Origin of the sequence: Paenibacillus sp. NPDC093718 (genome assembly GCF_050279985.1) — a bacterium.
Lineage (GTDB): Bacteria > Bacillota > Bacilli > Paenibacillales > Paenibacillaceae > Paenibacillus_AQ.
Genome location: NZ_JBNNUS010000007.1, coordinates 173,015 through 230,685, shown reverse-complemented (window position 1 = coordinate 230,685; position 57,671 = coordinate 173,015). Strand labels below are relative to the sequence as shown.

General features: G+C 47.8%; 46 protein-coding genes and 4 pseudogenes (2 of these 50 running past the window's edge). 44 read left to right on the top strand and 6 right to left on the bottom strand.

Features of this window, described 5'->3' with window-relative positions; translation table 11 throughout:
- The 4 genes from ACQKPA_RS21715 to ACQKPA_RS21700 form a co-directional block, all read left to right on the top strand.
- Positions 1-451, top strand: the 3' end of a protein-coding gene (locus ACQKPA_RS21715; RefSeq protein WP_427494587.1) for a phosphotransferase enzyme family protein. 623 nt of this gene lie to the left of the window's left edge; 451 of the gene's 1,074 nt are visible here — the last part of the coding sequence; its start codon lies off the left edge, out of view; the stop codon is at positions 449-451.
- Positions 452-613: 162 nt separating this feature from the next.
- Positions 614-1,168 (top strand): PadR family transcriptional regulator, encoded by a 555-nt coding sequence (locus ACQKPA_RS21710; RefSeq protein ID WP_427494793.1) that lies wholly within the window; start codon positions 614-616, stop codon positions 1,166-1,168.
- A gap of 1 nt (position 1,169) precedes the next feature.
- Positions 1,170-2,150 (top strand): BtrH N-terminal domain-containing protein, encoded by a 981-nt coding sequence (locus ACQKPA_RS21705; protein WP_427494586.1) that lies wholly within the window; start codon positions 1,170-1,172, stop codon positions 2,148-2,150.
- A 271-nt stretch (positions 2,151-2,421) separates the two neighbouring features.
- On the top strand, positions 2,422-3,813 hold the full coding sequence (locus tag ACQKPA_RS21700; protein WP_427494585.1) for an amino acid permease: 1,392 nt from the start codon (positions 2,422-2,424) through the stop codon (positions 3,811-3,813).
- 204 nt (positions 3,814-4,017) lie between these two features.
- Here ACQKPA_RS21700 and ACQKPA_RS21695 read toward each other — a convergent pair whose 3' ends face one another.
- A complete protein-coding gene (locus tag ACQKPA_RS21695) occupies positions 4,018-4,959 on the bottom strand; it encodes a helix-turn-helix transcriptional regulator (protein ID WP_427494584.1) in 942 nt (313 codons plus the stop codon).
- 112 nt (positions 4,960-5,071) lie between these two features.
- On the opposite strand from ACQKPA_RS21695, the gene ACQKPA_RS21690 reads away from it, so the two are divergent.
- The 10 genes from ACQKPA_RS21690 to ACQKPA_RS21645 all read left to right on the top strand — a co-directional run bounded on the left by ACQKPA_RS21690 (position 5,072) and on the right by ACQKPA_RS21645 (position 16,162).
- Entirely contained in the window at positions 5,072-5,554 is a 483-nt protein-coding gene (locus ACQKPA_RS21690; RefSeq protein ID WP_427494792.1) for a GyrI-like domain-containing protein, read from the top strand.
- Between the two features lie 76 nt (positions 5,555-5,630).
- Positions 5,631-6,095: a phage tail protein gene (locus tag ACQKPA_RS21685; RefSeq protein ID WP_427494583.1), complete on the top strand. Its 465-nt coding sequence runs from the start codon at positions 5,631-5,633 to the stop codon at positions 6,093-6,095.
- A gap of 41 nt (positions 6,096-6,136) precedes the next feature.
- Positions 6,137-6,223 (top strand): sortase B protein-sorting domain-containing protein, encoded by an 87-nt coding sequence (locus ACQKPA_RS21680; RefSeq protein ID WP_427494791.1) that lies wholly within the window; start codon positions 6,137-6,139, stop codon positions 6,221-6,223.
- Between the two features lie 292 nt (positions 6,224-6,515).
- The gene (ppsA, locus tag ACQKPA_RS21675) at positions 6,516-9,170 is read left to right on the top strand and encodes a phosphoenolpyruvate synthase (protein ID WP_427494582.1); all 2,655 of its coding nucleotides are present in this window, start codon (positions 6,516-6,518) and stop codon (positions 9,168-9,170) included.
- A 335-nt stretch (positions 9,171-9,505) separates the two neighbouring features.
- Positions 9,506-9,928, top strand: coding sequence for a VOC family protein (locus tag ACQKPA_RS21670; RefSeq protein WP_427494581.1), 423 nt, complete (start codon positions 9,506-9,508; stop codon positions 9,926-9,928).
- 273 nt (positions 9,929-10,201) lie between these two features.
- Positions 10,202-11,545 carry an FAD-binding oxidoreductase gene (locus tag ACQKPA_RS21665; protein WP_427494580.1) on the top strand — a complete coding sequence of 448 codons (1,344 nt, stop codon included), beginning with the start codon at positions 10,202-10,204 and terminating at the stop codon, positions 11,543-11,545.
- Between the two features lie 186 nt (positions 11,546-11,731).
- On the top strand, positions 11,732-12,508 hold the full coding sequence (locus tag ACQKPA_RS21660; RefSeq protein ID WP_427494579.1) for an NAD-dependent epimerase/dehydratase family protein: 777 nt from the start codon (positions 11,732-11,734) through the stop codon (positions 12,506-12,508).
- A gap of 122 nt (positions 12,509-12,630) precedes the next feature.
- Positions 12,631-13,434 (top strand): undecaprenyl-diphosphate phosphatase, encoded by an 804-nt coding sequence (locus ACQKPA_RS21655; RefSeq protein ID WP_427494578.1) that lies wholly within the window; start codon positions 12,631-12,633, stop codon positions 13,432-13,434.
- Between the two features lie 521 nt (positions 13,435-13,955).
- Positions 13,956-14,567, top strand: coding sequence for a DUF4386 domain-containing protein (locus ACQKPA_RS21650; protein ID WP_427494577.1), 612 nt, complete (start codon positions 13,956-13,958; stop codon positions 14,565-14,567).
- A gap of 176 nt (positions 14,568-14,743) precedes the next feature.
- The gene (locus tag ACQKPA_RS21645) at positions 14,744-16,162 is read left to right on the top strand and encodes an FMN-binding glutamate synthase family protein (RefSeq protein ID WP_427494576.1); all 1,419 of its coding nucleotides are present in this window, start codon (positions 14,744-14,746) and stop codon (positions 16,160-16,162) included.
- A gap of 159 nt (positions 16,163-16,321) precedes the next feature.
- On the opposite strand, the gene ACQKPA_RS21640 is transcribed toward ACQKPA_RS21645, so the two are convergent.
- On the bottom strand, positions 16,322-17,230 hold the full coding sequence (locus ACQKPA_RS21640; protein WP_427494574.1) for an NAD-dependent epimerase/dehydratase family protein: 909 nt from the start codon (positions 17,228-17,230) through the stop codon (positions 16,322-16,324).
- 242 nt (positions 17,231-17,472) lie between these two features.
- Here ACQKPA_RS21640 and ACQKPA_RS21635 point away from each other — a divergent pair, with 242 nt between their 5' ends.
- From ACQKPA_RS21635 to ACQKPA_RS21620, 4 genes are all read left to right on the top strand, one after another.
- Positions 17,473-17,889, top strand: coding sequence for a stalk domain-containing protein (locus ACQKPA_RS21635; RefSeq protein WP_427494790.1), 417 nt, complete (start codon positions 17,473-17,475; stop codon positions 17,887-17,889).
- A 91-nt stretch (positions 17,890-17,980) separates the two neighbouring features.
- The gene (locus ACQKPA_RS21630; RefSeq protein ID WP_427494573.1) at positions 17,981-18,145 is read left to right on the top strand and encodes a hypothetical protein; all 165 of its coding nucleotides are present in this window, start codon (positions 17,981-17,983) and stop codon (positions 18,143-18,145) included.
- Between the two features lie 318 nt (positions 18,146-18,463).
- Positions 18,464-19,096 (top strand): streptogramin A O-acetyltransferase Vat(I), encoded by a 633-nt coding sequence (gene vat(I), locus ACQKPA_RS21625; RefSeq protein WP_427494572.1) that lies wholly within the window; start codon positions 18,464-18,466, stop codon positions 19,094-19,096.
- A gap of 470 nt (positions 19,097-19,566) precedes the next feature.
- Positions 19,567-20,628 carry an alpha/beta fold hydrolase gene (locus tag ACQKPA_RS21620; protein WP_427494571.1) on the top strand — a complete coding sequence of 354 codons (1,062 nt, stop codon included), beginning with the start codon at positions 19,567-19,569 and terminating at the stop codon, positions 20,626-20,628.
- 73 nt (positions 20,629-20,701) lie between these two features.
- Here the strand turns inward: ACQKPA_RS21620 and ACQKPA_RS21615 are convergent, their stop codons facing one another.
- Positions 20,702-22,204: a glycoside hydrolase family 43 protein gene (locus ACQKPA_RS21615; RefSeq protein ID WP_427494570.1), complete on the bottom strand. Its 1,503-nt coding sequence runs from the start codon at positions 22,202-22,204 to the stop codon at positions 20,702-20,704.
- A 170-nt stretch (positions 22,205-22,374) separates the two neighbouring features.
- Between ACQKPA_RS21615 and ACQKPA_RS21610 the strand changes: the two genes are divergently transcribed.
- Together ACQKPA_RS21610 and ACQKPA_RS21605 are read left to right on the top strand one after the other, a co-directional pair.
- Entirely contained in the window at positions 22,375-23,289 is a 915-nt protein-coding gene (locus tag ACQKPA_RS21610) for an ArsR/SmtB family transcription factor (protein WP_427494789.1), read from the top strand.
- Positions 23,290-23,665: 376 nt separating this feature from the next.
- Positions 23,666-24,301: a hypothetical protein gene (locus ACQKPA_RS21605; protein ID WP_427494569.1), complete on the top strand. Its 636-nt coding sequence runs from the start codon at positions 23,666-23,668 to the stop codon at positions 24,299-24,301.
- A gap of 51 nt (positions 24,302-24,352) precedes the next feature.
- Here ACQKPA_RS21605 and ACQKPA_RS21600 read toward each other — a convergent pair.
- A pseudogene (locus tag ACQKPA_RS21600) lies at positions 24,353-24,505 on the bottom strand (MerR family DNA-binding transcriptional regulator); the annotation flags it as partial.
- A 607-nt stretch (positions 24,506-25,112) separates the two neighbouring features.
- Here ACQKPA_RS21600 and ACQKPA_RS21595 point away from each other — a divergent pair.
- From ACQKPA_RS21595 to ACQKPA_RS21580, 4 genes and pseudogenes are all read left to right on the top strand, one after another.
- A complete protein-coding gene (locus ACQKPA_RS21595) occupies positions 25,113-26,009 on the top strand; it encodes an RCC1 domain-containing protein (protein ID WP_427494568.1) in 897 nt (298 codons plus the stop codon).
- A 146-nt stretch (positions 26,010-26,155) separates the two neighbouring features.
- The gene (locus ACQKPA_RS21590; protein ID WP_427494567.1) at positions 26,156-26,665 is read left to right on the top strand and encodes a DinB family protein; all 510 of its coding nucleotides are present in this window, start codon (positions 26,156-26,158) and stop codon (positions 26,663-26,665) included.
- A 23-nt stretch (positions 26,666-26,688) separates the two neighbouring features.
- Positions 26,689-27,086: pseudogene (locus ACQKPA_RS21585) on the top strand (VOC family protein).
- Between the two features lie 418 nt (positions 27,087-27,504).
- Complete coding sequence (locus ACQKPA_RS21580; protein ID WP_427494566.1) at positions 27,505-27,864, top strand: DUF6463 family protein; 360 nt, start codon at positions 27,505-27,507, stop codon at positions 27,862-27,864.
- Positions 27,865-28,116: 252 nt separating this feature from the next.
- Here the strand turns inward: ACQKPA_RS21580 and ACQKPA_RS21575 are convergent, their stop codons facing one another.
- Entirely contained in the window at positions 28,117-29,136 is a 1,020-nt protein-coding gene (locus ACQKPA_RS21575) for an alpha/beta fold hydrolase (RefSeq protein WP_427494565.1), read from the bottom strand.
- Positions 29,137-29,280: 144 nt separating this feature from the next.
- Here ACQKPA_RS21575 and ACQKPA_RS21570 point away from each other — a divergent pair, with 144 nt between their 5' ends.
- The 11 genes from ACQKPA_RS21570 (at position 29,281) to ACQKPA_RS21520 (ending at position 47,418) form a co-directional block, all read left to right on the top strand.
- Entirely contained in the window at positions 29,281-30,195 is a 915-nt protein-coding gene (locus ACQKPA_RS21570; protein ID WP_427494787.1) for a LysR family transcriptional regulator, read from the top strand.
- 329 nt (positions 30,196-30,524) lie between these two features.
- Positions 30,525-33,554: an Ig-like domain-containing protein gene (locus ACQKPA_RS21565; RefSeq protein WP_427494564.1), complete on the top strand. Its 3,030-nt coding sequence runs from the start codon at positions 30,525-30,527 to the stop codon at positions 33,552-33,554.
- A 276-nt stretch (positions 33,555-33,830) separates the two neighbouring features.
- Positions 33,831-36,302 carry a heparinase II/III domain-containing protein gene (locus tag ACQKPA_RS21560; protein WP_427494563.1) on the top strand — a complete coding sequence of 824 codons (2,472 nt, stop codon included), beginning with the start codon at positions 33,831-33,833 and terminating at the stop codon, positions 36,300-36,302.
- 20 nt (positions 36,303-36,322) lie between these two features.
- Positions 36,323-37,285, top strand: a complete 963-nt coding sequence (locus ACQKPA_RS21555) for an ABC transporter permease (RefSeq protein ID WP_427494562.1) — start codon at positions 36,323-36,325, stop codon at positions 37,283-37,285.
- A 33-nt stretch (positions 37,286-37,318) separates the two neighbouring features.
- A complete protein-coding gene (locus tag ACQKPA_RS21550) occupies positions 37,319-38,194 on the top strand; it encodes a carbohydrate ABC transporter permease (RefSeq protein ID WP_427494561.1) in 876 nt (291 codons plus the stop codon).
- Positions 38,195-38,283: 89 nt separating this feature from the next.
- On the top strand, positions 38,284-39,879 hold the full coding sequence (locus tag ACQKPA_RS21545) for an extracellular solute-binding protein (protein ID WP_427494559.1): 1,596 nt from the start codon (positions 38,284-38,286) through the stop codon (positions 39,877-39,879).
- A gap of 126 nt (positions 39,880-40,005) precedes the next feature.
- Positions 40,006-41,709, top strand: coding sequence for a hypothetical protein (locus ACQKPA_RS21540; RefSeq protein WP_427494558.1), 1,704 nt, complete (start codon positions 40,006-40,008; stop codon positions 41,707-41,709).
- Between the two features lie 23 nt (positions 41,710-41,732).
- Positions 41,733-42,971, top strand: coding sequence for a DegT/DnrJ/EryC1/StrS family aminotransferase (locus ACQKPA_RS21535; protein ID WP_427494557.1), 1,239 nt, complete (start codon positions 41,733-41,735; stop codon positions 42,969-42,971).
- Positions 42,952-44,859, top strand: coding sequence for a hypothetical protein (locus ACQKPA_RS21530; protein ID WP_427494556.1), 1,908 nt, complete (start codon positions 42,952-42,954; stop codon positions 44,857-44,859). The genes ACQKPA_RS21535 and ACQKPA_RS21530 overlap by 20 nt, the downstream gene beginning before the upstream one ends.
- Complete coding sequence (locus ACQKPA_RS21525; RefSeq protein WP_427494555.1) at positions 44,846-45,874, top strand: alpha/beta hydrolase family protein; 1,029 nt, start codon at positions 44,846-44,848, stop codon at positions 45,872-45,874. Before ACQKPA_RS21530 ends, ACQKPA_RS21525 begins: the two co-directional genes overlap by 14 nt.
- Positions 45,875-45,966: 92 nt before the next feature.
- Complete coding sequence (locus ACQKPA_RS21520; protein ID WP_427494554.1) at positions 45,967-47,418, top strand: extracellular solute-binding protein; 1,452 nt, start codon at positions 45,967-45,969, stop codon at positions 47,416-47,418.
- 141 nt (positions 47,419-47,559) lie between these two features.
- Here the strand turns inward: ACQKPA_RS21520 and ACQKPA_RS21515 are convergent, their stop codons facing one another.
- Positions 47,560-48,468, bottom strand: coding sequence for a helix-turn-helix transcriptional regulator (locus tag ACQKPA_RS21515; protein WP_427494553.1), 909 nt, complete (start codon positions 48,466-48,468; stop codon positions 47,560-47,562).
- Between the two features lie 100 nt (positions 48,469-48,568).
- Between ACQKPA_RS21515 and ACQKPA_RS21510 the strand changes: the two genes are divergently transcribed.
- The 9 genes and pseudogenes from ACQKPA_RS21510 to ACQKPA_RS21470 form a co-directional block, all read left to right on the top strand.
- A complete protein-coding gene (locus tag ACQKPA_RS21510) occupies positions 48,569-49,033 on the top strand; it encodes a VOC family protein (RefSeq protein WP_427494552.1) in 465 nt (154 codons plus the stop codon).
- A gap of 78 nt (positions 49,034-49,111) precedes the next feature.
- A pseudogene (locus tag ACQKPA_RS21505) lies at positions 49,112-49,678 on the top strand (YdeI/OmpD-associated family protein); the annotation flags it as partial.
- 455 nt (positions 49,679-50,133) lie between these two features.
- Positions 50,134-51,120, top strand: a complete 987-nt coding sequence (locus ACQKPA_RS21500) for a hypothetical protein (RefSeq protein WP_427494550.1) — start codon at positions 50,134-50,136, stop codon at positions 51,118-51,120.
- A gap of 62 nt (positions 51,121-51,182) precedes the next feature.
- A pseudogene (locus ACQKPA_RS21495) lies at positions 51,183-51,331 on the top strand (DoxX family protein); the annotation flags it as partial.
- A 287-nt stretch (positions 51,332-51,618) separates the two neighbouring features.
- Complete coding sequence (locus ACQKPA_RS21490; RefSeq protein ID WP_427494549.1) at positions 51,619-52,302, top strand: response regulator transcription factor; 684 nt, start codon at positions 51,619-51,621, stop codon at positions 52,300-52,302.
- Positions 52,295-53,671, top strand: coding sequence for an ATP-binding protein (locus tag ACQKPA_RS21485; RefSeq protein ID WP_427494548.1), 1,377 nt, complete (start codon positions 52,295-52,297; stop codon positions 53,669-53,671). Before ACQKPA_RS21490 ends, ACQKPA_RS21485 begins: the two co-directional genes overlap by 8 nt.
- A gap of 336 nt (positions 53,672-54,007) precedes the next feature.
- Positions 54,008-55,840: an ABC transporter ATP-binding protein gene (locus tag ACQKPA_RS21480; RefSeq protein ID WP_427494547.1), complete on the top strand. Its 1,833-nt coding sequence runs from the start codon at positions 54,008-54,010 to the stop codon at positions 55,838-55,840.
- On the top strand, positions 55,809-57,545 hold the full coding sequence (locus ACQKPA_RS21475) for an ABC transporter ATP-binding protein (RefSeq protein WP_427494546.1): 1,737 nt from the start codon (positions 55,809-55,811) through the stop codon (positions 57,543-57,545). Before ACQKPA_RS21480 ends, ACQKPA_RS21475 begins: the two co-directional genes overlap by 32 nt.
- A protein-coding gene (locus tag ACQKPA_RS21470; protein ID WP_427494545.1) for a hypothetical protein crosses the window boundary here: on the top strand, positions 57,542-57,671 show its beginning. 155 nt of this gene lie beyond the right edge of the window; 130 of the gene's 285 nt are visible here — the first part of the coding sequence; it begins with the start codon at positions 57,542-57,544; the stop codon falls past the right edge of the window. Before ACQKPA_RS21475 ends, ACQKPA_RS21470 begins: the two co-directional genes overlap by 4 nt.

The window sequence follows — 57,671 nt, the reverse complement described above, 5'->3', positions numbered from 1 at the left end:
TTTTGATTACAATGATGGGAATTATTCAATAGATTTTGATACCGGGCAAATCACCGTATATGATTTCGATAATTCAGGTTTCGGTTGGTATATGTATGACCTGGCCGATCTCTGGACACACGGAGTGGGCTGGATTCAATTCGAACCAGACGCCGATAAACGCAGAAAGTTTATGGATGATTATTTTGAAACCGTCCTCGCGGGATACAGATCCGAGACTGAAATCGATGATTCTATGTTGGATAAACTGCCCTTATTTATCAGTGTAACCCTCATGGAAAATATTGTGGATGCATTCGAGGTGATGCAGAACAACGGTGCGGAGTTGGAGTGTGACGAGGAGCTGTCGTATCTTATAAAATGCATGGAAGACGATATCCCGTATAAAGGATTTTTCCATGATATTTACTCTTGTGAAGAACCCTTTGAGTATGAGGAACGAAAGATTTAGCCTTCTAGGTGTAAAGATTGCATTCCAAAGGCAGTAACCGATCTAAGCTGTACAAACAAGAGAGCGCAAAAGGCTTATGAATGCCATGTGCTCTTTTTATTGATTTTATATTACACTACTGTTATATTATACACGTGGAATATTTATGAAGAGAGGAACTTTCTGGTGAACCTTTCTAATGTAGAATTTATGTTGCTTCAGATCCTTGCTGAATTGGATCAAGCTTCAGGATACGATATCAACAAATTAATCGATCAGCGCGGCTATCGGCAGTGGGCGAATATTGGCACGACTTCGGTGTATACGGGACTTAAAAAATTGAACGGAAAAGGAATGATCATGTCAGAACACTCCGGTGAAAAATCTGGAAAAGGACCGATGCCGACCCGATTTGTTATTACGGAGAGTGGAACGGCTGCGCTGAAGGACGAAGTCTTATCCAGTCTCTCCACGACGCGGGAGCGGGACCAGCGTTTTGATCTTGGACTAGCGGCATTACCATTCATTGAGAAAGACCAAGCTATTGAAGCTTTGCGAAAGAGGGCGGAACTTCTTAGTGAGGCACTAATGAACATTAAACAAACCTACGAATCGCAGGGCGGCGCACAGCTGCCGCTTCACGTGAGATCATTATTTCAACATCCGCTGAATCTCATCGAGAGCGAACGTACATTTGTGATGAGTCTAATCCATGAATTGTCGGAAGAGAGGAATTAATATGTCCCATATCATTCAGGATTTTGTTCCGTATGATGGAACACATTGTGAGACCACGGCAGTTGGCAATTTGCTTCAATATGCAGGCATACGGCTGTCGGAACCGATGTTATTTGGACTGGGGGAAGGTTTGGGTTTTATTTATTGGGATTCGAAAAATATGGACTTTCCTTTTATCGGGGGCAGGGCAAAAACGGATACATTGACAACGCGTATAGCAACCAGACTTAACTTAACCCTCAACGTTCAAGAAACAACTTCGATTGATAAAGCGAGGAAAAACGTACAAAGCTTCATTGAACGAGGAATTCCGGTCGGGCTTAAATTAGACTCCTATTACTTGGATTACTTTACGAGTAAAGTTCACTTTGCAGGCCATTATGCGGTGATCTATGGAATGGATAGCAAATACGCATATATGGCGGACACGCGACAGCAAGGTGGACTTTCGTCGACACGTTTAGATCATCTGGCCATGGCCAGAAACGCCAAAGGTCCCATGAGTTCCAGAAATCGTTCCTTCACGGTCGAATCCATCGGCGATCTTCCGTTGATGGAACCCGCTGTCCGTTCGGCATTGGTCCAAAATGCATATGACTATTTGAATCCGCCCATCCGCAACGCAGGCAATAAAGGTATCATAAAAATGAGCAGCGAAATCTTGAAATGGCCGTCCCGCAGTAATAACTTTCAGCAAGATCTGTGCCTGACTGCGTTATTAATGGAGAAGGGCGGAACCGGGGGCGGGCTTTTTCGAAACCTATATCGGGATTTTTTAAAAGAAAGCGCGGACTTGTTAGGCGATCCCAAAGTAGAGAAAGCTTACTTGCAGTTCGCTCAAATCGCTCCCATGTGGACCGGCGTTTCATCCATGATCGACCATGCCGGGAAGACAAGAAGCATCGAGAGCTTGAAACAAGCCTCAAGCCATTTGCTTGAGATAGCGGATAAAGAACGTAAAGCCATGGAGTTATTGTTGTAACTTGGTTTTCATGGCCCGCCCTGGTTGAAGTGGGGATACCGCTTAAGAGAACATGTACGTTGAACAGGCCGCAATGATGCGGCTTTTTTGTATACACGATGTTTAAGTCTACTAAATGATTTTCAATTCGCTTTACCAAATGAATATAATTGTTTTCATAGGAACAAAATACTACAATTGGCTTAGCGTTAACAAAACAAAATTGGCGATATTGAGATTATGCAACTTGTCCAAATTAACAGCCTAAGAGAGTAGGAGAGGGGGAACTGCAATGAACAACAATGAATTAAAGAGGGGGCTCGAAGCTCGTCATATTCAGATGATTGCTTTGGGCGGCACAATCGGTGTCGGATTATTTATGGGCTCGGCAAGCACAATCAAATGGACAGGACCATCGGTGATGCTTGCGTACGCAATTGTAGGAATATTTATATTTTTCATTATGCGCGCGATGGGGGAAATGCAGTACGTAGAGCCGAGCACGGGGTCGTTTGCGACCTTTGGCCATAAGTACATTCATCCTTTGGCAGGGTATACGACGGCTTGGAGCAACTGGTTCCAATGGGTTATTGTCGGGATGGCAGAGATCATTGCCGTTGGGACATATATGAAGTACTGGTTTCCGGAGTTGCCCGCTTGGATACCAGGAATCGTCGCCATGGCGATTCTCGGTGCAGCAAATCTATTCTCTGTGAAGTCATTTGGTGAGTTTGAGTTTTGGTTTTCGATGATTAAGATTGTAACCATCATATTGATGATTGTTGCAGGGTTGGGGCTGATTTTCTTCGGGATCGGCAACGGCGGCAATGCGATCGGATTATCTAATCTGTGGGAGCATGGGGGCTTTTTTGCCGGCGGATGGTCGGGGTTTTTCTTTGCTCTTTCGCTGGTGATCGGGGCCTATCAAGGTGTCGAACTGATCGGAATAACAGCAGGTGAGGCAAAAAACCCGCAAAAAACGCTAATGAGGGCGACGCAAAGCATCATTTGGCGGATATTAATTTTCTATATTGGCGCTATATTTGTAATTGTAACGGTCTACCCTTGGAATCAATTGCAAGCCATCGGCAGCCCGTTCGTTGCAACATTTGCGAAAATCGGCATTACTGCAGCGGCGGGGCTGATCAACTTTGTTGTCATCACCTCTGCCATGTCAGGTTGTAATAGCGGGATTTATAGCGCAGGACGCATGCTTTATACATTAGGCGTCAATGGACAGGCACCGAAAATATTTACGAAACTGTCCCATAACGGCGTGCCCCTGCTGGGAACGCTTGGCGTACTTGTGGGGCTGGGCATTGGTGTATTTTTAAGCTATATCGCACCGGAAAATCTGTTTGTGCACGTATACAGCGCCAGCGTACTTCCCGGTATGGTACCGTGGTTTGTCATTCTGATCAGTCAAATCAAATTCAGAAAAATCAAGGGTGCTGCATTGGAGCATCATCCGTTCAAAATGCCTTTTGCTCCAGTGACAAACTATGTAACCATCGCCTTTTTGCTTATGGTACTGGTCGGTATGTGGATGAACGATGAGACTCGCGTTTCCCTGATTATCGGCATTGTTTTCTTAGGTATCGTTGTAATTAGTTATTTTGCTTTAGGAGTTGGCAAGGCTGCTCCAATAAATCCTCAAACCACTCAAGAAAATAGCAACAAATAAATTGGTCAACATCCATTGGATGAAACCAATAAACATCCCATTCTCACCAAAAAGAGGAATGGGATGTTTATTTTTAAGGGTCCAATCCGTTTCAGATGAATACGTTTCCTTGTCGCTCGTGCGAAGCAGGGGATAGCCGGCAACTGGCCAGCACAAAAACAATCGGATTTGAATAGCTGCAGCTTACGGACAGTATTGGCTTAATCATTCTTTTAAACCTGAAACGACTTCATCCGGTATTTCCCTGATCTTAATATCTCCACCAAGGAATAGCAGCCAATTGGTCATTTCGGTTAATTCTTCTAAATGAAGAACATCGATAAAAGTCTTTAAAGTGGCGGTGGTTTGGTACGGATTCGTATAAGAAATTGAAACTTTTAAAGGATGGTATTTTTTGAACTGAGCAATCGCCTTGGGGCCAAGATCAAGGACGAGATTGATAATCTCTTCCTGCTTACTTAGTTGCTCTAGAATCTTTTTCTTACTTATTCTTTTTTTCTCAGGGTATGGTTTTACGTCGGTGAGATTGTCGACAGGAATAATCCGCCTCTTCCCCTCCTCTAAGTCAAAACCTTCGATTTGCCATAGGCTTTTTTCACGATAAAGATGCAAGAGATAAATGGGATAAGACTTTAATATCTTCTCTTCCTTGATGGAAACCAATAAATACCTGTCCACCAGAAGGATCTGGATGAGTTTTTCTAACATCGGATGGGGCAGGTCAGACAGATCAAGCAGGTCTGGATTATGAGGGTTGGTCCCTTCAAAAAGCAATATTTGATTTAACAGAACAAGGTCATCTTGCTGGTTTTCCGAGATGAGACCTAGTAATTTTTCTGCTAAAGATTGACGACTCTTCAGATAAGGGAGTTGTTGATTTCTTGTGGCCATAAAGGCTATAAATAGAGCTTTAATTTCATTGTCGGTAAAGCGGACCGTGGGCAGGACAGAGTTGTTCATGACAAAATAACCCCCGTCCCTACCAACTTCAGCGACAAGCGGCATCCCCATAGCTTCGATTTCTCTAATATCTCGAATCGCTGTCGAACGAGATATGTTAAATTCCTGCATGATTTCAGAAATGGTAAAGTGGGCACGATTGTTAATATACCGCATAATGATATTGATCCGTTCAACTTTTTTCATGGAGTCTCCTCTAAACAGTATCATTTTTTGACATGATTTAAGGTTATTATAAACCTATCAAGTGAAAAGACAAATCATTTGATAAAAATAAAAAAAGAGGTAGGGATTGATTATGACAACAAATTATACGCTTGAGGAAAAAGACAGCTTTATCGTTTTGGGAATTGGGACTGAGCTTCAGAGCGATTATACAGACTATGCTGGCATAAACAAGGAGAAGGCAGACTTTTGGGAGGCAGTGAAACAAGATGGAAGCCTTGACACGTTAAAGGCTGTTGCCGCAAATGACTACATTTTTGCCGTGAACGAAGCGGTGAATAACAAGATGATGTATTATGCTGGCGTCATGACAGAGACATCTCTACCCGAAGCAACGAGGGTTATTCAGTTTCCTAAAGGGGAATACCTCGTAGTAAAAGGGGAAGGGAACACGGCAGATGAGTTGAGTAATAAACTTACTGGCATTGCCTTCGGACAAGTATTGCCTGAAGCTCAGAATTTTGCCTATGTCGGCGGACCAAACGCAACGGTAGAGATGGGGCAGCGAGACGGATTGGTATTTGGTGAGTTGTGGATTCCTGTTGTTAGGAAGTAAGTGGATGCTCCCGATGCAAGCTTTGCTCGATCAGGTTCTATGAAGTACGCTCACCAAACTTTTAGGAGGGATGAACATGTCCAATAGCGTTGATTTTAACGATGTGTCTACGGTGGGTTTAGAATCTTCACCCGTAGTAGAAGCGCTTGCTGGTTTACGAGCGAATGAAGCCCGTTACTTTATGAACAAATATAAGCATGAATTTATGGTTGTACCAGCAAGCGAAAGCCAGGAGACCCTTGATTATGTAAACCGAATTCTAAAAGAAGAACGTGATATCGAGTTTGCGGCCAAACCGTTAGAAACGTCGCTTTTTCAGGTGGAAAATATCAAATGGGCTTTCGTATTTTATGAGGATGGTCTTGCGGTTAATGTCATGTATACGATTGATGACCCGAAGAAGCGTGCCGTTGGTTTTAAGCTTTCTGAGGGGATGGAGGTTCCGCAGGAGTTAGAAGGAAAGTTTAAATTTGCTAGGCAGAAGTCTAAATTAGCTGGAACCATTCGGGGCTCGTTCTTTGTGATAAAAGGAGAATATTAAAGTAAGCAAAAGCGCATGCGGAGGGTTTCAGTCATTTTTTAATACATAAAAAGAGCAGCGATATTTCGCAGCTCTTTTTATTTGCCTGTATTTTTTATGTAAGTATGTACGATCAAGGCAAAGGGTAAGCAAACTTAATGACCTTATTAATTATTTTTTTCGACGTTTCATCGATCGCCACTTTGAGGGAGGTACGAAACGTACGATTGACAAGAACAATAGTAGTGAAACTCAAAAAAGAACCTGGCAGTTTTATCAGGTTCTTTTTTATTGCATATAAACAGACGCGATGATATAATCAGATCACGACTGAAAATTGATTTACAGACATAATTATCTTATCTTACATTTCAAGTGTACCACGCAGAAAAACTCTTGTCAAATGTTTTTTCTCAAATTAATGATTAGGAGAGATGTTGAATGCGTTCGTTGGTTCTCGATTTTCAGGAAATGGACAAAAAGCAGCTTGGACTCGTTGGTGGAAAAGGGCTTCATTTAGGGGAATTATCAAAAATTGAAGGAATACGAGTTCCCGAAGGATTTTGCGTGACAACCGTAGGATATCAAAGAGCCATCGAACAAAACGAAACATATCAAGCTATGCTCAATCGACTAACCACGCTATCAGCAGAGGATCGAGATCAAATTGTTGAAATCAGCAGGAAGATCAGACAAACCATTATGGATGTAGAAATTCCATCCGATGTAGTGACTGCAGTAACTCGCTATCTCTCCCGGTTTGGCGAGGAACAGGCTTATGCCGTACGATCCAGTGCGACTGCTGAAGATTTACCGCATGCCTCTTTTGCGGGTCAACAAGACACCTATCTAAACATCATCGGCGTCGATGCCATCTTGCAGCATATCAGCAAATGTTGGGCTTCTTTGTTTACAGATCGCGCGGTGATCTACCGTATGCAAAATGGATTCGACCATCGTCAAGTTTATTTATCCGTAGTCGTTCAAAGGATGGTTTTCCCAGAGGCTTCAGGGATATTATTCACCGCTGATCCGATGACTTCTAACCGAAAGCTGCTATCCATCGATGCCGGTTTCGGACTTGGAGAAGCACTGGTCTCTGGCTTGGTATCTGCCGATGGTTACGAAGTACAGGAAGGAGAAATCATCGAGAAGCGGATAGCCGCCAAAACATTGGCGATCTACGGACGAAAAGAAGGCGGAACAGAAACAAAGCAAGTCGATCCCGATCAGCAAAAGTCACAAACACTTACGGATGAGCAAATTTTACAACTGGCACGCATCGGGAGACAGATTGAGGCTTATTTTGGCCAGCCCCAAGATATCGAATGGTGTTTGGCCCAGGATACTTTTTATATTGTCCAGAGTCGGCCAATCACGACGCTATACCCGATACCTGAAGCGAATGATCAAGAAAATCACGTCTACGTATCTGTAGGTCATCAACAAATGATGACGGATCCCATGAAACCACTGGGATTGTCTTTTTTTCTGCTAACGACTCCTGCACCCATGCGTACAGCTGGCGGAAGGTTGTTTGTTGATACTACGGCTATGCTGGCTTCACCGGTTAGCAGAGATAATGTATTAAATAAGCTGGGACAATCCGATCCACTCATCAAAGACGCACTTATGACCATCATAGAGCGAGGAGATTTTATAAAATCGCTACCCATCGCTGAAAATGAACAGACTCCCGGAAAGAGCAATATATCGTCTGCGGATTATCAAGCGCCAATCGACAACGATCCGACAATCGTTTCTGATTTGATAAAACGAACTCAATCATCGATCGAAGTGTTGAAACAAAACATCCAAACGAAATCCGGATCCGATTTATTTGATTTTATATTGGAAGATATCCAGGAACTGAAGAAAATTTTATTTGACCCACAAAGCTCGGCTGTCATCATGGCAGCAATGAATGCTTCAACCTGGATCAACAAAAAAATGAATGAATGGTTAGGCGAAAAAAATGCAGCCGACACGCTTTCTCAATCCGTACCGGGCAATGTTACTTCGGAAATGGGTCTGGCGCTGCTGGATGTTGCAGACGTGATTCGTCCTTACCCGGAAATCATTGATTATTTGGAGCATGCAAAAGATGATCACTTTTTGGATGAGCTGCTTAGATTTGATGGCGGGCAGGAAGCCCAAGACGCGATCCTTGATTTTCTCGATAAATATGGCATGCGATGTGCTGGAGAAATCGATTTGACCAGAACACGTTGGAGTGAAAAACCAATTGCGCTTGTTCCGTTGATTCTGGGTAACATCAAAAACTTCGAGCCTAATGCCAGCCATCGGAAATTTGAGCTAGGGCGTCAGGAAGCATTGAAAAAGGAACTAGAATTATTGGATCGATTGAAGACATTGCCTGGCGGTGAACAAAAAGCCCAAGAAACCAAACGAATGATTGACCTCATTCGGAATTTTATGGGCTATCGGGAATACCCCAAATACGGCATGGTGAATCGTTACTTCATTTATAAGCAGGCATTACTGAAAGAGGCCGAACGACTCGTACAAGCGGGCGTTATTCATGATAAGGAAGATGTATATTATCTCACTTTTGAAGAGCTTCACGAGGTCGTACGCACAAATAAACTGGATCACCCGGGTTGCATGGTCGAGCAGCAAACGAAGCTTGCGACCAGACAGATGATCAGCCAACGAAAAGACGAGTATAAAGTATTTGAAAAACTAACTCCGCCGCGCGTGATCACGTCGGATGGCGAAATCATCGCAGGGGAGTACAAACGAGAAAATATCCCAGCCGAAGCTATTGTCGGTCTGCCTGTTTCTTCCGGAATGGTCGAAGGACGAGCGCGTGTCATCTTAAACATGGATGACGCCGATCTCGAGGAAGGAGATATATTAGTCACCGCTTTTACCGACCCTAGCTGGACGCCTCTGTTTGTATCCATTAAGGGCTTGGTCACCGAAGTGGGCGGACTGATGACCCATGGAGCCGTTATCGCGCGTGAATATGGCTTACCGGCCGTTGTCGGCGTGGAGAATGCTACCAAACGGATAAAGGATGGGCATCGCATTCGCGTACATGGGACTGAAGGGTATATTGAAATATTGTCATAGCTCAATACGACAAGTGATGGCATTCGCCACAAGACCACAATCGACAGTAAACAAAAAAAGTCGCGGAATCCGCAGCTTTTTTTTTGTTTTATGCTGGAAGTTGCAAACGTCCCGGCATTTTTTATATTTGTGACAATAACTGTCACTATTATCAATCATAATAGGTTCAAAGCCTAAATGCGCTTAGGTACTAGCTCGATGTCACCTGTTTCTGAATAGGTTGGCCGCCTTTAGGAGGTGATTAATTTCGAGAACGACCCAAGAAACAATGATCGTTGAGGCAACTGAGGAAGTATGTAGAATCAAAAAAATGAAGCCAAAGGAGCTGTTTCGAAGTGACGTTACAATTCATCCCCTACATTATGCTGAACGGAAACGCCAATGAAGCGATTGCATTTTACGAAAAAGCATTGGATGCTAAAGTTTTGTCAAAACAAACATTTGGACAGGCACCCGAGAGTATCCAGAACACCATGCCATCAGATGTAAAGGATAGAGTGGCTCACTCCGTCTTAAGGATAGGGGAAATTGAAATGTTTGTAGCCGATACGGAACCTGATCAGCAAACGCAACCGGGAGATCGGTTGAGCATTTGTATTACGACAAACGATATTGAAAAATCAAAACAATTTTATGGGGCTTTACAACAACAAGGCGGTCAAGTAATTACGCCATTGCAAGAAATGTATTTTAGCCCTGCCTACGCAATGGTAACGGATAAGTTCGGAATTACCTTTCAGATTTTCACTACAAGGTAACACAAATGAGAGCTGGCCTGCTTTTAATCTTCCGGTACATGTCGAGGCGTAACATAGAGCAAGCGGCTATATAGAATTCTCAGAAGAGCCTGGTTTACCAGGCTTTTTTTATTTTAATACGGCTTTCGAGAGAGCAGGATGTGGAGTAGTATTTATAAGCCTTATCAGCTCCAGCCCATACGGGACACTGAGCTTCCTCATACGTTATATGGAACCTGCCTAATTTGTTGAAGCAAAGAATGCTCACTAATAATTAAGGAGTTGGATAGCTCGGTGAAATCAGAGATTAAGCTTACAGGGCGAGTGATTTTTAGGGGGGATCCAGGTTATGAGTCGGCTCGCAAGAATTGGGATCCTCATACGGACAGATTTCCCAAAGTTTTTGTGTTCGCTCAAAGAACGCAGGATGTAGCAAACGCCATAAGATGGGCCCGGAAAAATAATGTCCCTATTCGCCCGCGAAGCGGAAGGCATGCCCTAGAGACCAACCTTTCACAGGTCAATGGAGGCATTGTCATCGACGTAAGCGAGATGAAGAAAATCAAGCTGAATAAGAAAAGCGGTACCGTTGTTGTCGAGACAGGTAATCGGGTAGGTAGAATCGTCGATACGCTGGCGCGCCAAGGCTATATCGCACCATTTGGTGACAGTCCGACGGTTGGCATCGGCGGAATAACGCTTGGCGGAGGAATTGGCCCGCTGCAAAGAACGACTGGCCTCATCAGCGACAATTTGCTTGAGCTTGAGATGGTTGACGCTAAGGGAAGAATCATTCGGGCAAACAAAAAACGAAACTCCGATCTCCTATGGGCTTCCCGCGGCGGCGGTGGCGGCAACTTCGGCGTGTACACCAAATATAAATTCAAAGTACTGCGAGCTCCAGCCAAAGCTACCGTATTCAGTATCACCTGGCCATGGGCACAATTCGAAAAAGTCGTGAAAAAATGGCAAGTATGGGCTCCTAACGCCAGCACCAAGTTGGGCAGTGAATTAAGCGTTGGTCCCAAAAAAGGCGGAAACGTCAGTATGTTGGGACTGTACCTTGGATCAAAAAGCGAAGCCCTTCGCCAATTGGAACCTATTCTTAGCGTGGGAACACCTACTCAAAAAACTATCCGATTCCTACCATACACGGAAGCTACGAAATTTCTGTTGGCTCCCGATCCAGTGCTAACTCAAAGATACAGCAACCAGTTCTCCAGCAGCTTCGGGAGACGCCCATTCCCGGATAAAGCCTTTAAGATCATGCGCGAGTTTCTAGAAAAAGCAGAAGGAGGGACTCCAGCCGGATTTTTCTTCCTCAACTGGGGTGGCGCGATAAGCCGTATCGCACCTAAATCCACCGCCTTCTACTGGCGAAAAGCGAAGTTTTATGTCGAATGGAACAGCTCATGGGTGAAGCCATCTCATGCGGCTAGAAATATTGCCTTAGCCCGGAACACCAGGAAGAAGCTGCAGCCTTATATCGTGGGGTCCTATATTAATGTTCCGGATCAGGGCATAAAATGTTCAGGTCCGGTCTATTATGGAAAGAACTACGCCAGATTGAGGAAAGTAAAGGCGAAATACGATCCGAATAATGTATTTAACAACCCGCAAAGCATTCCGCCAGCTTAATGAAAACAAAGTAGTCGACATCTGTGCCAAAAAACAAGCCGGAAATCACTCGGCTTGTTTTTTTTGGTTTACCTTACCTATTCTCCTGATCCGGATGTTCGTATATATCCTTCTCGTTACGGGTAATTAAATTATTAACAGCACACCAATCGTGTGACTATGAAGCGGGAAAGGGGATCGAAACGAATGAAACGCAAATTGTTAATAACGGGAGCGGCAGGCACCATAGGAAATGTCATTTACAACGGGCTGCTCAAAGACAACCGGTATGAGGTTGTTGGAGTGGATATACAGGCGGACGAGAAGCTGGGCATTGTACAAATGGACATCGGAGACCAAGCGCGGCTGACGGAGCTGACGCAAGGAATTGATACGGTGCTTCATTTTGCATGGATCAAGGACAAGGGGGATTTTCTTGGCAAAGTGCTTGCGGGAAATGTGAGCGGTGCCTACAAGTTATTTGAGGCAGCGGTGCAAAATGGTGTGCGCCGTATCATATTCGCCAGCTCGAATCATGCAACTGGTTATTACAAGACTTATGAGATGGTAGGGCCCCAAGATCCATATCGTCCGGATAGCTTTTACGGGCTCAGCAAATGTTATATCGAGCTGCTGGGCCGACTTTATTCGGACCAAGGCAAAATCTCTTCGTTCAATATTCGGATTGGCAACTTTCCCGGGGACAATCGTCCTCATTCAGAACGAGCGGGGCATATCTGGATATCCGAACGTGATATGCTCCAATTGATCGTTTGTTGCATTGAAGCAGATGACGAACTGAAATTTTTGAATCTGTACGGCACCTCTGCCAATAGTGATAATTACTACAACATCGATTATCTGGAGGAACTGATTGGATACAAACCTCAGGATGATGCGACAAAGCTGCTTGAGCTGGTCAAGGCAGCGGGACGCAAAGTACGTCAGGATGAGACGATCTATCAGGGGGGACAGCAACCGTAGCAATTGAACAATGTGACAATGTTGTCACTCGGAATGGAAAATTGTTATATGAATCGATGGGAAATATATAGATGTCCCCCTTATACTGGAAATGTTAGATTTCCAAAGGGGGATATCCACTGATGACTGATGTAGTTAAAGCAATCATACTCGGCATAATAGAGGGCTTAACCGAATTTTTACCGGTATCGTCTACTGGACATTTAATTTTAGCGGGCAATTTGCTAAGCTTTGAGGGAGACGCTGCCATAACTTTTAAAATTGTTATACAGTTAGGTGCAGTAATGGCCGTTCTCATTCTGTATTGGAAAAGGTATTTGGCGATTGGGACTAATCTGATTCGAATGGACTTTTCCCCAAGTAGAGGATTAAATGTTATACATATGATTTTGGCTATGTTACCGGCATTAATCGTATATCTTCTGCTCAAGGACACAATAAAAAGCCAATTATTCGGCCCAACCCCAGTCTTAATCGGGCTAGTGGCCGGTGGCGTGTTAATGATCATTGCAGCACGGAGCAGGAGAACCGAAACCGCCGATACGATAGATCGGATTAATTATAAACAAGCCTTCGGGATTGGCCTGTTTCAGTGTTTGGCTTTGTGGCCGGGATTCTCGAGATCGGGTTCGACGATATCAGGCGGACTTTTACTTGGTACCAGCCAAAAAGCCGCCGCAGATTTTACGTTCCTAATCTCCGTGCCTGTTATGTTTGGTGCAAGCTTGCTAGATTTATATGATAGTCGGGATTTGCTGAGTTCTGATGATTTTGTCCTAATGTTTATTGGCTTTGCTACCTCCTTTCTTGTGGCCATGATTGCAGTCGTGACGTTTATCAAACTGATTAAGCGACTTCGGTTGGAATGGTTTGCTCTATACCGTTTTGTCTTAGCGGCTCTCTTCTACTTTATCATCTTGTGGTAACCCGTCTTGGTATTAGATGGTTGAAGAATCTATTCCGCTATCATTACTCAAACACACGAAATGAGGGAGCGCATGGTGGTTGAGGGAGTATCTGATGTATGCTCCTAATACGAAAGGGATAATAAGCTCAAGACTCAAGCATAGCAAGATGAAGCGCAGCCGGGATGCTGCGTTTTTTTGTACTTTGAGGACAATCTTTTTATACAACATATTGAACCTTATTGGGCAAAGGAGCCTATATCAGGTGTAAGTCCTAAAATGGAGGCCAGGCAACTGCTTCTCAATGTTTGTTCTAAACATAGCTAAATCTCTCCGCCATTCAAGGAGCTATACCAGGTATGGAATCCACTTAATTGTACTAAAGTATCTGTTTTATCCTACCTTTTCCTGTCATATTTATTCTAAAAGGTAGGTGTAATAGGGAGGTTATTCATGTTGAGGAAGAGTACAAATTCAGGCAGAGCTCTGCAGTAATTACTGGGGTGTTATTAATAGTCGGGTTGGTTACAGGAATATTTAGTGTGGTTCCTGTTATAGATGGAGTAGACTACCTTGTCAATGCTTCTACAAATGAAAATGAGCTGCTGACAGGAGCGTTTTTCCAGTTGTTGATGGTTGCTGCATATGTTGGTGTTCCTATTTTAATGTATCCGATTTTAAGTAAGCATAATAAAGGTTTAGCTGTTGGATCTGTTGCTTTCGGTATTATTGCAGGTGTGTTCATTATTATTGGTGTAATCATACTTCTGTTGCTATTGGCATTAAGCCATGAATTTGCAAAAGTTGGAACTCTGGATGTACCGTATTTTCAGACCCTGGGTGGGTTGTTAAGGGTAGGACGAGATTTGGTGAACCATGTGGCAACGACACTGGCGTTCGTTTTGGCTATGCTCTTGTTTAACTGCATATTTTACCAAACGAAATTAGTTCCACGCTGGTTGTCCATTTGGGCTCTTATTGGCTCTACATTGTCCATATTGGCAAGCTTTTTATTTATGATCCACTTCATTGGTCTGGATGCAGCCTACATGATGTTGAACATTCCAATAGCCTTTCATCAATTGGTTTTGGCTATATGGCTAATCATTAAAGGATTCAACCATAATACTGTATCGAATAAAATTACAGATTAATCACAATTTAAAAGCATAGAGCTATACGGTAATCCCATGAATAGGATGAGATGGTTAACAAATAATAAGTAAATTCATGACAGCATAAGATACCTTCGCAACAAATTAGCCTTGATTAGCAATTTCCTTCATCATTGAATCGGTAACAGCTATTAGCATACAAGAGGGGGATTAGTTTGTTTCGTTGGATGATTCGCAAGATGACGAACGGTGTAATGGACGAGATTGTGGACCATTATATGAAGCGTATGATACAAGATCCATATACGGAACATGCGTTTTCCATGTTGACAACCACGCAGAAGCTGACGCCGCGGGCAATCATTGAAGCCGGGATGCGGGCGGAGAGCGGAAAAGCAATCAAACGCACTTTGGGGAGTCCGATTGTGTTGTCAGACTGGCATAAAATTTTGCTTAACCCCGTACATATGTTCCGCCTGCCCACAGAAGACAGCGTGCAAATTAAAACCGGCGTCACTATTGGTCCTCAAGCGAAAAAGCCGCTAAATCTAGAAATTCCTATTCTCATCAGCGGTATGTCATATGGTGGAGCATTAAGTTTGAAGGTAAAGGTCGCTTTGGCTCGGGGTGCCAGTATGGCAGGCACAGCAACCAATTCTGGAGAAGCGCCTTTAGTTGATGAGGAACGAAGAGAAGCCAAGTTTTTCATCGGCCAGTTTCATCGCGGCGGGTGGATGAATGACGATGAATCTCTCCGGCAATTGGACGCTATAGAAGTCCAGCTCGGTCAAGGGGCCCTCGCGGCCGCTCCGATGTCGATGGCGTCGGAACAGATTGAGGAGGATTTGCGGATCGCCAAAAAACTGAAACCCGGCGAAAATGCCGCCATTCATTCCCGTATCTCGGGAGTAAACAAAACGGAGGACATTATTACACTGGTGCAGAACTTGAAAAATAAATACGGAGTGCCGGTTGGGATTAAAATCTGTGCGACTCATTTTATGGAACGGGAGTTGGAGGTCGCCATTCAAGCGGGAGTCGATTATTTTGTCGTGGACGGTGCGGAAGCAGGAACGCAGGGAGGTCCGCCGACACTTCTGGATGACGTCGGGCTGCCAACGTTATTTGCGCTCGCAAGAACGGTTCAATATTTGGAAGAACGCGGGGTTAAACAAAGCATATCCGTTATCGCTAGCGGAGGGTTAACGACGCCGGGTCATTTTCTCAAGGCAATGGCGTTAGGGGCGGACGCGGTCTATATCGGTTCAATCGCCTTGATAGCCCTTCAGACGCAAGCGGCTAAGACGCTGGCGACCGAACAGCCGCAGCAAGTCCCTATAGATTGGGGAAAGTTCAAAGAAGATTTGGACGTTGAAAAGGGCGCCGAACATTTGGCCAAATTCCTCAATTCTTCTGTCGAGGAAATGAAACTAGTCGCTTATACCCTTGGGAAAACGGATTTGGCACAAATCAACAAAATGGATCTGGTTACAGTTGACCGGGATTTAGCCCAGATCCTGCGGATCGATTATGCCGGTTTCCCTCCAGGTAAGCAGAAACCATCCACAGCAACTAACGTTATTCCGGACGTAACGGAAATGAAAAATCCGGATGAACCTCTGCCTCTACAGTAACCTCCCTTATTCATTGGGAGCGCCCACCATAGTTGATTAAACTAAACCCGCTAAGCATCTGGTTCTATCCCAAGTCAAAGAAAAAATGAGCTAGGCCTTCATTGCCTGAGCTCATTTTTCTTTGGTGTATTTTTCGAACATGAATATATGTGTAGTGGCTTATATGTTTGTTTTCGATAAAGCAAGCTGATCTTCAGGCAGCGCCTTCGATGAACCATCGTTATGAAGAACACTCCGCCAAGAATACCGCGGTTCATATCCAAGTATATCCCGTGCCTTATCTATTGCCATCAGCGTCTCATGTCCCTGAACCTCTCTCTTTAAGGACACATTGGGAAAAAATCGTTTGACCAAATCCTGGCTAAGATCCGGCATGATGGTGTCCGGGGCTGTGATATGGAATATCTGATTACCTAAATTGTCCTTCTCTATTGCAAGAAGACAGGCTTTAGCTGCATCTCTAACATCGCAATAGGCCCAGGCGTTTTTCTTTTGAATATCCTTTTGTTCATCATTCCAATGCATGATAGGGATTTTTTCATACTCATCCGGTTCATACATATTCGCGAAGCGAAGCGTGACGAGCTGTTGATTCGTAAGTTTATGATACATGCCTGTTAGGTGTTCCGTCAGCAGTTTCGCCATGGCATAGGATGACTTCGCGGTAGTTGGATGCTCTTCATCAACAGGGAGGTAATCCAGTTGCTCGGGTACAAACGGATAGCCCAAAACCGTTTCGCTTGAAGCCCATACCAGCTTGGGAATTTTAAAATCTTTACATGCTTCAAGAATGTTAAAATTAACGAGCATATTATTCTCGAATATCGCCTGGGGTGTATTCCTTACATCGGTTGGGATATTCCCAAGATGGACAACGGCATCACTTCCCATTAAAAGCTGGCAGACTTGACCATAATCACGCAGCTCCGCTTGAATAAAATTTTTTGATGCTGATTCTTCCCGTAGTAATCGATCTGTGGCTATAACATCATGGCCCGCTTCCAATATGGTTCTTACAGCCCAGCGACCGATTTTTCCGGCTGCTCCTGTGACCACTACTTTCATCATTTTCCACCCCTTATTCATATTCCGGCACAGCAAGTTGACCTTAAATCGCTGTTAGACTTCCCGTTACTTTATGGTTTTATTACTCTGCAGTTACACAGCATGCGATATTTTCGAGCTTCATGTTTTTAAAACCCGGTCTTGCCCTGAATCGAGGACCAAAACCGGGTTTTGCTGAAAACATTATCTTGGTTATGACGAGAGTAACCTAAAAAGTATGTTTAGTAGGTGAGATTACTTTGAAAATGAAACATTGGAAACACGCGGTTGCTGTTTTATTTATCATGTCCGTGCTTTTACCGCTGGGAGCTCAAGAATCTCATGCAGCTTCCAAGTACGTTGAGCTGGAAACGCAATGGGAAGACGGTCGTAACAGTCATCTTGAGACGCTTCATAAGGACGGAGTGACTTATGGGAGCTTTTTCTCTCTAAATAGCATGGCAGGTCTCCATTGGGGGATGGAAAATGACAATACGGCGGTTCTGAAGAGGGATCAGAAGCGCATTGTTGTACACTTGGGAAGCAGCATTGCCGAAGTAGACGGTTATAAGGTGGATATGGGCAGAGAACCTGTGTGGTATATCAGTCACCTTTATGTGCCGATTAGATTCCTTGCAGCTGCTTTGGATGGGGAAGTGGCCAATCGGGATACGAATACGTGAGAGGTAACCGTAAAAGGACTCAACAATTATACGGATACTTTTTATGGCAGCATGATGGGATACAGCGACTGAAGAATATGATCTATATACGTTGGTATTCAAGAATCAAGGGCTGATTCGCAAATCCATTGCGCACGGGTTAACGGAGCAGCATGAGACCTTGAAGGCGGACGGTACCATTCAACTCATTGATGATAAAAATATCCGTATTATTGATGATGGAAGCGGCAATATGCTTAACGTGATTGCTCGGTAAAACACAAACGGTTGCTTCCATATGTGGAGTATGGTAAATTTGTCTTATTCAGTAATGAAAGGGTGACCAAAAGCCGATGATCTACTAATCCTATCCACCAAAGAAAACGATATTTCCAGGTTTTCAGGATAGGATTCGTGCGGGCTTTTATATATTAACATAAAGTGCGACTGTTTTTTTGTATAACAGTGCGTCTTTTTGTTTGTATGTGCGCCTCCTATCCGTTGACCGGAAAGGAGGTTTTTTTGTGTGGTGATAGTTGTGTGAAAGATTTATCGTTTCAGCCGGATAAATTGCGAAGAGAGGGATGATGTAACAATGACAGGACCGAATCCAAATGAGAGATATCCTATACCCGGAGATAACAATCTTCAGTTTATCAAGAATACGATTACAAAACCTAATATTATCGCAGGGGATTATTCATACTACTATGCCTTAAACGGAGAATCATTTGAGGATCAAGTATTGTATCATTATGAATTCATTGGAACTAAATTAATAATCGGCAAGTTTTGTTCCATTGCTTCCGAGGCCAGATTTATGATGGATGGAGGGAACCATCGGATGGACGGTTCAACCTTTCCATTTAACATCTTTGGAAACGGCTGGGAAAAATTCACTCCATCTTTAGATCAATTGCCGATTAAGGGAGATACGATCATTGGAAATGACGTGTGGATCGGAAGGCGTGCAACGATCATGTCGGGTGTAAGGATTGGCGACGGGGCTATCATTGCCGCTGAAGCTGTCGTTGTAAAGGATGTGGAGCCTTATACGATCGTTGGAGGCAATCCTGCAAGGGAAATCCGCAAGCGATATTCCACCGAAGTCATTCAAGAGTTATTGGACATCAAATGGTGGGATTGCGATATCGAAGTCATCAATCAATATATTGGCGCAATTGTAAGCGGAGATATGGACTTGCTTAGAAAGATGAGACAAAATTAGAGCCCTTATTTTATTGAAATATGCCATTTGATAATGATGAAAGTCATGAGCGAAAATAGGGTTCTTGAACGAATGTAGAGATTTATGTTGTCATAGAAGTTAAATGGAAAATGACCGGTCGAAGCGCCGGTCATTTTTTCGTTTAGGATGAGAATAAGGGCAGCGGGACATTACAGAACGTGAATGGCGGAAAGTTCAAACATCGGGGAATAAGCCACAGCAGGTTTGTGTTGTCGCAGCTCCTGAAAAGGGTTCTTTTTTGGTTGTTTATCTAGGAATGTTAACTCAAAATAACAACTCATGTTACCAATGAATGGTAGATAATCCGAATGAGAATAGTATAATGCGAAATAGGTTACTGGCTTTTGGTGGTGAAGTTCAGCGAATGACCTTGGTAAAGATAAATTTATGAATCATATAAAGGACAGGTAATTCAAGCCGAAGCATGCACAGAGGAGGAGGTAAAGAGAGTGATACACAGTGAAATATTAATTTTACTAGTACTTGCAATCATTAGTGTAATTATTGCAATTCCCCTAGTCATTTATGCTCATCTAAATATGAATTATGATAAGAAACCGTTAAAGCAAACATTCAGTTCCGGCTATATAGAAAAACAGGTGACTCTTGATGATGGAACGATATTAAACTACGCTGAGGGACCGAATCATGGACCGTCTCTTCTGTTAATACACGGGCAGTCCATGCAGTGGGAAGATTATGCTAGAGTACTTCCGGAGCTCGCTCAATATTATCATGTATATGCAGTTGATTGTCACGGGCATGGAAAGTCCAGTCATGATGCTTCAAAGTATACGGCTGTTGCTATGGGAAAGGATTTTGTTTGGTTCATTGAAAATGTCATAGGTGAACCAGCTGTGGTATCAGGCCATTCTTCCGGCGGTATTTTGGCAGCATGGATTGCTGCTAATGCACCCGAAGTTGTGCAAGGCATGGTTTTGGAGGACCCGCCGTTTTTTAGCGTGGAGCCGCATGAAATGCAGAATACTTTTGTCTGGCTTGATAGTTTTGAACTCATACATAATTTTAAGAATCAAACCGTTGAAGATGATTATGTCGTGTACTATATGGAAAACAGTTATTTATGGGGAAAGTTCGGTGATTTAAGAAAACTTACTGCAAAAAGTACGAGGGAGTACCGGGAAGCACATCCTGGAGAGCCGTTGAAATTGTGGTACGTCCCCTATAAATGGATTCATGGAACACTTTATTTAGATCATTTTGACCTCGATTTTGCGGAGACATTTTATACAGGTGATTGGTTTAAAGGATTTAATCAGGAGGGAACCTTGTCCCAAATAAACGCTCCTTCTGTTTATATTAAGGCAGCCACGCGATACGGCGAAGATGGAGTGCTTTATGCTGCTAACCGCGATGAGGATGCTGAAAAGGTACACAGCCTTTTAAAAGGAAATGAGATGATCACGATAAAATCCGGACATGATATTCATTTTGAGAAGCCGGATGAATTTATAACGATTTTGGTTGATTTTTTGAAGAAAATTGAATAAACCATGGTTACAATGAAAGCCGGTACCCAGGATCATCCTGAGTAACCGGCTTTTTATTTTTTTGATAATCCGTTCAGGGGAAGTTTTTAAAAATAATCGCATGTAAGTTTGAAAACTCAGCCATAGAGCCTTCTCCAAAGGCATATAAACCGATGAGTACGCCTGTAAATCCTCCCGCAACCTCAGAGGAAAGGTATCTGGTTTGTGCCGTTCCTAAGAGAATGTCCTTGCCGTTAGCGTGAATGAAGAAGCTGTAGCGCTCATGTCTTGCCCGTATCTTCAAAGTCGTATGGTTGACATTCCCCAGACCTACTTCAGATTCAATGGATTTAATATCACCGATATTCAGGCGCTCGATCACTTTATACCCGGTCTCCTCTTTACGTACGGCTAAATCGTAATGATGATGTTCATCCATGTAGAGCGTGATGCCGGCTTCTCCGTTCGTAAGCTGTACGTCGCATGAGATTTCCGCGTTGAAGTCTCTTTGGCGAATGCCGATAAATGTCGGGGACTCCGGCTTATCCAAAGTCACTCCGGTCCCTTGAAGCTGTGCCTTATCGATTTCTAACCGATAGTTCTCTGCAGCAGGATGGCGGAGGAAGCACCAGTCCAGATTCCAGTCCGTGTTCTCGAACGTAAAGGTTTTTTTCTCCTGCTGGACGACATGATTTGAGATCCGATCGGTCTCGAAACTCGTAAGGACGGTGCCGTTATGTCCTGCCGTAAACCAGCCATCCTCGCCAAAAGTAACCGGTGTAAGGAAAACTTCGCGGCCAAGATGATGGTAGGTAAGCCATAGGCCGATTTGACGGAAACCCAGATGGAGCATCCACCAATTGCCATCGTTGTCTTGAATCAGATCGCCATGGCCAACTCCCTGCAGCTCATACCCGCCCAGATTGCGATTGGTCAGTACGGGATTGTTCGGATAGGCTTCGAACGGGCCGGAGATCGAATCCCCCCGTGCATAAGTGACCATATGTCCATATTCCGTTCCGCCTTCAGCCGCCATGAGGTAATACCGGCCATTAATTTTATACATATGAGGGCTTTCCAAATAGCGTCCGCCTGTTCCTTGCCAAATAGAACGACTTGGCGACAGTTTGTCGCCCGTTTCAATGTCAATTTCACACTGAACAATGCCGCCAATCCCGTTATCGTCTTTTCCGTTGCTCATAAAGAAGACTTTTCCGTCTTCAAAATACAAATCGGGATCGATCCCCCCTTGATCCACATCAATCGGTTCGGACCATTCACCGTAAATATCGTCCGTCCATACATAGAAATTTTGGCGCGTGGTGTCGTTGGTCGTGGTCATGTAGAATCTCCCGTTGTGGTGCCGTATCGTGGGGGCGAAAACCCCGCCGGAACTGCTTACCTTGCCGAGCTGAATTTGACTCTTTCTAGTTAGGCAATGACCGATTTGCTTCCAGTTGATCAGGTCTTTGCTCTCGAAAATCGGAACACCGGGGAAGTACTGAAAGGAACTGCATACCAGATAATAAGTATCTTTTACTTTGCATACACTGGGGTCAGGATAAAATCCTTTGATGACCGGGTTATGGTATTTCATCGATCCACCTCTTTCATAAATTCACATGTATATAAATCTAAAGTGATTAGCAGCTAAGGAAATTAAACACCATGGGTTAAAGTCTTGCAATGGATTCGGTTTGAAGATTCATGTTAATTCTATTAAATTAATATATATGTGATTTCAATAGATACGAGGAGATTATGATGATCATCAAAGCAAACGGGGAACCGAAATTCATGCCGTTATATGAAGCCTTAGCCAGCGAGGTCAGATGGAACATCATGAGTCTCATTGCCGATCACGAGCTGAATGTGAAGGATATTGCCAATCGATTGGAACTTAGTCCATCGATCGTCACCATGCACATCCGAAAACTCGAACAAGCCGGACTCATCGGAAGTCGTAGGGTGCGGCAGGGCGGGGGAACGCACAAAATGTGTTTCCTCAAACAAAAAACCATCGAGATTGAGCTGCCTTTTGCCAGCCAACCCCCGAAGATCAGAGAGCAGCGTATTTCAGTCGGTCATTACACCGCTTTTGAGGTCCATCCGACTTGCGGGCTTGGTACGCGCGAGAAAGAAATCGGAGTTTGGGACGACCCGCGCTACTTTCTCGATCCCGAGCGGGTACACGCCGCCATTCTGTGGTTTGGGTGGGGCTATGTTGAATACAAATTGCCTAACTTTTTGCTAGCCGATCAATCCGCCGAATACATTGAAATCTCCATGGAGATTGCTTCGGAAGCTCCAGGTTTAAGAGATCATTGGCCATCGGATATTGAATTCACATTTAACGGGATCCCTCTTGGGACATGGACAAGTCCGGCTGATTTCGGAAGAGCGGCGCGAGGGAGATTTACACCTGAGTGGTGGCATCGAAATGTGAATCAATATGGGTTATTGAAGACGATCCGGATTGATGCATCGGGTACGTACATGAATAATGAACGGATGTCGGAGGTGACCCTCGGGGATATCAAGCTGTGGGAACCGTTCTGGACGCTTCGTTTCGCGGTTGATGAGCATGCGGTTAACGCAGGGGGATTGACGCTTTATGGAGCCGGATTCGGCAATCACGACCAAGACATTGTCATCCGCGCATACCATAACGACGAGCATTAATTCGGCATCAGAAGGATAAAGAAGGGAGTTATTGCTGGGGAATCTCGTTGAGTCTTAATGAAAATGAGATCCGCCTCATTGCAGACAGATCTGTAACTTTACATGGAGTAGTCACGTCTATCTAAGAAGAGGGGGGAGATGCCGACAATTTGAATGCATTGCTCGATATTTTGGAGAATTCGACCACGTTTTCCGGCGTAATTGAGTCGCAAAATGGCACTTACGTGAGCTGGTTGTCTGTTCATAAAGGATAATCATTGTGTTTAACAACGGGAAACGATACCTCAATTATAAGAAAAAGGCAGTCGATCATTCTGATCGGCATCAATATCCGTTATGAAGCGTATGAACGAAATACAGAAAGGCGTGAACTAATGTGAATCCAAGACTCTCTGCATTCATAAAAATTTCGATGTTCGTCATGGTTCTATCGCTCACGGCATGTTCAGGGACGGCTGAGCCACCCGCCAGTCCTGAAATATCGACACCGGCCAATGAAGAGGCCACGGCTCCTGAAACTGATAACGAGCAAGCACCCGAAGTGACGCGTCCCCAGAACGAGAACTTTGATTTGATGACTGGTGAGGGTAACCAGTCACTTCCAGCCACCTTGCATCAAGGCAAAGGCTTTTCCTTATACGTATTCGAAAAGTTTGCTTTCGACGCTGACAAAGGACGTCTGTTTCTTAGCGGCAATCCGGAATACGAGGTCACCATCGAAGCGCTGCCGGCAAATTATGACCTAACGCAGCTTAAAACTGAAGGAAACAAGGAATTGAAAGAGCATGGCGAAGTATCCGAATTTAGCGGAGAGCTCGTTGAGCATCCGCTGGGTTCCGCAGAACTTTATCTTCAAGCATCGAGTAGTGAAGGGATAAACGATTATATTGTGTGGAAGTCTGAAACAGGCGACGCTTTCCTGTTCCGTCTTCACAATCCAAAAGGCGAGGAAGCTTCGGATTTTGCCGGTCCGGTCCTCGTTTCGATATCTACGGTTCAAAGCGATTCCTAAAATCACTCCATATAAGCTACATGAAAGAGGCTGTCTCAAGAACAGCCTTTTTCTTGTAGCGGCAATATCGGATTCTTTAAACAAACGTTGGCCACTTGCCGTGCGTTCAACAAAAGGCATAAGTCCTTCCTTGTCATAGTAACGCAACGTATAAGCTGTTACATTTAATTCCTTTGCTGCTTCACTGATCGAATATGTCTTCATCATATCTCTCCTATTAACTACTATAGAATTCGAGTTCACTCTATGAATAGGGAGGATAGTATCAAGGTTTGTATGGATGTCAATTTGCTGATCCCGAAAAAATGCACCGAACCCATGGGGGCGATGCATTTTTTTTATAACGAGTTATAGATCTCATCATGAACAGGTTCTAACCATTCCGTTTCCCCTGGTGTAAGGGCTACGTCCAGCCGTTTGTTTTTCTGCCATATCATTCATTCCTCTATTCATTTCATGGTTAGGAATAAGTATAAACCTTAAAGTTACCTCTAACGCAAGCAATTCAGTTCGGGAGATAAGGTGTATAATATCTTCAATTATTGGCTGTCCGAGGTACGTCTGGCCCCAAACCGAGATCTTCATATCTTCTCAATGTGGTGGTGATAACGAGAAGGCTTTTGGAAATTTGTTTCGGTATAGAGGTTTTTTGTCCATTGGCTCCACCTTCCTTAAAGTCAAACTCTGAAGTATGGTGACAACATTATGAGATTTACAGCCATCCCCACAAGGATTATGGGTATATCACACGAGAACTTGCATGAATGTTGTATGATCGAAGTTAGAAAGAAAAACAAGGAGGAGCGTTTATTTGGAAAAGGGTGAACTTGGGTTTAGCAAGGAATCGGCAATTCCGAGAGATATCATAGCAGCGGGTTGTCGTCATACCGTAGGACTTAAATCAGACGGTTCGGTAACGGCTGTAGGTGACAATAAATATGGCCAATGTGATGTAAGCGGCTGGCGTGATATGGTTGTGGTTGCGGCGGGTAATGTTCATATGGCGACGAACACAGGTAACGCTCATACCGTAGGGCTTAAATCGGACGGCACCGTGGCAGCTGTGGGTTGGAACAAGCATGACCAATGCAATGTAAGCGACTGGCGTGACATCGTGGCGGTTGCAGCGGGTTGGCGTCGTACCGTAGGGCTTAAATCGGATGGCACGGTGGTGGCTGTGGGTCGAGATCATGAAGGCCAATGCAATGTAAGCGGCTGGCGTGATATGGTTGCGGTTGCAGCTGGTGACTGGCATACCGTCGGGCTTACATCGAATGGAATGGTGACAACTGTGGGTAATAATCGCTATGGCCAATGTAATGTAAGCGGCTGGCGTGATATCGCGGCGGTAGAGGCGGGTTACCTTCACACTGTCGGGCGTAAGTCGGACGGCACGGTGGTGGCTGCGGGTTTGAATAAGCATGGCCAATGCGATGTAAGCGGCTGGCGCGATATTGTGGCGATAGCGGCGGGTAGTCATCATACCATCGGCCTAAAATCGGACGGTACGGTGACGGCTGTGGGTTGGAATGAGTATGGCCAATGCAATGTAAGCGGTTGGCGCGATATTGTGGCAATTGCTGCGGGTTGCGTTCATACTCTCGGCGTAAAATCGGACGGCACGGTGGTGGCTGTAGGCGATAATGAACATGGCCAATGCGATGTAAGCGACTGGCATGGCATCCAAGTGTCAGGTAAATTCCAATAATAAAGGAGACATATACTGTTGTGAGCCACGCGCTGATTTGTGAAATTTCTTGGCTCTGAAAAATAAGACAAAATAGCAAATAAAAAGAAATATCAAATACTCTACTGTAATAGGATGAAAATGAGTTGATTTGACGTTATGGAAAGGTGAGGCAATTGAATTATTCGGAACTAATCGATTTATACAAGATCAATCTGCAGCAGTATTCGATCGACCAATTAAGACATGTATCTGAACAAGGAGTATGGTCACTCGGCCAAATGTATGACCATATGATCCTCACTGCTCTCGATTACCTTGACCAAGTGCAAAGATGTGCGTCCATGAGTGAAGTGCAACTGCAAGGAAAGACAGAGGCTGGCGACCAATTGTTTTGCGCCGGTTCATTTCCTCCGATAAAAATCAGATTACCGGATGGGCCTGAGAATACCCCGAGTAATTCGGAAACCGTGGATGATCTCATTCGCGGACTTGAGACGGTGCTTCAGAGAATGTATGAATGGGAGGAGAACTTAAATGCAATAAACCCAAATTATAAAGTCAGACATGAGGGATTCGGGTGGCTCAACGCACGGGAGTGGTTTGTTTTGGTCGGTATGCATTTCCGCCATCACTTACGCCAAAAGGCCGAATTGGAACAAAAACTTGAGTTTTAATTTTAATGTGAAGGGGTATATGTATGAGAACTTTAGGGTCCTTGAATGTTGATGTGATAACTTTATTTGTAGAGGATTTGCAAAGGGTGAGGGCGTTCTATCAAGAAGTATTCGGATTATCCGCCGTATATGAAGACGCTGTTTCTTCGGTATTCAACTTCGGAAATATGAGCATTAATCTCCTGGATATTTCCGAAGCAGACGGTCTGATCCAACCTGGAACAGTCGCAAACCGGGAATCCGGATCTCGTTTCCAGTTTACCATCCGGGTGGATGATGTAGATGCAGTGTGTGATGAATTGAAACCACGTGGCGTTGCTCTACTTAACGGTCCCATGGACCGGCGCCTTGGGGAGTACGCACTGCTGCCTTCATGGATCCGGCAGGACATGTCTGGGAGATTGCGCAGCAATTAACCTAGAGACGAATGAAATGGGCGAAAAGAGTTTATTTACAAAATAACTAAGGCATTTTCATCTTGACATTGCTACGAAAACGTATTAAATTATGTGCAGACACTTACTACGAGTTCGTACTAAAAAGAAGTCGCCGGACGGAATGGGGGCGCCCCGCCGTTTGAGGATCCGCATCGCGACCTATCATCCGGTAAAAGTCCATGATCTAGGAGTGACTGATTCCAGTCAGGCACTTTATTTTTTGTGTTTATTACGAATTCGTACTAAATATGCAATGACCACTGCGGATGCTGATGTGTATTGAGTTGAATTGGCATGACATAACATTAATAGCTGCGGGGATCATCGGAATCGGAGTGGCGTTGGCTCATGGCATTCTGGCCAGTAAAAGAGCAGGGGGTATGAAGAAAAGGAGGGAACATTATGGTAAGTGGGGCAAAGCGCCATGTTGGGTTGATGCTTATGTTAACCGGGTTACTTCATGTTATTTATGGACTTTTTGCTTACGCAAGTCAATTACAACCCCTCGTCACTGAAGGCTTGTGGGGTACAGTGGCGGATGATCAGTGGGATCGTGGAACCGCGTTCTGGTTCACGATGTTTGGCTTCCTGCTAATGTTGCTTGGCTATATGGTGGATTGGCTGATTAAAAAGAAGGGGATCGTTCCTCCCACAGTTCTCGGTTGGATGCTGCTAAGTGTCTGCTTGATCGGCGCTATCGTGATGCCAGCTTCGGGTTTTTGGCTTGGCTTGCCTCAGGCATGGCTCTTATTACGAATGTGAAAGGGCGCATCAGGTTAATGGCTGGATAGATGATTGGTAATCACTTTTTTGTTAATCGAGCAGAATTGTTGCTCAGCAACTACGAAACACAAAAAAAAGAGGTCGACCAGCAAGTTCTGGTGACCTCATATTACGATCCTGCAGGGTCGTTACTGCATGAGAGTTATGACAGACGAGAGCCATGTTTCAACCATACCTAGAAAAATAAAGTTCGAGATATCAAGTTAATATTTTGCAGTATCGAGTGATGATCTATCCGTTTGTACTAAGCGCCAACAAGCGTTTAATGTTGTCATCAATACATTTATTATCGGCTTGGTTGATACCGCGACCAGCAAAATGTCCCCAGATCGACTCGATCGGATTAAAAACAGCATTAGGAATAAGCTTAGCCTCGTATTCGTTATCGTCCGCCGTGCAGAAGAGATCCGTGCTCCCTGGCATGACGCAGGCAAGTGCGTTGATGCTTCTGAGCGCCTTATCGAAATCTCCGTTATAAGAGGGGTTTGCACTAATATCTGCATGTTCCCCTGTCCATAACATGGCCAGGACATTGTGCGGATCCATCTGCATAAAGCTTTCCTCCCAAAAGCCAGCCACAAAATCCGCCAATGCGTCAAATCCCAGCTCACGATAAAGTTCCTTTCGGTAAAACGAATGAGATACCCCCCATCCCGCATAGACACGGCCAACGGCTCGCATGTCTGCAGAAGTCAACTGGTCTAGTTTACTTGAATTGAAGCTGACTGCAGATAGGAGTGCAGCTTTCATCCCTTCCAAGACGACATACGTTTGTGGCCAAGTCTTTGCAACACCGGCGAAGGGAGCAATTCGTTCCACCATGTCTGGATAACTTGCTCCCCACTGGAATGCTTGAATGCCTCCCATGGACCATCCAACGACAAGTGCAATCTTATGAATACCGAATTTTTCGGTGACCAGCCGATGCTGGAACTTAACGTTGTCATAGATGGTTACCTGCGGAAAATTAGCCCGGTCGAATGGGGGAGGCGTGTTGCTGGGTGACGAAGATAATCCGTTGCCCAGCAGATTTGGAACGATAATGAAATATTCTCTCGGATCTAGCGCCATATCGTTTCCAATCAACCATTCATTCTGAACATGCTGGTCGCCAAAAGCCGTTGGATAGACGATGACATTATCTTTCTTTTCATTCAATCGTCCATAGGTCTTATAAGCAAGAAAAGCGTTCGGTAATGTCACTCCGGATTGCAGGGTAACGTCGCCCAAATCAAAAATCTCATAATCCATCGTATTGTTTACTCCCTTCAAAATGAAACCAAATATTTAGAATGTAATTCTTGTTGTTAGTATAGTTCCGTGATACTCTCAATAAAAGTGAATGAATTTCATAGCTATATTCAATAATTTTGAAGGTAAAAGGGGGATCGTATGATGGAATTGCGCCAACTGAATACGTTCCGCACGGTTGCCACAACATTAAATTTCAGTCGGGCTGCGGAAGTGCTGAACTATGTCCCCTCCAACGTCACGATGCAAATGAAAGCATTGGAGGATGAACTCGGTGTTCGTCTCTTTGACCGCTTGGGCAAGCAGCTCGTTCTGACCACTGCGGGGAAGCGCTTTTTGACTCATATCGAAGGCGTGCTAAACAAATTGGACGAAGCTCGCAGCGTCGTTCATGACAATGAAAATTTAAGCGGCACCCTAACGATTAGCGCTAACGAGGTTCTTTGCGCCTATCGGCTTCCCGTTGTCTTTCAACGTTTTCGTTCGCGCCATCCGGGCGTGCGCCTCATCTTCCGCTCCGTACCCAATCAGGAACTCAAGCAAACGCTCTTTGAGGGAACCGCGGATATCGTCTTTATGTTGGACGAACCTATTCGCTCAAGCGGACTTGCGGTGGAGCAGTTGGTCGAAGAAACTTTCCGATTATTCGCCTCTCCGAACCACCCGCTTGCAAAACGAACTGTGCTGCAGCTGGAAGATTTTCACGGCGAAGTGTTCCTGACGAATGAAAAGGGTTGTCCCTATCGAACCATGTTTGACCGGTCATTTGAGAAAGAGGGCATTGATAGTATTACTTATTTAGAGTTTCAAAGTGCCGAAGCCATTAAACAATGCGCAATCACGGGAATCGGCATTGCCTTTCTTCCTGAAATCGTCGCGGAAGCCGAAGTTGAACGGGGCGAACTTATTGCTCTTCCGTGGCATATTCCGGACTTGCACGTGTATACACAAATGTTATGGCATAAAGACAAGTGGCTTTCACCTATCATATTTTCTTTCATAGAAGCAGCAAGGGAGGTTATTGCTGTAGAGGAGGAGGAGGAGGAGAAAACCGTATAACCAAATATAGCTGTCGTGAGACAAGAACGAACCAAATACCATTCGAAAGTCGCTAAAATAGCGGCTTTTTGTTTTGTGAAACCAAGTCCTTGTCCAAAACGAGGTAAATAGAAAGAGATAAAAAAATTGAGATGAAAGGAAAAGCAGCGAATAAGGCGTTGACGCTGTCCCGTGATACGTGGTAACTTATGATCATAAAATACATGTTAAATACATGTATCCAATAAGGAGGGAATTGCACTTACATACCAGGAGAGTACAAAGGAAGTTATGTAACCAACAATTGAAAGCGCTGCCATTCTAATTAGCCAAAGGAGAGAATTGATGAAATGAAGCTCAGATTGTTTCGCTCCAAAGGTTGGACCTGGACCCTTGCTTTCGCACTGATTTTTCCTCAGCTGTTTATGCCGGCGGGCGCCGATGCTGAGGGGAGCACTAAGCCCGCACACTCGTCGTACGGTCTGGACTTAACTCTGCCGGACACGGTTGATGTAGGTAACCTGGTTGATTACACCGTGACACTTGCCACTTATGAGACGGCCTCTGCAACCTATGGGAATGTTTATTTTGAAGTGGATACGAGCGGGCCGGGGCACGCGCTTTATAGTTCTGACGAGGTTCCAGGAGCTGGAGAGGTATCCTTCACAGACCGTTCAGAATTGCATAGAGATGGCTTCCGACTGCCTCCGCAATATTCTAACACCTCAAACTGGACGGCAGTGTTCGATCAGCCGGGAGAATATGTCGTGACCTATAAAGTCATCAGCCGGGATGGAACGGTGATTGCTGCCACGGTTAAGAAGGTGAATGTGACCTCGGGCCAATCGCACTATCAGATCGAGATCTCGGATCTGGATCAGGCTGGCGTAGGGGAAAACCTGTCTATGCCCGTCATGATCACCACGAAAGCCCGTGAAACAGAAGGCATTAAGCGTGCCTATCTGCAGGTTTCCAAGACCCAAGGAGAAGGAGATATGATCTTCACCGTTCAGGACGAAGAGGGACACTATCACTCGATACTGAACAGCGGAGAATACGGCAAGCCGGGCTTCGAACTGCCAGCAGATTACCATTCCACCAAGGATTGGAGCGTTAAATTTTCGAAAATCGGTTCGTACACCTTCAGCTACCGGCTGATGGATAGCGAAAGCGGCGATGTGCTGGCTGAAGACGAGGATTCCGTGGAAGTCGTTCCTGCCTATCAAAATCTGGGCATCCAGGTGTATAACAATTATGTCATGCGGGCTGTATTCGGAAAAGAAAACGAACGCGATGTCGCTTATATGGTTCAGGTCGGCGATCCGGCCCAGCTCGTTGTCGTCGATATTCAGACCGAGGAGACGATAAAGGCGCTCGATCTGCCGGGGGCAACCGGAGCCTGGGGTATGGCCGTAGCTACGGACGGCATGGTTTATCTCGGTTCCTACGGCACCGCTTCGCTCTACCGGTATGATCCGTCTACCGATACGATCGTCAATCTGGGGGACCCGGCCGGAGGCACGGCCAGCCCAACCACTCAGTTTTTCGAGCTGACGCCGGGAATGGACGGCAAAATCTACGGCGGTGTTTACCCGTCAGGCTCGGTGTTTGAATATGACCCGGTAAAAGGCTTTACGAATTTCGGCAATCCTGTGCCTGGCCAGATTTATCCGCGGAGCGTGGCATACGACAAGGAAGAGAATATGTTGTACGTCGGAGGCGGCGGAACGAAAAACTACCTCATTCGCCATGATCTGAACAGCGATCAGAAGACCAACATCATGCCGGCACAGTATAATCTGACGAGCACCTATGATCTGAACATCGCCGGCGATAAGCTGTTCCTGAAGATGGACCCCGGCTACAAGATGATCGTGCTGGACAAAAGCACCGGTGCGGTGATTAAAGATGATGAGCTTATCCACTCCAGGGGTGTGTCAGACCCGCACGAAGGAAAGGTATACTTTACCTACGGCGGCATTCTAAAAAGCTATGATCTGTCGACCAACCAAGTGGAAGAGATATACACAGGCAGTGAAGTAATCAACTTTGTCTCCAACGTGATTGGCTGGGGCTCAGCTTTGATGGATGATCCCGATTATCCCGGTCCGACGCTGATCGGCATTGCCGGAAATAACTCGGCCAAAGTAATCAAATACAATTTGGAGCGTGGCACACTGAAGCAGGCCATCATGCAGCTGCCAAAGCAGCCGATCGACTTGCATATTACCGGGCAGGGACCGGACGGCAAAATATACGCCGGCGGATTCCTTCCCGGCGGCATGGGCATTTATGATCCGGACACAGGCCTTTCCACCAATAACTCGATCGGGCAGACCGAAGGGATGACCTCCATTGGAGACAAAATGTACTTCGGTACCTATCCGGGCGCCAATATTTTTGAATATGATACCACCAAGCCGTGGAGAAGCTCCGGTACCAACCGAACCGTGAACAAGCTGTTTGATTTGAAAGCCGAGCATCTGCAGGACCGTCCGTTTGCCATGCTAGGAGCGGAAAGCAAGCTGTTCATCGGCACAGTTCCGGACTACGGAAAGCTAGGCGGAGCCTTCAGTGTCTATGACCCGGCCACCAAGAATTTATCGGTTCATACGCAGATCGTGCCGAATCAGAGCATCGTATCCCTGGCCTTCAAGGATGGGAAGATTTATGCAGGCAGCTCTATCCGGGGAGGCCTCGGCAGTACACCGACCGAAAGTGAAGCGAAGTTATTTGTATGGGATATAGCGAGAGGAACAAAGGAAAAGGAGGTCGTCCCAGTACCAGGAAAAGAAGCTATCACCTCGCTGATGGAAGGTCCTGACGGGAACATCTGGGGCTTTGCCATGGGAACGCTGTTCATCTATGATCCGTCGTCCGGAGAGGTGATATATCAGGACGAGAAATTTCCGGATGCGGGCGGACAGTGGAGAGATGCAAGCCTCGTCATCGGGAAAGACGGCCTCGTCTATGGAACGATGAGCGGTAAGCTGTTCTCCATCCATCCTGACGACAAAACATTAACCGTCATGAGAAACCAGGCCGCCTGGTTGTCGCGGGATAACATGGGCAACCTGTACTTTGTGACCGATAATGAGCTCTGGCGCCATGTGATCGAGGATAACAAAGCTGCGGTTATCGAGGTGCGTCTGAGCGCGAGCACGCTGGAGCTGTCCGTTGATCAAACCACCGTGTTAAAAGCGGAGGTTCGGCCATCATTCGCAACTGTAAAAAATGTCACTTGGTCCTCCAGCAACAGCGCCGTTGCATCCGTCAGCGCTACCGGAGTCGTCAAAGGCCTGCAGCCGGGAAGGACGGTTATTAGCGTTACAACTTTAGACGGCAGCAAGACGGCGGAATGTGTAGTCACCGTTAATTAGTTCGGAACAGCAAAAGAAGCAGCACCAATTGGAACATTTGGTGCTGCTTCTCCTTCACAATGGGTAAATACGACAAAAATATGAATTGACAGATCATTTAAAATACAAGTAATATACATGTATGTAAATGAGGATCCGAAAGTAAGCAATTTGCCCAGAAGGATACGAACGGAGATTGACCTTCTTTGGCGTATTGTTTGCCATCAAATTATGACAGCGTTTTCTTGGTCGATTGTACAGTAAGACACTCACATATTAACGGAGGAGCTGAGATTGATGCTGCGGATGGAATTTATAAAGCCCTCGCTGCTGGAGACGGGGGAGGAGCACCGGCTGACCTTTATGCTAGTGCAACCCTGCGGGAGACTAGAACCCCAATTGGATTCAGCCTATAGAATTACCTGCAGCGATCCGGAGACTCTTGGGGTGAACGGAAGCCTGATAACCGGGCTGAAACCCGGCGAGACGGAAGTTTCCGTATATTTCCAGGACGATAAACCATCAGCGTACAGCTGGAAGGTGCGGGTACAGCCGGCAGCTCAGGCTTCAGACATGAAGCTGCAGGACCATCCGAGAATATTGTTTTCGGAAGAAGAAATCAAGGCATTTCGGGAACGGATTAAGCCAGGCGACGGCCGTTCTGCGAGGATCATTGATGCATCTCGGCTATGGGAGGAATATTTGGCAAAAGCGGACGCCTATGTGGAGGAAGAAAGCTTCGAAGTTCTGTATCCGTCCATATCGGAGCAGTGGAAGGTTGCACTGCCTCTGACGGAACCGAAGCGGGCGCCCGAACCGCAAGGCCATACCTTCTTCCCGTTCTGGACGATGTATGCCAGAGCGATTGAGGATCGGCTGGTCGCCATGTCCATGGCCTTCCTGGTGACGAATGAGAGAAAATATGCGGTGCAAGTGAAGGAGCATCTGTTGTCTCTGACTTCCTTCGGCAAATGGTATGAGTTTGACGAGCGGGGTGCGGAAGGGAATCTGAGCAACGCCCACCTGCTGCTTGGCGTTTCGAGTGCCTATGATGCCATTCACAGTCTTCTAACGGAGGATGAGCGGCGATCCATTCGCCAAGCCATTCTGGAAAAAGGACTGCAGCCGCTGGCCATCGATATCGGAAGCAGTGATATGCACAATATTGTAGCAGCCAAGCAGGTGGCGATGGTGTACGGCGCGGCGGCTATCATGGATGAGATCTCGTTTGCCGCCAAATATTTAAACGCCGGACTTACTTATCTTCAGAGCTATCTGGAACGAAAACGGGTGTCCGGCGAAACAGAGGGGCTGCTGTACGACAATGTGGCAGCACGACATGCCTGGATGGCGGCGGATCTTTATCGGAGAATCAGCGGCGATGACAGCCTGGTTCAGGACCCGTATTTACGGGAAGAGCTCCCCGAGCGTTTTTTCCGGCTGATGGCGCCGGGGGAGGAGAGCACGTTTCCGAATCTGTCGGATTCATTTAACAAGCTCGATATCGCATACCTCATGGCCATGACAGCTACCCATTACAGCCATCCGGCAGCGGTGTGGTACTTGCAGAAGCATGCTGCGGCACATCACAATTCGCTTCTTTATTTGCGGAAAGAGACCTCACCGAAGAGCCCGTCGGAGCTGTACGGCGCATGTGCTTCAGCGATCTTCCGGAGCGTAGGATGGGCCGCCCTGCGGTCAGGATGGGGTGATGAGGATCATCTGCTGTGCTTTACCTCAAGCAGCTCGGCGAAGGACCATAATCACAGAGACCAGAACAATCTGGTGATCAATGTCGGCGGAGAATGGCTGCTGACCAATCCCGGCTATCAGGATTATGTACCCGGTCCGAAGGCGGATTACACGACCGGCACGGTAGGACACAATTCGCTGCTCGTCAACGGTCAGGGACAGCTGCACCTGGGAGGAGGCGTTCTCCGGGAGGAATTGCTGCTTCCGTCATTCGAGACGGTTGTCGGGGACGCTACCGAAAGTTATGGCGGGCTGCTGAAATGCTACCGGCGAACTGTCATACATATCGATTCGGCTTATTATGTCGTCGTGGATGATGTGGAGCTGCATCAGGACTCGGATGAGGCCGAGCTGCTGTTTCATACTACCTCGGCGGTTCTGGAGGGCGATGATCCCAAGGCCCCGGGCGAGAACCTGGAAAGTGACTCCGTTGTATTCCAGGGCGAGAAGGCCGCTCTGCAGCTATCCATCCCTTTTCCCGAGGAGAAGACGCTTTCCCTCCGTGAATACCCAGGGGCGGAAAGCTACGGTCCTTATGTTGCTGTCGGTGGCACGACGGGAAAAAGACGGCGGTTTCTCACGCTGATCAACCCGCGACTCCAATATGGTGAAAGGCTGGGAATCCGTCAAAAGGAACAGAATGCGGGCAGCCTTACCTACGGTTTGACGGTGGAAAGGCAGAATGGGGCGGAGGATATCTGGCTGTTCTGCGCTGACGCTGCGGAAGCATGCTACCGAGGCATGACCTTCCTGGGAGATACCGCCCGCATCTCCGGTGACGGCAAGCTTAATTTGTGGAAGGCGGAGCGGTTGTCCGGCGGGGATATCGCTTTCGAGGCGGAACTGCCTCTAAGCATATATAGCGATACCCGCCATTCAACCTGCTTCGTGCATAATCCCCATCCGGTAGAGGTCCGCCTCAAGCTGAAGCTGATAACTGCCGGCGTGGAAGCCGAACAAACCGCACCACCCGGCTATTATGAATGGAATCTTACGAACATCGGCAGAGCTGGTTAGACGGAAGGGAGAGAAGCTATGTGGAAACCGTGACTTCGAAAATCAATAAACCGGTTCCCGCCAAAACGAGCGCATGGAAGCGAATCCGTTCCCGAATGTGGAGGGACCGTTACTTGTACCTCTTACTGCTGCCGGGCCTGCTCTATTTTATCGTGTACCGGTATCTGCCCATGCTGGGCATATCACTTGCCTTTAAAGAATACAGTCCGTTCCGGGGATTCGCGGAGAGTCCTTGGGTCGGATTCGCGAACTTTGCCCGGATTTTCGAAAGCTCCGAGGTGATCCAGGTTATCTGGAATACGCTGACCATTTCCTTCCTGCAAATCGCGTTCGCATTTCCGGCACCGATCTTTCTGGCCATCATGCTGAACGAGGTGGCCAATCCGCTCCTGAAAAGAGGGCTGCAATCCATCGTTTACATGCCGCATTTTCTGTCCTGGGTCGTGGTGGTCGGCATCGTGACGATCTTTTTCCGCAATGAAGGTCTGGTCAACGATGTGCTCCGCGAGCTGTTCGGCCTGCAGCAGACGATTCCTTTTCTGACTGAACCTGATTATTTCCGTGCCTTTCTGGTGCTGGAGGTCATATGGAAGGAAGCCGGCTGGGGAACGATTATTTTCCTGGCGGCGCTGGCAGGCGTTAACCCGGCTCTGTACGAGGCGGCTGTCATGGACGGCGCTGGACGCTTCCGCCAAATCTGGCATATTACGCTGCCCGCCATCCGCAGCACGATCATTATCATGCTGATCATACGTCTCGGTGACGTGCTGGAGATCGGCTTCGAGCAGGTGTTCCTTCAGCTGAACGCCTTTAACATGCACATCGGCAATACGCTCGACACCTTTGTGTATTACAAGGGTATTCAACAGTCGGACTACAGCTTCTCCACCGCGGTCGGCGTATTCAAGGGACTGGTCGGTCTCGTGCTGGTCATGGCCGCCAACAGGCTGTCCAAGCGTTTTGGCGAGCAGGGCGTATATTAAGCGATTCGATTCTTTCAGAGAGGAGATCGACACATGAAGCAAAAATCCATCGCGGACCGTTTGTTTAACGGTGTGAATATCAGTCTGCTGCTTGTCATATCCGCGGTCATGCTGTTTCCGTTTGTATATTTGTTCTCGGTTTCATTTTCCTCGTTCGAGGATTTTCTGGGCAGCAAGCTGCTGCTATGGCCGTCCAAATGGACGACCGATGCCTATGAATATATCTGGGCCTCCAGGACGTTCCGGCAGGCGCTGCTGAACACCTCGATGGTTACCGTGCTTGGCACCATCGTCAATCTGTTTTTTACGGCAACGATGGCATACGCCTTGTCCCGTCCGATCGTCGGTCAGCGCACCGTTATGTTTATGGTCGTATTTGCGCTCCTGTTCTCGGCCGGCATGATTCCGACCTATCTGGTCGTGCAGGAAACAGGGCTGCTTAATTCCATCTGGTCGCTTATTTTGCCGGTGGCCATTGCGCCCTTCAACCTAATTGTCATCCGCCAATTTTTCATGAATATCCCAAGTGACATGATCGAGGCAGGCATTGTGGATGGCGCGAATGATCTGCAGATTTTCGGGCGTATCATCCTGCCGCTCTCGAAGCCTGCACTGGCGGCATTCAGCCTGTTTTATGCGGTCACGCACTGGAACAACTATTTTGCGCCGATTCTGTACATCAATGATCCGGCCAAATGGACGATTCAGGTGGTGCTGAGACAGATTGTGGTGGTGGGGGAAACGACAGGCACGCTCGGGGGAGATAATATGTTCCTCGAAAATCCGCCGCCTCCCGAAACGATTCAGATGGCCGCCATTCTGATGGCGACGCTGCCGATCCTGATCGTGTATCCGTTCCTGCAGAAGCACTTCGCCAAGGGCGTCATGCTGGGCGCCGTCAAAGGTTGATGACTTCGCACGGCCGGACCATGGCGGCTGTCCGAATGAATCATAGATGGAGGTTACACTCCGACATTGATAAGAATGGGGGAAAGCTCATGTTAAAGAAACACAGACTTACCGCAGTGTTGGCGGCCTTGCTCTCCATCATCCTGGCTGCATGCGGCGGCCAGCCGAAAGCGGAGGAGCAGCCGAAAGCGCCGGCTTCGGGAGGAAAGAACCCGGTGGAGGCTAACGAAAAGTTTACGATTACGGCAATCGATTTCCGTTACGGAGATCCGCCGCCGACCTCGAGTCCCGGCATTGACATGATCAACGAAAAATTCAATGTGGACTACAAGCCTGTTTTTGTACCGAACACCGCATTTGATGAAAAGATCAACGCTGTATTCGCATCAGGTCAGATTCCGGATATGATTGGCTTAATGTCGACCGACCTGAAAAACCGCTACAATAAGTTTGCGAAGCAGGGAGCGTTTTTGGATCTCGAGCCGTACATCAACGATTATCCCACCTTGAAGGCTGTGCCCGATTACATATGGGACTCCATGCGGGTAAACGGCAAAATCCACGCAATTCCGCAGTATGCCCCGAAGTATCAGGTCGTAACGGTGCTCCGCAAGGACTGGCTCGATAAGCTGGGCTTGAAACCACCGACAAATTACGAGGAGCTAAAAGAGGTAGCGCTGGCGTTTACGAACGGAGATCCGGACGGAAACAGCAAAAAGGACACGTACGGGATCGCCATCGGCCAGGACATTAACCCGAACTTTAACCAGGGACCGTATTGGGACCCGGATGCCTGGTACCATCAGAATGCTCAGGGCAACTACATTCCGGGCATCATTGGGGAAGGCCGCCGGGAGTTCATAACCATGCTGTCCGAGCTTTACAAGCAGGGAGCCATGACGAAAGACTACGCGGTACTGAACTGGGGAGACACGAACAAGGAGTTTTACTCCGGCAAGGCAGGCATCTTCATCGGAACGCCTCGAGGAATGTCGCAGGATTATATGAACGGTCTGCTGGCGATCCATCCCGAAGCCGAGTTTAAACATCTGGATCCGTTTATGGACAAATACGGAAACCAGGGACTTATGGCCGGAGCCGGTTATAACGGTCTTACCGTGCTTAGCGCCAAACTTCAAGATGAACCGGAAAAGCTGAAGAAAGTACTGGAGATGATCGATTTCGGACGTAAATTCTACCCGCAGGATCAGAAAAATGAAAAGAATCCCGATTTTGACTGGTTTTCAGGCAAAGTCGGTTCAGGTTACGTTATGAAAGACGGCGTGCCAGTCTTCAACGAGAACTTCGGCAGAGACGGGCTGGGGCCTTCCACGTATTATGTTGATAATTCGTCCTGGGTACCTCAGGACTCGGACAATGTATATTCCATTACGTATCAGACCAAACAGCTGGTGGATCTTGTAGCCGCCATCGAGACGATGTACAAGGATATAAAGCTTTATATCAACCCGATCAATGGACTGGAGTCGCCGACCGACAACGCGAAAGGCGCAGAGCTGAGAAAGTATGTCATGGATGAACAGGTAAAAATGATTGCAGGCACCCGTTCCGTATCCGATTGGGATAAACTGGTTCAGGAGTATATGGACAAAGGCGGAGCCCAGATCGTCCAGGAATACAACGCGAATATAAAAGAGAAGGATCCTAAAGCACTTTTTAAGTGAGATTGGTTAAAGTGACGCTTTATTAATGATCTGTAGAACTGCGGGGCAAATCATTTTGCCCCTGTTCTGCATTGGAATAACTAACGCCTATGGGAATGCGAGCTGTGGAGGAGGGAGACATATATCATGAAAAAGACAGCGAAAATCGGTCTGTGGTTTAACAAACGGTCGGCCGAATACTTTTGGGGACACGGCCAGGACCTGTTTCAGCTTTATGTGGAGGAGGTGCTTGGTCATGCCGGCATTCCTTATGCAAGGTTTGATGATGCCGAAACCCTTGGGTCCTATCATCCCGATATCATCGTCGTGCTGCACGCGGGAGAGAAGGAAGAGGATCTGAACCGACTTGAGCAGTGGGCCCGGCAGGGAGCGACGCTCATCAGCTACGGTGGATTGAACCGCTTGGCCGGCCGGCTGGGCTGTACCCGGTTTGCCATCAGGGATGCGGTGTATGGCGATCTGTCGGGGTTAAAATATGCGCAAGGCATTCCTGTTCTGAGGGCGGTAATCAGTGATCCGTGGATGGTATCGCAGACATCTCTCATGCCAATTGAAGCGGACGGCGTTCTGCGCCGGCTCCGGAGAGATGGTGCTGAGGCGGCCGCGGCCGTCATCAAGTTCCCGCTCGGCGGCGGACGGCTGATCCGCTGGAATGTGGACATTCCTGCGAACATTGTCATGCTGCAGCAGGGTGGAGGTCCGGTCGTGCAGGACGGCATCCCCGCACCGGACGGAACAGGAGCGGTGGACGAAGGCATTCTGAAGGCGGATGACCGGTGTGAGCTGGACTGGAATGAGGACCGTTCGGAGACAGAGACCGGAATGCCTTATTTTGATACGCCGCATGCAGACTGGTGGCGCGAGGTGATTGTCCGCCAGCTGATGGAGGAAGCGGATGCGCTTGGATTGTCGCTTCCGTTTCTGGATTATTGGCCTGAAGGCGTCCATCATGTGGCCATGATCTCGCACGACAGCGATTTCAACGTTGAGGAGGCGGCCCGATCGACCTTGAGCGTGCTTCAGAATAACGGCGTCCGATCGACCTGGTGCATGATCGAGCCGGGTTACTCTCCGTCGTTGTACAAGGAAATTCAGGAAGCCGGGCATGAGCTGGCTTTTCACTTCAATGCTTTGGAGCAGGAGAATGGCATATGGAGCGCCGAAGAATTCACACGTCAACTGAACGTGATTCGGAGCACCAGCGGATCACCAATCATATCGAACAAGAACCACTATACCCGGTTTGAAGGCTGGGGTGAGCTCTATGAATGGTGCGAGTTGAACGGCATTGAAGCGGATCAGACCCGGGGGCCGAGCAAAAAAGGAAATGTCGGCTTTCCGTTCGGTACCTGCCATCCCTATTATCCTATCGCTCGTTCTAATGAGCGAAATCGGCTTTACCGGGTGCTGCAGATCGGCTTTCTGACCCAGGATCTGGAGCACCCCACACTTTCGGATGTGTCGGTGATTGCCCCGTTTCTCGAAAAGGTGGCGGAGGTCCGCGGCGTCGCTCACTTTCTGTTTCACCAGCAGCATATCCATAACCTGGAGCAGGTCCGGCATGCACTTTCGCTTGCCGTCGAAACCGCGAAGCGTCTAGGTTATGCGTTCTGGACGAGCGAGGAGATCACCCGCTGGGAGCAGGCCAGACGAGCTGCGGTACTGCGAGTCGGCGCAGACGGAATCCTGATCGCCGAGAATCTTCCGCAGGGAGCGGTCGTGCGTCAGCCTTTGAATGCGGAGGTGGACCCGTCAGCTTCACCGACGGAAATTCGCTTTGGGCGCCTGTGTGCAGAAGCGGCGAGCAGCGTGAAAACAGCAGCTGAATAACGACGATGAGGAGGAATCAGATCGTGGAAACGTTAGCGATTCATGGTGGAGCGCCAGTCAAGACCGGTCCTTTTGGCACAGGTAAAAGATTCGGGGACGAGGAGGCCGCGCAGCTGCTCGAGGCGCTGGAGCAAAACACGCTGTTTTATCATTTCGGCTCCAAGGTTAAACAGTTTTTGGCCGATTTCAATGCGATGTACGGCCGGGAATACAGTGTGGCGACATCCTCCGGCACCGCAGCCCTTCATGTCGCGCTTGGTGCGGCTGGCGTCTCCGTAGGGGATGAGGTCATAACAAGCCCGATTACGGACCAGGGAACGCTGATCGGCATTCTGTATCAGAATGCCATCCCGGTGTTTGCCGATCTGGAGCCGCACACTTACAATTTGGATCCGGCTTCGGTTGAGGCGCGCATCACGCCGAGAACCAAGGCCATCATCGTCGTCCATCTCGCGGGATATCCGTGCGATATGGAGCGGATTATGGAGATCGCGAAGAAGCATGGCATCAAGGTCATTGAGGATTGCGCACAGGCCTATTTGACCCGGTACAAGGGCAGGCTGACCGGGACCATCGGGGATTATGGCTGTTTCAGCACGAACGATTTCAAGCATATCTCCACCGGGGACGGCGGCATGGTGCTGATCAATTCGGGAAAGCGTGAGGATTACGAAACCGCTCACGCCTTTGCGGACAAAAACTATCGCCGTCTAGGCACCACGGTTGACCGGGGAACGAGCTATATTGCACCGAATTACCGGATGACCGAGCTGCAGGGAGCCGTCGGAATTGCCCAGCTGAAGAAGCTGCCCTGGATATGTGAGCGGCGTCAGCAATACGGCGATCGGCTCAATGAAGGATTGCAGGGAATCCAGGGTGTCCTTCCGCCGCAGGTTGACCCGGAGCATGACTGTACATACTGGTTCTACATGCTGCGGCTTGACCTGGATCAATTGACCTGCAGCCGCGAAGAGTTTTGCAGAGCGCTGGAGGCGGAGGGCATCCCGAACCGTGCCGGTTATATCCCACAGGTATGCTATTTGCAGCCGCTGTTCCAGAAGCGGCAGGCTTATCCGGGAAGCCATTTTCCGTTTGACGGCAGCAGCGTTTCCTATGAACCTGGCTTGTGTCCAGTAGCGGAGGAGATTCTGGTCACGGCGGTTCAGATTCCACTGAACGAATTCTACTCGATGGAGGATATTGAGGATATTATTCACGCGGTTGCCAAGGTGGGGGCTTGCTATGCCAAAAGCGATGAGTAATACGGATAAAGCGGGCGGTGGTAAGATGCCGGCGAAGATTGGGGCATTTGAGCGGATCGGCGTTCCCGCCGACGTGGATGAGAGCCGGTCAGCGGCGGTCTGTCGTAGAGACGACGGAGCCGAACGCATCGTAATCGCAGCCCGGGGATACGTGCTGATTGTGAATCCCGAGACGGGAAGCTGCAGCCAGCTTTATTTTCCGGGGGGCGAGGGCCAGTATCCGTTCGCGTCGGCCAGTGATCCCCGGGGAAGGTTCTATACGGGAGCAGGCCGCTATTTTTACATTGTGGATCCGTTCACTCCGGCATTTGTTGGACAGCACCGAGTTCCTGAAGGGGAAGAGGAAGCAGGATTTGCGTTTGCCGTTAAGGGGGATGGACGGGTTTACGCCACAACGTACCCGGGAAGCTATCTGGTTGAGCTTGACCCTTCGTCAGATTCATATCGCACATTATGCAGGCTGGATTCCGAGAGGAAGTATGCCATGACGCTAGCGTGCGGAAACGGCGGGAAGATTTATGCCGGACTAGGCACGACATCGTCGGCCATCGCCTGCTTCCATGAGGAAACCGGAGAGCTGGAGATATTGCTCGAGGGACGGCCGGATATGCCTGGCAGCGCTGCCGTTCTTCAGGGCTGCAACGGCTCTGTTTACGGCTGGCTGCCTTCAGGAGAGAATGGAGACGGACGATGGTACCGGCTGGGCGAGCACGGGGCGGAGCAGGTGCCGGCGGAGGAAGTTGGTCCATCCCTGTATAAGGGAGCAGGTTACAACAAGCTGCACCAGGACCTTGACGGTGGTCGAAAGCTGCTGACATGGCAGCTGTCTGACAGGCAGATCGACATCATGGAAGCAGACGGGAGCTTGAGCCGGATTCCGCTTGCTTACAAGGGAGGCGGAACACCGCTCTCCCCGCTGTACGGAGGCCCGGATGGCATTCTGTACGGTACCTCGAATCACCCGCTTCATCTGTTTACTTACCATCCCGAAACCCGGCTGTTAACCGATTGGGGCGGCGATATTGTGGAGCGGGGAGGCGGCGGCAATATAGCCGCTTATGCGGCTCAAGGGAACATCATCGTGGGTGCGGCATATGCAGGCGGCATGGTCCATCTGCTGGAAACGGCGAAAGATTGGAATACGGAAGTAGGAGTCCGCCGGAATCCTAGGCTGATCTATGAAAATGCCGCTGTCCACAGGCCGAGATGCGCAGCCGCGCATCCGGACGGCCGCCATGTTCTATATGGCGGATTTCCCGGTTATGGCGCCGCAGGCGGCGGGCTCGGCATCGTGGATGTGCAGGTCGGTCAGGTGGAGATGCTAGAGCACCAGGAAATAGTCAGCGGGCAGAGTACGATTTCACTGGCGATACTGCCGGACGGCAGGGTATTCGGGGGCACCAGCATTGAAACACCTGGCGGTGGGATCAGCAAGGCGGGGGAAGCGGCGATGTATGAGTTGAGTTGGCCTGACCGGAAAGTGATTCGGCGCTGGGTGCCGATCCAAGGAGCCAAAGAGATTGCTCAGCTGGCTCCCGGCGTGAACGGCTTCCTGTATGGACTGACCTCGGAATCGGTATTTTTCGTCTATGATGCTGATCTGCAACAAGTGGTTCACCGGAGCGATCTTTCTTCATGGGGCCGTATTGTCCGGCAGGGGCTGCTCATGACCGAGCGGGAGGGCCGTCCATTCCTCTTGGGTCTGCTGAGCAGGGCTTTGTTCACCGTGAATCCTGCAAACATGCAGCCAGAGCTGCTGGACCGGCTTCCGGCTGAAGCGACCAGTGGGATCGCCTGCCTCAACGGAGACGTGTATTTCGGTTCCTTTGCTGAGCTGTGGCGATATCGGCTGGAAGAGGAGGGTAATTACTTTTATGAATCGGTTTAATGGGGACATGATGCCGCTGTTAGAGGGAATACATACCCTTAATGCTTGGATGGAGAAGGAGTCCAGACTGAGAGAGCACTGGCTGCAGCTGTTGGGGGAGCTGCCGGGGCCGGTTGATTACAAGCCGAAAGCGGCCGCAGACTGCGGTGGCTTCCGGGTGATATCAGAGCATGACGAGGAGGATCACACAAGACTTAAGATCGTTTACCATTCCCCGGAAGGGGATCCGATCCACGCTTATCTTCTGCTTCCTCATAGAAAGCCAGCTGAGGGAGGTTATCCCGCTGTTCTGGCTCTTCATCCGACAACCGAGAACGGAAAAGACGATGTATGTCTGCCTTCCGGTCGGGAGAATCGGCGGTATGGTCTTGAGCTGGTTCAGCGCGGATTTGCCGTGCTGGCACCGGACTCCATCACGTTCGGCGACCGGGTCTATCTAGGGGAAGCGCCGTTTCAAACGGCTCCGTTTTATCAGCAGCACCCCGCGTGGACAGCGGTAGGCAAAATGCTCTCCGACCACATCACGGCGGTCGATGTGCTGTCCTCGCTGCCGCAGGTAAACTCCCAGCGGATCGGTGTCATCGGCCATTCGCTGGGCGGCTACAACGGCTGGTTTCTGGCCGGAATGGATAAGCGCATCAAGGCCGTCGTCTCGAGCTGCGGGTTTACGATGTTCCGCGGTGATCCGGAGCCGAACCGCTGGGGGCAGCGGGAGTGGTTTTCCCATATCCCTTCCATAACGGACAGCCTGATTAACGGCTCTCTTTCGTTCGAGTGGCATGAAATCGCGGCACTTGCGGCTCCGGTGCCGATGTTTATGTGGTGCGGCACGCGAGATCCGATTTTTCCGAACTGGCGTGAGATGGCATCGGGCCTTGGGGAACTGGATGGCTTGTATGATTTTCTGGGCGCTTCATCTGCATTCGAGTGTTGGTTCGGTCCTGAAGGGCATGACTTCCCGCCGGATATCCGGCAGCGTGCCTATGCTTTTCTTGAGAAGAAGCTTGCAGAGTAAAATATATACGCGTTCTTTAACCGGAGTGAATGGAATCTTGATGTTCCTCATGATATACTGATTGTTATAGACATGTATAGGAGCGGTATATATTGTTGCGTAGAAGAAATGAATTTCATGAGCGTTATGAACGCTTTGTCCAGGAATTGAGAAATGAAATCGTCTCCGGTGTTCTGCAGCCGGGTGAATTCATTTTGCCGGAAAATACGCTAAGCCAGAAGTATGAAATGAGCCGCGTATCGATTCGGAAGGCGCTGGATGAGCTGGTGAACGAAGGACTGATCGAGAAGATTGCGGGCAAGGGTAACCGTGTGAAGGAGCCGGATGAGGACAGAACGCCTGTCGTGCTGAAACTCGCCTGGTTCTCCTCCTCCTATGAAATTCCGATTATCGAAAAAATAATCGAAGCGTTCGAGCGGAAGCATCCGTTCGTTCAGGTGGAAATGGTGCTGTACGCCGAGGACTTCTACACCGAAACCATCATTCGGTCCATTGATGACGGTCAGGGCCCCGATCTGTTTATTATGTCGGATCAGCATTTCCGGGAATGGACCGAAAGCGGGCGAACGAATCTGCTGACAGGATATGTTCCTCCTCGTCTCATGGAGGAAGGAGTCAGCTATCCGAGGGTGTTCGACCTGTTTAAACATGAGGGCAGCATGCTTGCGGCGCCGTTTGTGTTCTCTCCGGTGGTCATCTGCTACAACCGTTCGATCTTCCGTCAGTACGGCCTGCCTTACCCTATCAGTCTTGGCGACTGGAAGGAGCTGCTGGCGGTGGCCAAAGCCTGCACATCGGCCCCGGACGAAGACGGAATGACCGATCATTACGGCTTCTGCTTCTCCTCGTCTCCTAACCGCTGGCCGGTCTTCCTGCTTCAAAATGACGGCAGCATCATGGCTGCAGATCGCAGCAGGAGCACGATGGCGGATCAGCGAAATATCGAAGCTTTGGAGTTTTGCGTATCGCTTATGTACAAGGAGCATGTGTCGCCGATCTTCTCCCATGGCAGCAGCCATTTGGCCGAGAGCCTCTTTATGAAGGAACGGGTTGCCATGATCATGTCCACCTATTACTTCATGAATGAATTCCGCGATCATTCCATCGACTGGGATGTAATGACCCTGCCGAACGGCACCAAGCCCGCCACTATACTGCTTGGTGGGGGGCTGTCGATCAACGCTGCGAGCAGTCATCGGAATATCGCCGAGAAGCTCGTGGATTTTATGACAGGCGAGGAGGCGCAGACGCTGCTGAAGAAGCACGGCTGCACCATTCCGGCTTTGCGGTCGGTGGCCGAGGATGACCGTCTGCTGAATCCGGACATTCATCCGCAGCACTATAACCGTTATCTCGAGGTGCTGCCGCATGCTTATCCGCTGCATATCCTCAACCTGAACCAATCTGAAATATTGACGCTGCTGGATGAACTGAATCTGCTGTGGGCCGGAATGGAAACCCCGGCGGATACCTGCACCCGAATTGAATTGCTGTTCAACAGCCGCCTTGGCCTGACGGGCGCAGGTACGGGAATGGAGAAGTGACGAATCGGTAAAGAAGGGCACCTTCAGGAGAAAGTAACCATGTTGTAAGATATGGAGACGATCTTGAAGGTGTTTTTGTGTTGGCAGCAAGATTCATCTATCCGTGAGAAGTCCCTGACATGTTAATGTAAAAGGGAACTTTCAAGAATATTTCTCCACCATTTTATATAAATAATTTCGAAACTCTTCAACATAGGTTTTGGGCTCTACGATTTCTAGATTTGTACCGAAGCTTGCTAAAAATTGAAATCCAATATGGTTTTGAGGAATATAAATGGTTGCTAAGAAATATTCAGAATTATAGTTTGTAATACTCTTTCGACCGTACCTTTCAATAAATTGATCCTTGATGCTAGGCGAAATCAACGCCTTAACGGCGACTAGTTGCGGCTGATAACTGGCTGTATTTTGTTCTAATCCGTAATCCCTCGGGATAAAGGTTTCTTCATCCATAATGAGATTATCGATCCTGGATAATTTGAATGTTCTATAGCTCTGGCGTTGTAAACAGAATCCCTTCAAATACCAACTCGTTTCGCTAAAATGAAGCTGATACGGCTCGACCATTCGATTCGTTGTCATGCCGTTTTTATCAATATAATCAAATGAAATCAAATTTTTCCCTACTATCGATTCCTGGCATATCTTCAAGGTTGGAAGAATCTCAGATCGACCCTTCCAATCATAAAATGACAGTTGGATGGAACCTTTCCTGGACTTGGGATGAACCATGGCTTCCATTTTTCTAATCGTGATGTCAACTTCCTCGCTGATTAGAATTTGTTCCAATCCGCCGAGCGCAGTCAATATATTTTCTAAGTCGGAGCTGTTTAAAAGTCGTTTATCCACCTTGTATTCATCCATAATACCGTATCCGCCATGAATTCCATTAACAGAATAGATGGGAATGTTGGATAGGCTCAGTGTTTCCATATCGCGAAGAATCGTTCTTTTGGAAACGTTAAATAATTGCGCGAATTCTTTTGTTGAAACGATACCTTTTTTCAGCAATATCATGATGATAGATATCAATCTCTCAACCTTCTCCATGGCTGCTCCTCTTTTTGGTACAAATTTTTAAATGGTGACAGGCGTATGTCACCACTACTAAATTATACTTCATTTATCAAAAGAAGGAGGTACAAACTTTATGTCAGCTATTGCCTATTTAAACTTTGATGGAATCGCCGAAAAAGCGATTGAATTTTATTCGGAGGCTCTACATGCGAACGAGGTAAAAAAAGTGAAATTTAGGGATTTTCCACAGGATCCAAACTATCCATTGCTAGAAAATGAATTAAATATGATCATGGAGTCCTCGGTAGAATTTGCAGGCGGGAAAATCATGATGTCGGATATTTTGCCTTCCATGAAGGCGGTAACAGGTGAGTTGGTGAAAGGAAACAACATACTTATTAGTCTAGTCATGGAGGATAAACAAACATTGGAAAAATATTTTAACCAATTGTCTGTTGGCGGCCATGTTGTGATGCCGTTATCCGCTACTCCTTGGTCTTCGTGTTTTGGTATGCTCGTTGACCAGTTCGGAGTTGCCTGGAAATTTAATCGTGACGCAGATCGCTTCCTTGATAAAGTGATTTCAAACAAACAGTAACGCATTCAAAACATGGCCTTTCAATGAAAGGCCATGTTTTGATATTCTCATTAGAAAGGAGGAGGATGGGGTTTAGTTATGAAAATTGAACATGTAATTCCAGCAAAAACGAGAGAGGATTTCAGGATTTGGATGGAGGACCATAGTGAGACCGAGAAGTCTTGCTGGGTCTTGGTTAGTATGAGGCCAACCCCCGATATGTTATTATATTTGGACGCAGTTGAGGAAGCTCTGTGCTTTGGATGGATTGATGGAGTCAAAAAGAAAATGTCCAAAACCGAGCTGGCCCAGAGACTGTCTCCTAGAAGTAAAAAAAGCTCATGGACTGAATTAAATAAAGAACGTGTCCGCCGCCTCGAAAAGCTGGGGCTCATGAGAGACGAAGGCAGGAGGGTTCTTCCTGACATGGATCCCGATTCTTTCAGAATAGATGGGGTTATAGAACAAAGGCTAAAAGAGGAAAAGGAAGTCTATGAGAATTTCATGGCATTTCCGGATCTTTATAAAAGAGTTCGGATCGACACGATACAAAGCTATAAAAATCAGCCGGAATTATTCAAGAACAGGTTAGACAAATTCATAACCAACACGAGAGAAAACAAAATGTACGGTCAATGGAACGATAATGGCCGTCTACTAGATTACTGTATTCATCCTCACAAAGATGCCAAGCAGAAAGGTGCTGTCAAGAGTGTGCTTATTTCAACTCAAATGGGGCATCCTTTATATCAAAAATTGGGGTATCGAGATGTATCAAATATGTGGGTATTTACGAACTCGGAATAATCCACGGTTACGCCACATACTTCTTCCATGGGAGAAATGATCCATAATCGACAGCCTCAAACCGGTTTTTCCATGAATCGTATACTCACCTATTCGTCATCGTTCATGATCCGCTTGACCGTGCTTAACTTCATGAATATTGAGTTGTACCAAAAACGGGTAATCATTAGTTACAGCACTCCATTTGTTCTTTACACCCAGTAAACGTACTGATTTTGCGCTAAGCGAAAGGAGGATTGTGTTCAGCTGTCATCAGCCATTTTTCCAGCTTCAGATTAACTCTAGAGATTCATTGTACCAAAGGAGGTAACTTAATGTTTTATGAGCGCTTTGCTCTTAGCAAAATGAGCTTCAAGATTTTTACATCGGTTATTCTCGCTTTCCTTTTGTTCATCACACCAGTCCTGCAAGCGGATGCTGCATCACCTGGTAAAACCGTGAACGCATCGGCAAAACTCGCGTATAATTTAAAAGGTCTTAAGCACAATGTGGCCGTACAAAAAGCATATATCGCAGACAAGTACATTTATGTCACGCAGCGGTCTAAGGGAACATGCTATCTTTCCAGGTTGCGCATTAGCGGGAAAGACGCGAACTACGTAGACCAAATGACCGTCACCAACACCGGTCATTGTCAAACGCTTGATATGTACACATATAACGGGAAAAACTATTTCTACTTTAGTTCCAAAGCTGATTCTTCAACAAACCAATACTGGTCGCTTCAAGTGGCAAGACTTCAATATAAAGCTGGTTCGAAGGTCGATTATACAAAGCTGGACCGGTTCACTTATATGAATTACGCCAATAAGACTGGCAAACGATTAGGCACAACCTATAGGGTCGACGGCGGCGGTAACAGCAAATATACGTTCTTCCGTGTACAGACCAAGGAAAAGACCGTCACCTGGTCCATATACAGTACGGCGGCTTTGAACAAGCTCTTGGACAGCAAAAAGCAGGTTCGTATGGACAGTGCCGCAGCGAAAAAAGCGAGCGTTGCGAGCTTCACTCAATCCGGCAGCAGCATTATTAGACCGAATGGATCGTTTCAAGGTGCAGATATGCTTGGGAGCACAAAAATTTACACCTCAGGGGGAGCCGAACGCCAAACCCCTCAGATTGCCATGATGAACAGCTCGGGCGTATACAAGAGCCTGGTGAAAATTACGAATGTAGGAAAGCATGAAATCGAGGGAGTCCAGACCAAGAACGGGAATGTTTATTTTACCATCGTGACGGATCCCAAGAACAAGAAAAACACACAAAAAATTTACTATGTCCCTGATTCTATATTTTAAATAACTGTACGTTTCTTAGACGTATCGACATTGAAAGCCGCATGATATGCGGCCCCTCGGAAATTTTCTTTTTAATGACGGGTGCGGCATTATCTCATGCATTTGCTAACGATTATGGTGATTACGGGTTTAATCTTATCCTCCCGCTTTCATACGCTGCACTAATAACATCTCGTGGGCTCTACGGCCATCGAAGAGCCGCTTACTATAAGGAGACTATCCCTTCGCGCCTCCCTGACTGTTTCAATGCCTGCCTTTTGTTAAAAGCGCAGGCATTTTTTTGTTGATTTTTATTGTTTCCCTATGCCAAAATCATGACACATACACGACTAATGGGGATGCAGAAATCGGTACTTTATTGATGGGGGACAAGGCAGGCAAGGGGGGACTTGCTGCGTAGAAACGGTTGCCCTCTTTTAAATTCCCAGGAGCCTTGTTGGAGGCACAGACTGTAGTGTTCATGTTGCTTAAGGGAAGCTTTGAGGATGGGGGATAGCAATGACAAATGTACTTGTGGTTGAAGATGATGCGAATATGTTAGAGATGATTTCAATGATATTAAGCCACGAAGGTTATCGTGTCCGGGGGGCGGTTAATGGCAAAGAGGCGCTTACGGAAATGGAAGGCTCGCCTGCAGACCTGGTTGTGCTTGATGTCATGATGCCTATCATGGACGGGTGGGATTTATGCCGCGAGCTGCGGATTATGAACCCCGAGCTGCCGATCATCATGATTACGGCCAAGCACGAGACGAGTCAGAAGGTGAAGGGATTCGGCTTAGGTGCCGACGACTACCTGGTCAAACCTTTCGATCCGCAAGAGCTGGTGGTCCGAATCAAGGCGGTGCTGCGGCGGTACCGGATTGCAAGCGATAAAAGGGTTACGTTGGGCAGTTTTAAGCTGGACCGGCTTCGAGGAACCGTCTCAGTCGGTAGTGAGAACTGGCATTTACCTCTTAAGGAATTCGATCTGTTATATCAGCTTGCCAGCTATCCCGGCCAAATTTTTTTGCGAGAGCAGTTGATCGAAGCGGTATGGGGATTCGACCACGAAGGGGACGAACGGACGGTCGATGTTCATATCAGACGGCTGCGGGAGCGGTTTGCCGCGTATACCCATCTGTTTCGCATCGTAACGGTTCGTGGTCTCGGATACCGATTGGAGACGGAAAGCCATGATTAGGAGCATCAACTTTAAAATATTATTGATCTTTATCGTAGCATTTGCGATAGGTTTCGGACTCTCCATACCGATCACCGTGTATTTGTTTAAAAACCAAATCACGCAATCCATCCAAAACGAGTATGCGATGCGAAGCGGGGCGATAGCGGATATTTATTCACGATTGGCGCCGACCGAGCGCGGTCCTTATCTGAAACAGTTGTCCGAGAAGCAAAAGGTTTCTCTGTGGATATACGATCGGAATGGTTTGCGTTACGCTTACGGTCAGGCAAACATGCCCACAATTACCGATGAAGATGTACGTCTCATCCAGGACGGTGCTGAAGTCGTGAGGTACACTTCTATCTTACCTGTACCGACGAGCCTGCATATGGGTTTCCCTTTACAAACAGCAAATGAGCAGTTGGCCCTTGTCCTTCATCCTGAAAGCTCTGATACGAACCTTGTAATCACTGTTATAGGTGTTTTCATATTGATTGCGCTCACGATCGGCAGCTTCAAATTCATTCTTTTTACAAGAGTGGTGGTAAAGCCTTTAAAGTCCTTGACGGCCGCAACCCGTAAAGTCGCCAAAGGAGACTATAACATTGCTCTTCAAACAAAGAGTAAGGATGAATTGGGCGTCTTGACGGAACAATTTCAACAAATGGCCCACAAACTGAGCCAGATCGAAAAGATGCGTCAGGAGTTCGTTTCCAACGTGTCCCACGAGCTTCAAACCCCGCTGGCGTCGATTTCGGGTTTTGTCTCCATCCTGCAAAATGACGGGCTCGATGAAGCCGAGCAACTGCGCTGTCTGGACATTATCCGGAATGAAAGCATGCGGCTGTCCCGACTTAGCGAGAACATGCTCCGCTTAGCTACGATCGATTCGAATCATTATCCCTTTCAACCAGCGCTCGTTCGGCTAGACAGGCAGATGCGCCGTATTGTCGTAGCGACGGAGCCGCAGTGGGCGGCCAAACGGCTGAACATCCACCTTGAGCTTTCCAAAACGGAAATCTATGCGGACGAAGACCTGCTGAGCCAGGTATGGCTCAATATTTTCAATAACAGCATCAAGTTTACGCAGGAGGGCGGCGACATCACAATTGAGCTTCATTCTCGAAATGGTGAAATCGGAGTCACTATTCGGGACTCGGGGATCGGCATTGCCGAGGAAGACCGCACACGTATCTTCGAACGCTTCTTTATGGCGGATAAATCTCATAATCGCGAAGCAGGGGGGAGCGGGCTTGGACTCGCAATCGTGAAGCGCGTGGTCGAATTGCACGGCGGTTCGGTCGAAGTCGATAGCACCTTAGGAAAAGGAACATCAGTGACCGTTTATCTGCCATTCATGCAACTAGTGAAATCAATTAGAAAATAAAGCGGGAGAAAGAGTGAACGATAAGTTCACTCTTTTTCTATTTATTACCAACCCATTCATATTACGTTCATATTTGATGCGTAGAATCGGTCGGGAAAACAGATTTGGGAAATTAAATCAACGAGAAGGAGGTTAGTTTGTTAGTTAATGGTCTGCTTGTTGTTCAGTTTTTACGACAATACGAGTGGCCATTTTAATGAAGTCGATAGTTCGGTCGCGGTATCCGGTGTGACCGAAATTACAAGCTTGTATTCAACAATCGGCTCGGCTTCTATAACGGGTTGACAATCGTGCAAACGGCCATTTTGTCTTCAAATTTTTTGGGGGAGGGATAGCGTGACTCGTAAAAAAAGAATCGCACGACTAATTGAAATCGCCGGAGAGAAACGCGGACTGATAATCGTCTCCGGCCTGCTATCTTCGCTTGGCGCCGTTTGCATGCTGGTGCCATACGGCTCCGTCTATTTCATATTGAAAGAGTTGTTGGAACATGCAGCGTCCCCGGCTTCGGCAGACGGAGCGAAGATGATCAGTTGGGGCGTCATCGCCTTCATCGGCTTCGCAGCCGGCTTGATCACGACGTACGCGGGGGGAATGCTTTCTCACATTGCCGCTTTTCGTATTCTTTATGGTCTCAGGATGAAGCTTTCCGGCCATATCGGCAAGCTTCCGCTTGGTTGGCTGAACAACAATTCGACGGGTGCCATCAAGAAAACGCTGGAACAAAACGTGGAGAAAGTGGAAACGTTCATTGCGCATCTATTGCCTGAGCTCGTTCATGTTGCTGTGACCACGGTCCTGATGTTCGCCGTGATGTTTACGTTGAATGTTTGGCTTGCGCTTGCATGCGTCGTGCCAATAATCATTGGGATTGCGGTTCAGATCGCGCTGATCAGCAGACCGAAAACAAAAGAAACCGTCAAACAGTTCCAGGATTCATTGGAACAAATGAATGCTTCTGCCGTCCAATATGTGCGGGGGATGCCGGCCGTCAAGGTGTTTGGGCAAACCGTGCAATCGTTTCGACAGTTTTATCGGGACATGGTTCGTTACCGCGATTATGGTGTGAAATTAACGGATCAGTTTCAATACGGACATTTGATTTTCAAGGTGCTTGTCGGCTCGTTTTCCGCATTTGTTTTGCCTGTCGGGGTGTTTTTATTGAGCCGCGATCCGGGCAGCATCGCCTTTGCCTCCGTTCTGCTGTTCTTCCTAGTCATGGCACCGGGCATATCCGCCCCGTTGTTTAAAATCATATTCTTGGCTCATTCGCTTGAGGATATTGACGAGGCCGTTCAGCGCATAGACGGCATATTGGCGCAAGAGTATTTGCCGGAGCCTGAACGTCCGAGGCGACCGACTTCATTCGATATTTCATTCGATCATGTCTTTTTTTCGTATGGAACAGATCCTGCAGATAACGATGCGCTTACGGACATTTCTTTTATCGCCCGGCAAGGAGAAGTGACGGCGCTCGTCGGTCCGTCGGGAGCGGGCAAATCGACCGTTGCCAATCTGGTGCCTCGCTTCTGGAATGTGAACATGGGAGCGATCCGCATCGGCAACGTGGATATTCGCGACATCGCGACCCCTGATCTAATGAACACCGTCGCATTTGTGTTCCAGGATACGTTTTTGTTTTACGATACCGTGTATAACAATATCGCGGTCGGTCGTCCGGACGCGCCGCCGGAAGAAGTGTTCGCCGCGGCGAGGGCGGCGCAGTGTCATGCATTCATTGAGAACCTTCCACTTGGATATGACACGCTGATTGGAGAAAGAGGCGTCTATTTGTCCGGCGAGGAGGAACAGCGGATCGCCGTGGCCCGAGCTATCCTGAAAAATGCCCCCATCTTAGTGCTTGATGAAGCGACGGCGTTTGCCGATCCTGAGAACGAACATGAGATGCAGTTGGCGCTGAAAACGTTAATGAAAAATAAAACGGTCATCATCATCGCTCATCGCCTGTCCACCATTCGGGATGCGGACCAAATTCTCGTGATGGAAAGCGGGAGAATCGTCGAGCGGGGAAGGCATGAAGCCCTCATCTCAGCTAACGGCTTATATGGACGCATGTGGCGTTCCTACCGCCATGCGGCAGGGTGGTTGATGGGCAAAGGAAAGGAGGATGCTGAAAATGAGCATGCTGCGCAACATAACGGCGAATAATCCGCGTTCGTTGATCAAACCTGTTTTTTACACAACCGTTGCCAATCTGGCGGGCGTGATCCCCTTTGTGCTCTTGGTGGAAGCAGCGAGATTGATCTTTATCTCGTTTGTCCATCCCGACATCCCACTCGATACGGCACGGCTTTGGTGGGTGTGCGGCGGGATGGCGGTTTCGATTATTCTCTTGTTCATCTGCGAAATTCCCGCCACCAGTGCCCAATTCCGAGATGCATACAGCTCGGCGGCGGACGGACGGTCGCGGTTGGGCGAGCATTTGCGCAAGCTGCCACTCGGATACCTGAACAAGCGGGATCCGGGCGATCTTGCCAATATGATGACGAGCGATTTTACGATGCTGGAACATGGCATCTCCCATTTGGTTCCGCAGATGATCGGGGCCGTCGTCATGCCTGTTCTGGCCTTGATCGGCCTGTCTTTCATCGACTGGCGATTGGCGCTTTCCCTGTTCGCCGCGCTGCCGGCGGCAATTCTGCTGGTGCTCTTGACGTCCGGCATCCAGCGCAAACTCGGCTCGCAGCATATTCAGGCCAAGATCGATGCCGGAGGCCGGCTGCAAGAATACTTGAACGGTATCCGGGTGATCAAAGCTTATAACTTGACTGGAGAACGTTTTGTCCGGCTTGAACGGTCATTCAAGGAATTGTTGCGGCAGAGCATCCGCCTCGAAGGGATGTTGGGGCCGATTGTACTGAGCGCGATTGCCTGTGTTCGTGCCGGTCTTACTCTGATGGTCGTGGCCGGTGTTCATCTGCTGCTCGGCGGAAGCCTGGATGTGATCACATTCGTAGCGTTCCTGATCATCGGAACAAGAATCTTCGATCCGCTGACGACAGCACTTGCCGGTTATGCTGAGCTTCGCTATTTGGATCAGGCGGGCGAACGCATCGTGCAGCTATTACGGGAGCCGGTCATGCAAGGAGAGCGGCAGCCCCCTGCGGGTCATGATGTCGAACTGAATCAGGTGACGTTCGGCTACCAGGATCAACCGGTCTTGCGAGATGTGAGCGTTAGCATGCCGGCGGGTACCTTCACAGCATTGGTTGGCCCTTCGGGCAGCGGCAAAAGTACCATTCTTCGGCTCATCACCCGTTTTTATGACCCGGAACAGGGGATGGTGATGATGGGCGGGGAGGATATTCGCGCGATGGACCCGGAAGCGTTGCTGGGCAAAGTATCTGTGGTGTTTCAGGATGTGTACCTCTTTCAGGATACGATTGCAGGCAATATCCGGTTCGGACGAAGCGACGCAACGCGCAAGGAAATCGAGGAGGCGGCGAGGCTTGCTTGCTGTCACGATTTTATTATGAAGCTGCCAAACGGTTACGACACAATGGTTGGTGAAGGGGGATGCACGCTATCGGGAGGTGAAAAACAGCGGATTTTCATTGCCAGAGCGATGTTGAAAAATGCACCAATCATTCTTCTCGATGAAGCAACGGCTTCTCTCGATCCCGAGAACGAAGCGGAGATTCAGAAGGCGATCGATCGACTTGTTCGAGACCGAACTGTCATCGTCGTCGCTCACCGCCTCAAGACCGTGCAGCATGCAGACCAAATAGTTGTACTCGACCAGGGGCGAATCGTGGAGCGGGGAAGCCATAAAGATTTGCTTTCGTCGAATGGCCTGTATGCCCGGCTGTGGAGACGACAACAGGATGCAGGCGAGAGGCGGATGATCCCGTGATGGAGACAACGGACATACGACACTGGAATTCCTGGTTCGATGGCCTCATGCTCGTGAATTCGCCAAGTCATTACCCGCTCGCCACATATTTGCAGACGGCTATCATTCAACAGGATTTCGCCAACA

What these genes read in the sequence shown, in the direction of transcription:
- ACQKPA_RS21655 (WP_427494578.1), top strand. Translation starts at nt 12,631, where the DNA reads ATGACTGATGTAGTTAAAGCAATCATACTCGGCATAATAGAGGGCTTA.
- ACQKPA_RS21695 (WP_427494584.1), bottom strand. Translation starts at nt 4,959, where the DNA reads ATGAAAAAAGTTGAACGGATCAATATCATTATGCGGTATATTAACAAT.
- ACQKPA_RS21635 (WP_427494790.1), top strand. Translation starts at nt 17,473, where the DNA reads ATGAAACATTGGAAACACGCGGTTGCTGTTTTATTTATCATGTCCGTG.
- ACQKPA_RS21540 (WP_427494558.1), top strand. Translation starts at nt 40,006, where the DNA reads ATGAAAAAGACAGCGAAAATCGGTCTGTGGTTTAACAAACGGTCGGCC.
- ACQKPA_RS21530 (WP_427494556.1), top strand. Translation starts at nt 42,952, where the DNA reads ATGCCAAAAGCGATGAGTAATACGGATAAAGCGGGCGGTGGTAAGATG.
- ppsA (WP_427494582.1), top strand. Translation starts at nt 6,516, where the DNA reads ATGCGTTCGTTGGTTCTCGATTTTCAGGAAATGGACAAAAAGCAGCTT.
- ACQKPA_RS21515 (WP_427494553.1), bottom strand. Translation starts at nt 48,468, where the DNA reads ATGGAGAAGGTTGAGAGATTGATATCTATCATCATGATATTGCTGAAA.
- ACQKPA_RS21550 (WP_427494561.1), top strand. Translation starts at nt 37,319, where the DNA reads ATGAAGCAAAAATCCATCGCGGACCGTTTGTTTAACGGTGTGAATATC.
- ACQKPA_RS21565 (WP_427494564.1), top strand. Translation starts at nt 30,525, where the DNA reads ATGAAGCTCAGATTGTTTCGCTCCAAAGGTTGGACCTGGACCCTTGCT.
- ACQKPA_RS21525 (WP_427494555.1), top strand. Translation starts at nt 44,846, where the DNA reads ATGAATCGGTTTAATGGGGACATGATGCCGCTGTTAGAGGGAATACAT.
- ACQKPA_RS21700 (WP_427494585.1), top strand. Translation starts at nt 2,422, where the DNA reads ATGAACAACAATGAATTAAAGAGGGGGCTCGAAGCTCGTCATATTCAG.
- ACQKPA_RS21560 (WP_427494563.1), top strand. Translation starts at nt 33,831, where the DNA reads ATGCTGCGGATGGAATTTATAAAGCCCTCGCTGCTGGAGACGGGGGAG.
- ACQKPA_RS21580 (WP_427494566.1), top strand. Translation starts at nt 27,505, where the DNA reads ATGGTAAGTGGGGCAAAGCGCCATGTTGGGTTGATGCTTATGTTAACC.
- ACQKPA_RS21690 (WP_427494792.1), top strand. Translation starts at nt 5,072, where the DNA reads ATGACAACAAATTATACGCTTGAGGAAAAAGACAGCTTTATCGTTTTG.
- ACQKPA_RS21570 (WP_427494787.1), top strand. Translation starts at nt 29,281, where the DNA reads ATGGAATTGCGCCAACTGAATACGTTCCGCACGGTTGCCACAACATTA.
- ACQKPA_RS21500 (WP_427494550.1), top strand. Translation starts at nt 50,134, where the DNA reads ATGTTTTATGAGCGCTTTGCTCTTAGCAAAATGAGCTTCAAGATTTTT.
- ACQKPA_RS21485 (WP_427494548.1), top strand. Translation starts at nt 52,295, where the DNA reads ATGATTAGGAGCATCAACTTTAAAATATTATTGATCTTTATCGTAGCA.
- ACQKPA_RS21575 (WP_427494565.1), bottom strand. Translation starts at nt 29,136, where the DNA reads ATGGATTATGAGATTTTTGATTTGGGCGACGTTACCCTGCAATCCGGA.
- ACQKPA_RS21660 (WP_427494579.1), top strand. Translation starts at nt 11,732, where the DNA reads ATGAAACGCAAATTGTTAATAACGGGAGCGGCAGGCACCATAGGAAAT.
- ACQKPA_RS21510 (WP_427494552.1), top strand. Translation starts at nt 48,569, where the DNA reads ATGTCAGCTATTGCCTATTTAAACTTTGATGGAATCGCCGAAAAAGCG.
- ACQKPA_RS21705 (WP_427494586.1), top strand. Translation starts at nt 1,170, where the DNA reads ATGTCCCATATCATTCAGGATTTTGTTCCGTATGATGGAACACATTGT.
- ACQKPA_RS21685 (WP_427494583.1), top strand. Translation starts at nt 5,631, where the DNA reads ATGTCCAATAGCGTTGATTTTAACGATGTGTCTACGGTGGGTTTAGAA.
- ACQKPA_RS21615 (WP_427494570.1), bottom strand. Translation starts at nt 22,204, where the DNA reads ATGAAATACCATAACCCGGTCATCAAAGGATTTTATCCTGACCCCAGT.
- ACQKPA_RS21640 (WP_427494574.1), bottom strand. Translation starts at nt 17,230, where the DNA reads ATGATGAAAGTAGTGGTCACAGGAGCAGCCGGAAAAATCGGTCGCTGG.
- ACQKPA_RS21545 (WP_427494559.1), top strand. Translation starts at nt 38,284, where the DNA reads ATGTTAAAGAAACACAGACTTACCGCAGTGTTGGCGGCCTTGCTCTCC.
- ACQKPA_RS21490 (WP_427494549.1), top strand. Translation starts at nt 51,619, where the DNA reads ATGACAAATGTACTTGTGGTTGAAGATGATGCGAATATGTTAGAGATG.
- ACQKPA_RS21475 (WP_427494546.1), top strand. Translation starts at nt 55,809, where the DNA reads ATGAGCATGCTGCGCAACATAACGGCGAATAATCCGCGTTCGTTGATC.